This window comes from Teichococcus aestuarii (assembly GCF_003116135.1).
Classification (GTDB): Bacteria; Pseudomonadota; Alphaproteobacteria; order Acetobacterales; family Acetobacteraceae; genus Pseudoroseomonas; species Pseudoroseomonas aestuarii.
Genome location: NZ_PDOA01000024.1, coordinates 1 through 49,438 on the forward strand (window position 1 = coordinate 1; position 49,438 = coordinate 49,438).

52 protein-coding genes and 7 pseudogenes are annotated in these 49,438 nt (G+C 65.1%); 21 read left to right on the forward strand and 38 right to left on the reverse strand.

The features are described from left to right. Window positions 1-201 precede the first annotated feature (201 nt). The 8 genes from CR165_RS21185 to CR165_RS24640 all read right to left on the reverse strand — a co-directional run bounded on the left by CR165_RS21185 (window position 202) and on the right by CR165_RS24640 (window position 6,162). Window positions 202-531, reverse strand: coding sequence for an EexN family lipoprotein (locus CR165_RS21185; protein WP_109518927.1), 330 nt, complete (start codon window positions 529-531; stop codon window positions 202-204). Next, the gene (locus tag CR165_RS21190) at window positions 531-1,226 is read right to left on the reverse strand and encodes a type IV secretion system protein (protein WP_109518928.1); all 696 of its coding nucleotides are present in this window, start codon (window positions 1,224-1,226) and stop codon (window positions 531-533) included. The genes CR165_RS21185 and CR165_RS21190 overlap by 1 nt, the downstream gene beginning before the upstream one ends. A 111-nt stretch (window positions 1,227-1,337) precedes the next feature. Further along, window positions 1,338-3,746 (reverse strand): VirB4 family type IV secretion/conjugal transfer ATPase, encoded by a 2,409-nt coding sequence (locus CR165_RS21195; RefSeq protein ID WP_109518929.1) that lies wholly within the window; start codon window positions 3,744-3,746, stop codon window positions 1,338-1,340. After that, window positions 3,739-4,110, reverse strand: coding sequence for a VirB3 family type IV secretion system protein (locus tag CR165_RS21200; RefSeq protein WP_109518930.1), 372 nt, complete (start codon window positions 4,108-4,110; stop codon window positions 3,739-3,741). Before CR165_RS21200 ends, CR165_RS21195 begins: the two co-directional genes overlap by 8 nt. A 1-nt stretch (window position 4,111) precedes the next feature. Then, window positions 4,112-4,429: a hypothetical protein gene (locus CR165_RS21205; protein WP_146201974.1), complete on the reverse strand. Its 318-nt coding sequence runs from the start codon at window positions 4,427-4,429 to the stop codon at window positions 4,112-4,114. Next, the gene (locus CR165_RS21210) at window positions 4,407-5,129 is read right to left on the reverse strand and encodes a transglycosylase SLT domain-containing protein (RefSeq protein WP_146201975.1); all 723 of its coding nucleotides are present in this window, start codon (window positions 5,127-5,129) and stop codon (window positions 4,407-4,409) included. Before CR165_RS21210 ends, CR165_RS21205 begins: the two co-directional genes overlap by 23 nt. 30 nt (window positions 5,130-5,159) lie before the next feature. Next, window positions 5,160-5,504 carry a hypothetical protein gene (locus CR165_RS21215; RefSeq protein ID WP_109518933.1) on the reverse strand — a complete coding sequence of 115 codons (345 nt, stop codon included), beginning with the start codon at window positions 5,502-5,504 and terminating at the stop codon, window positions 5,160-5,162. A gap of 421 nt (window positions 5,505-5,925) precedes the next feature. Continuing rightward, window positions 5,926-6,162 (reverse strand): hypothetical protein, encoded by a 237-nt coding sequence (locus CR165_RS24640; RefSeq protein ID WP_146201976.1) that lies wholly within the window; start codon window positions 6,160-6,162, stop codon window positions 5,926-5,928. 323 nt (window positions 6,163-6,485) lie between these two features. Here CR165_RS24640 and CR165_RS21220 point away from each other — a divergent pair, with 323 nt between their 5' ends. The 7 genes and pseudogenes from CR165_RS21220 (at window position 6,486) to CR165_RS25775 (ending at window position 12,574) form a co-directional block, all read left to right on the forward strand. Continuing rightward, entirely contained in the window at window positions 6,486-6,857 is a 372-nt protein-coding gene (locus tag CR165_RS21220) for a hypothetical protein (RefSeq protein WP_109518934.1), read from the forward strand. 346 nt (window positions 6,858-7,203) lie between these two features. Further along, window positions 7,204-8,544, forward strand: a complete 1,341-nt coding sequence (gene repC, locus CR165_RS21225) for a plasmid replication protein RepC (RefSeq protein ID WP_181378277.1) — start codon at window positions 7,204-7,206, stop codon at window positions 8,542-8,544. A 121-nt stretch (window positions 8,545-8,665) separates the two neighbouring features. Further along, on the forward strand, window positions 8,666-8,908 hold the full coding sequence (locus CR165_RS21230; RefSeq protein WP_109518936.1) for a hypothetical protein: 243 nt from the start codon (window positions 8,666-8,668) through the stop codon (window positions 8,906-8,908). 9 nt (window positions 8,909-8,917) lie between these two features. Further along, a complete protein-coding gene (locus CR165_RS21235; protein ID WP_109518937.1) occupies window positions 8,918-10,219 on the forward strand; it encodes an ISL3 family transposase in 1,302 nt (433 codons plus the stop codon). 56 nt (window positions 10,220-10,275) lie between these two features. Further along, window positions 10,276-10,485 (forward strand): annotated as a pseudogene (locus tag CR165_RS21240) (transposase domain-containing protein); the annotation flags it as partial. Between the two features lie 657 nt (window positions 10,486-11,142). Next, window positions 11,143-11,763, forward strand: coding sequence for a hypothetical protein (locus CR165_RS24645; RefSeq protein ID WP_146201978.1), 621 nt, complete (start codon window positions 11,143-11,145; stop codon window positions 11,761-11,763). Window positions 11,764-11,890: 127 nt separating this feature from the next. After that, window positions 11,891-12,574, forward strand: coding sequence for a hypothetical protein (locus CR165_RS25775; protein ID WP_245906652.1), 684 nt, complete (start codon window positions 11,891-11,893; stop codon window positions 12,572-12,574). Between the two features lie 495 nt (window positions 12,575-13,069). Here CR165_RS25775 and CR165_RS21255 read toward each other — a convergent pair whose 3' ends face one another. Continuing rightward, entirely contained in the window at window positions 13,070-14,017 is a 948-nt protein-coding gene (locus tag CR165_RS21255; protein WP_109518938.1) for a replication protein RepA, read from the reverse strand. A 570-nt stretch (window positions 14,018-14,587) separates the two neighbouring features. On the opposite strand from CR165_RS21255, the gene CR165_RS21260 reads away from it, so the two are divergent. The 4 genes from CR165_RS21260 to CR165_RS21275 are packed head-to-tail and all read left to right on the forward strand — an operon-like array spanning window position 14,588 to window position 16,132. Further along, window positions 14,588-15,205, forward strand: coding sequence for a ParA family protein (locus CR165_RS21260; RefSeq protein ID WP_218014952.1), 618 nt, complete (start codon window positions 14,588-14,590; stop codon window positions 15,203-15,205). Then, the gene (locus CR165_RS21265) at window positions 15,202-15,477 is read left to right on the forward strand and encodes a hypothetical protein (RefSeq protein ID WP_099097443.1); all 276 of its coding nucleotides are present in this window, start codon (window positions 15,202-15,204) and stop codon (window positions 15,475-15,477) included. The genes CR165_RS21260 and CR165_RS21265 overlap by 4 nt, the downstream gene beginning before the upstream one ends. Before the next feature lie 36 nt (window positions 15,478-15,513). Continuing rightward, window positions 15,514-15,813 (forward strand): hypothetical protein, encoded by a 300-nt coding sequence (locus CR165_RS21270; RefSeq protein WP_146201979.1) that lies wholly within the window; start codon window positions 15,514-15,516, stop codon window positions 15,811-15,813. A 28-nt stretch (window positions 15,814-15,841) separates the two neighbouring features. After that, window positions 15,842-16,132 carry a hypothetical protein gene (locus tag CR165_RS21275; RefSeq protein ID WP_099097441.1) on the forward strand — a complete coding sequence of 97 codons (291 nt, stop codon included), beginning with the start codon at window positions 15,842-15,844 and terminating at the stop codon, window positions 16,130-16,132. 202 nt (window positions 16,133-16,334) lie between these two features. Here the strand turns inward: CR165_RS21275 and CR165_RS21280 are convergent, their stop codons facing one another. The 4 genes and pseudogenes from CR165_RS21280 to CR165_RS21295 all read right to left on the reverse strand — a co-directional run bounded on the left by CR165_RS21280 (window position 16,335) and on the right by CR165_RS21295 (window position 19,880). Further along, window positions 16,335-17,411: an IS5 family transposase gene (locus CR165_RS21280; protein ID WP_109518941.1), complete on the reverse strand. Its 1,077-nt coding sequence runs from the start codon at window positions 17,409-17,411 to the stop codon at window positions 16,335-16,337. 72 nt (window positions 17,412-17,483) lie between these two features. Next, window positions 17,484-17,765: pseudogene (locus tag CR165_RS21285) on the reverse strand (transposase); the annotation flags it as partial. Between the two features lie 188 nt (window positions 17,766-17,953). Next, window positions 17,954-19,450: a calcium-binding protein gene (locus CR165_RS21290; protein WP_245906654.1), complete on the reverse strand. Its 1,497-nt coding sequence runs from the start codon at window positions 19,448-19,450 to the stop codon at window positions 17,954-17,956. Window positions 19,451-19,547: 97 nt separating this feature from the next. Next, a complete protein-coding gene (locus CR165_RS21295) occupies window positions 19,548-19,880 on the reverse strand; it encodes a four-helix bundle copper-binding protein (protein WP_109518942.1) in 333 nt (110 codons plus the stop codon). 887 nt (window positions 19,881-20,767) lie between these two features. Between CR165_RS21295 and CR165_RS21300 the strand changes: the two genes are divergently transcribed. Continuing rightward, entirely contained in the window at window positions 20,768-22,042 is a 1,275-nt protein-coding gene (locus CR165_RS21300; RefSeq protein WP_109518967.1) for a type II restriction endonuclease, read from the forward strand. Between the two features lie 116 nt (window positions 22,043-22,158). On the opposite strand, the gene CR165_RS21305 is transcribed toward CR165_RS21300, so the two are convergent. Both CR165_RS21305 and CR165_RS21310 read right to left on the reverse strand, forming a co-directional pair. Beyond that, window positions 22,159-22,419, reverse strand: coding sequence for a DUF2933 domain-containing protein (locus tag CR165_RS21305; RefSeq protein WP_109518943.1), 261 nt, complete (start codon window positions 22,417-22,419; stop codon window positions 22,159-22,161). 137 nt (window positions 22,420-22,556) lie between these two features. Continuing rightward, the gene (locus tag CR165_RS21310; protein ID WP_109518944.1) at window positions 22,557-24,938 is read right to left on the reverse strand and encodes a heavy metal translocating P-type ATPase; all 2,382 of its coding nucleotides are present in this window, start codon (window positions 24,936-24,938) and stop codon (window positions 22,557-22,559) included. Window positions 24,939-25,106: 168 nt separating this feature from the next. Here CR165_RS21310 and CR165_RS21315 point away from each other — a divergent pair, with 168 nt between their 5' ends. Next, window positions 25,107-25,307 (forward strand): heavy-metal-associated domain-containing protein, encoded by a 201-nt coding sequence (locus tag CR165_RS21315; RefSeq protein WP_109518945.1) that lies wholly within the window; start codon window positions 25,107-25,109, stop codon window positions 25,305-25,307. A 98-nt stretch (window positions 25,308-25,405) separates the two neighbouring features. Here CR165_RS21315 and CR165_RS24650 read toward each other — a convergent pair whose 3' ends face one another. From CR165_RS24650 to CR165_RS21355, 9 genes are all read right to left on the reverse strand, one after another. Next, the gene (locus CR165_RS24650) at window positions 25,406-25,939 is read right to left on the reverse strand and encodes a hypothetical protein (protein WP_146201980.1); all 534 of its coding nucleotides are present in this window, start codon (window positions 25,937-25,939) and stop codon (window positions 25,406-25,408) included. Window positions 25,940-25,989: 50 nt separating this feature from the next. Continuing rightward, window positions 25,990-26,367, reverse strand: a complete 378-nt coding sequence (locus tag CR165_RS21320) for a hypothetical protein (protein WP_109518946.1) — start codon at window positions 26,365-26,367, stop codon at window positions 25,990-25,992. A gap of 179 nt (window positions 26,368-26,546) precedes the next feature. Then, a complete protein-coding gene (locus CR165_RS21325; RefSeq protein WP_245906659.1) occupies window positions 26,547-27,020 on the reverse strand; it encodes a DUF411 domain-containing protein in 474 nt (157 codons plus the stop codon). Window positions 27,021-27,030: 10 nt separating this feature from the next. After that, complete coding sequence (locus CR165_RS21330) at window positions 27,031-28,266, reverse strand: ATP-binding protein (protein WP_109518948.1); 1,236 nt, start codon at window positions 28,264-28,266, stop codon at window positions 27,031-27,033. After that, a complete protein-coding gene (locus tag CR165_RS21335) occupies window positions 28,263-29,030 on the reverse strand; it encodes a response regulator (RefSeq protein ID WP_109518949.1) in 768 nt (255 codons plus the stop codon). Before CR165_RS21335 ends, CR165_RS21330 begins: the two co-directional genes overlap by 4 nt. Further along, a complete protein-coding gene (locus tag CR165_RS21340; protein ID WP_146201981.1) occupies window positions 29,017-29,517 on the reverse strand; it encodes a plastocyanin/azurin family copper-binding protein in 501 nt (166 codons plus the stop codon). The genes CR165_RS21335 and CR165_RS21340 overlap by 14 nt, the downstream gene beginning before the upstream one ends. After that, window positions 29,481-30,239 carry a copper resistance protein B gene (locus tag CR165_RS21345; protein ID WP_245906661.1) on the reverse strand — a complete coding sequence of 253 codons (759 nt, stop codon included), beginning with the start codon at window positions 30,237-30,239 and terminating at the stop codon, window positions 29,481-29,483. Before CR165_RS21345 ends, CR165_RS21340 begins: the two co-directional genes overlap by 37 nt. 5 nt (window positions 30,240-30,244) lie before the next feature. Continuing rightward, window positions 30,245-32,185 carry a copper resistance system multicopper oxidase gene (locus CR165_RS21350; protein WP_109518951.1) on the reverse strand — a complete coding sequence of 647 codons (1,941 nt, stop codon included), beginning with the start codon at window positions 32,183-32,185 and terminating at the stop codon, window positions 30,245-30,247. A gap of 45 nt (window positions 32,186-32,230) precedes the next feature. Continuing rightward, on the reverse strand, window positions 32,231-32,791 hold the full coding sequence (locus CR165_RS21355; RefSeq protein ID WP_109518952.1) for a cupredoxin domain-containing protein: 561 nt from the start codon (window positions 32,789-32,791) through the stop codon (window positions 32,231-32,233). Between the two features lie 267 nt (window positions 32,792-33,058). On the opposite strand from CR165_RS21355, the pseudogene CR165_RS21360 reads away from it, so the two are divergent. Both CR165_RS21360 and CR165_RS21365 read left to right on the forward strand, forming a co-directional pair. Further along, a pseudogene (locus tag CR165_RS21360) lies at window positions 33,059-34,054 on the forward strand (DDE-type integrase/transposase/recombinase); the annotation flags it as partial. 118 nt (window positions 34,055-34,172) lie between these two features. Continuing rightward, window positions 34,173-34,922, forward strand: coding sequence for a replication protein RepA (locus CR165_RS21365; RefSeq protein ID WP_109518953.1), 750 nt, complete (start codon window positions 34,173-34,175; stop codon window positions 34,920-34,922). A 313-nt stretch (window positions 34,923-35,235) separates the two neighbouring features. On the opposite strand, the gene CR165_RS21370 is transcribed toward CR165_RS21365, so the two are convergent. The 4 genes and pseudogenes from CR165_RS21370 to CR165_RS21385 form a co-directional block, all read right to left on the reverse strand. Next, a complete protein-coding gene (locus tag CR165_RS21370; protein WP_219929817.1) occupies window positions 35,236-35,658 on the reverse strand; it encodes a DDE-type integrase/transposase/recombinase in 423 nt (140 codons plus the stop codon). Between the two features lie 3 nt (window positions 35,659-35,661). Continuing rightward, a protein-coding gene (locus tag CR165_RS21375) for an IS3 family transposase (protein WP_408887545.1) occupies window positions 35,662-36,854 on the reverse strand; the annotation gives its coding sequence in 2 pieces (ribosomal slippage) (window positions 35,662-36,560 and window positions 36,560-36,854; 1,194 coding nt in all). A gap of 65 nt (window positions 36,855-36,919) precedes the next feature. Continuing rightward, window positions 36,920-37,243 (reverse strand): annotated as a pseudogene (locus tag CR165_RS21380) (IS6 family transposase); the annotation flags it as partial. A gap of 64 nt (window positions 37,244-37,307) precedes the next feature. Next, window positions 37,308-38,523: pseudogene (locus tag CR165_RS21385) on the reverse strand (IS110 family RNA-guided transposase); the annotation flags it as partial. A gap of 118 nt (window positions 38,524-38,641) precedes the next feature. On the opposite strand from CR165_RS21385, the pseudogene CR165_RS21390 reads away from it, so the two are divergent. Together CR165_RS21390 and CR165_RS21395 are read left to right on the forward strand one after the other, a co-directional pair. Continuing rightward, a pseudogene (locus CR165_RS21390) lies at window positions 38,642-38,926 on the forward strand (integrase core domain-containing protein); the annotation flags it as partial. Between the two features lie 451 nt (window positions 38,927-39,377). Then, window positions 39,378-39,566, forward strand: a complete 189-nt coding sequence (locus CR165_RS21395) for a hypothetical protein (RefSeq protein WP_109518955.1) — start codon at window positions 39,378-39,380, stop codon at window positions 39,564-39,566. A gap of 56 nt (window positions 39,567-39,622) precedes the next feature. Here the strand turns inward: CR165_RS21395 and CR165_RS21400 are convergent, their stop codons facing one another. From CR165_RS21400 to CR165_RS25780, 5 genes and pseudogenes are all read right to left on the reverse strand, one after another. Next, a complete protein-coding gene (locus tag CR165_RS21400; protein ID WP_146201983.1) occupies window positions 39,623-39,877 on the reverse strand; it encodes a transposase in 255 nt (84 codons plus the stop codon). A gap of 102 nt (window positions 39,878-39,979) precedes the next feature. Beyond that, window positions 39,980-41,515 (reverse strand): integrase catalytic domain-containing protein, encoded by a 1,536-nt coding sequence (locus tag CR165_RS21405; protein ID WP_109518957.1) that lies wholly within the window; start codon window positions 41,513-41,515, stop codon window positions 39,980-39,982. Between the two features lie 99 nt (window positions 41,516-41,614). After that, window positions 41,615-42,403, reverse strand: coding sequence for an IS21-like element helper ATPase IstB (gene istB / locus CR165_RS21410; protein WP_281262120.1), 789 nt, complete (start codon window positions 42,401-42,403; stop codon window positions 41,615-41,617). Further along, complete coding sequence (locus CR165_RS21415; RefSeq protein WP_109518958.1) at window positions 42,400-42,756, reverse strand: Mu transposase domain-containing protein; 357 nt, start codon at window positions 42,754-42,756, stop codon at window positions 42,400-42,402. Before CR165_RS21415 ends, istB begins: the two co-directional genes overlap by 4 nt. Further along, window positions 42,753-43,010: pseudogene (locus tag CR165_RS25780) on the reverse strand (transposase); the annotation flags it as partial. The pseudogene CR165_RS25780 and the gene CR165_RS21415, both read right to left, overlap by 4 nt. 44 nt (window positions 43,011-43,054) lie before the next feature. On the opposite strand from CR165_RS25780, the gene CR165_RS21425 reads away from it, so the two are divergent. Then, a protein-coding gene (locus tag CR165_RS21425; protein WP_245906663.1) for an IS3 family transposase occupies window positions 43,055-44,202 on the forward strand; the annotation gives its coding sequence in 2 pieces (ribosomal slippage) (window positions 43,055-43,313 and window positions 43,313-44,202; 1,149 coding nt in all). A 90-nt stretch (window positions 44,203-44,292) separates the two neighbouring features. Here CR165_RS21425 and CR165_RS25450 read toward each other — a convergent pair. Beyond that, window positions 44,293-44,406, reverse strand: a complete 114-nt coding sequence (locus tag CR165_RS25450) for an excalibur calcium-binding domain-containing protein (protein ID WP_219929813.1) — start codon at window positions 44,404-44,406, stop codon at window positions 44,293-44,295. Window positions 44,407-44,513: 107 nt separating this feature from the next. Between CR165_RS25450 and CR165_RS21435 the strand changes: the two genes are divergently transcribed. Beyond that, window positions 44,514-44,897 carry a hypothetical protein gene (locus CR165_RS21435; RefSeq protein ID WP_146201984.1) on the forward strand — a complete coding sequence of 128 codons (384 nt, stop codon included), beginning with the start codon at window positions 44,514-44,516 and terminating at the stop codon, window positions 44,895-44,897. A gap of 216 nt (window positions 44,898-45,113) precedes the next feature. On the opposite strand, the gene CR165_RS21440 is transcribed toward CR165_RS21435, so the two are convergent. From CR165_RS21440 to CR165_RS21450, 3 genes are all read right to left on the reverse strand, one after another. After that, window positions 45,114-45,839 carry an HAD-IC family P-type ATPase gene (locus CR165_RS21440; protein WP_109518962.1) on the reverse strand — a complete coding sequence of 242 codons (726 nt, stop codon included), beginning with the start codon at window positions 45,837-45,839 and terminating at the stop codon, window positions 45,114-45,116. Between the two features lie 237 nt (window positions 45,840-46,076). Continuing rightward, window positions 46,077-46,274 (reverse strand): hypothetical protein, encoded by a 198-nt coding sequence (locus tag CR165_RS21445; protein WP_219929814.1) that lies wholly within the window; start codon window positions 46,272-46,274, stop codon window positions 46,077-46,079. A gap of 40 nt (window positions 46,275-46,314) precedes the next feature. Beyond that, window positions 46,315-47,127 carry a glutaredoxin family protein gene (locus CR165_RS21450; RefSeq protein WP_109518963.1) on the reverse strand — a complete coding sequence of 271 codons (813 nt, stop codon included), beginning with the start codon at window positions 47,125-47,127 and terminating at the stop codon, window positions 46,315-46,317. 71 nt (window positions 47,128-47,198) lie between these two features. Between CR165_RS21450 and CR165_RS21455 the strand changes: the two genes are divergently transcribed. Together CR165_RS21455 and CR165_RS21460 are read left to right on the forward strand one after the other, a co-directional pair. Continuing rightward, a complete protein-coding gene (locus tag CR165_RS21455; protein WP_245906664.1) occupies window positions 47,199-47,612 on the forward strand; it encodes a MerR family transcriptional regulator in 414 nt (137 codons plus the stop codon). Window positions 47,613-47,732: 120 nt separating this feature from the next. Then, window positions 47,733-48,535 (forward strand): IS5 family transposase gene (locus tag CR165_RS21460; RefSeq protein WP_379639959.1). Its coding sequence is split into 2 segments (ribosomal slippage): window positions 47,733-48,063 and window positions 48,063-48,535, totalling 804 coding nucleotides; the frame shifts between segments, so codons are not numbered across the junction. Window positions 48,536-48,562: 27 nt separating this feature from the next. Here the strand turns inward: CR165_RS21460 and CR165_RS25200 are convergent. Beyond that, window positions 48,563-49,438: IS701 family transposase (locus tag CR165_RS25200; protein WP_219929815.1), on the reverse strand; the 876-nt coding region annotated here is incomplete at its 5' end.

Consider the following 49,438-nt stretch of genomic DNA (forward strand, 5'->3'; position numbering starts at 1 on the left):
TCCGCCACGACGCCGCGGAAGGCCGCCCAAGCCAAGAGGTGCCGATCCCAGCAACGGCTGATCCCCAAAACCCAAACTGGGGAATTTTACCTCGGCACTTCTGAGGATGATTCAGGCGGCGTTGACACCAGCGATGACATTGTCCATCGCGCGGATGGTCAGGCCATCGAAGTATGTGACCCATTGCTCGTACATAGCCGCTCAGATCCTGCCGCAGTACTGACCGAACATCCCACGCTGGCTCTCTGGCTTCTTGCATGCGTCCTGGATGGCACCGCGCATCAGCGGGCTTTCCGTCGGATCGAAGCCGGGAATAGGCGAGGATGGCGCGATCTTCTTGGCGCGCTCGCGATCCTCGGCCTTTTGCGCGTTGCCGCAGACCGGATCCTGACCCAGCCGCATGTCGTCGCGACATTTCCGCAGCCAGGCGCCGCGCTCCGCCGGATGCGCCTGGAACCACGGGATGTCGTGCTCCGCCGCCATGGCGGCGGTCGCGGTGAGCAGGAGCATCGCCAGAGCGAAACGGCGCATCACCAGCCTCCCAGGGCGCCAGCGGTGGCCTCGGCATGGCGATCCACGTCCTGCCGCCATTGCTGCTCGTAGCGCTGCTGCGTCACCCTATTGTCCGCTTCCAGCAGCATCTGCGTCTGCTGCAGCTGCACCTGCTGCAGCGCCAGCTTCTGGCCCACCAGGGCGATCCCCGCCTGATGCGCGGCCACCGCGGTGCCGTCCGGCTGCGCCTCGATCTCGGCCTGCATACGGTCGAGTGAGGCCATTTGCGCCTGCGCATCCACCAGCGCCTGCTCGCTCATGGCCTTGGCATTGGCGGTGACGGTCTCACGGCGGGTCATCTCGCGGGTCCATTGATCCACCGTCGGCGGGATGTAGAGGCGATCGAGGTCGATCTGCCCGGCGGCCCTCCCCAGGGTGGAGGCGCCGCGCATGGCGCCCATCAGCTCGCCCGGCAGCGGCAGGTTGGAACTGGACAGGCCCCCCACAGCGCCGGTCAGCCCGCCGATGCTGGTGGCGTGGCTGATGGCGTTGTAGGTGGCGACCAGCTGGCGGTACTGCATCTGCATCTCGCGGATCTGCGTCAGCAGCCGCTCGGCCTGCAGGATGTTGTAGGTGGCGTTGCCGGGATCCCAGACCACCCATTGCGCCTTGGCGGACGGAGATCCGGCGCCGAGGAGGGCCGCGCCGACCGAGGCCAGCAGGAAGCGCTTCATGGGGTTCTCCCTCCGCTATCGTCCGGCGCCGTCAGGTCAGCACCTCGTGGTGGTCCACTTGCCGGGGCTCGTCTGGTCAGTGTCCGGCTCTCATGATGGTCCACTGCTCTCTCAGGGACCGGCCTGGGCGCCTTCCCGCAGCCGCCGCCAGAACACCGGCAGCCAGACCGACGGATCCTGGCCATGGTTGCCAATGGTGTCGGCCATCAGCCTGATCGTGCCGGCGCGGCTGGACAGCACCGCCAGGTGCTCGGGCAGCGCTCCAAGATCCATCAGGCAGCGCACAGCGTAGCTCTCCCGCATCAGGATCTTGGAGCGCGGGCCGACCAGCATGTCGCGGCTGACCGCCTGATAGATGCGCGGTGAGCAGCCCAGCCCCTCGACATAGCTGTCGCGGCGGGCATCCGGATTGGCGTAGAGCACCCTAGTCTTGGCCTGGGCGATCAGCGAGGCGCCCACCGGGTGCTCCAGGATGTGCTCGGGCTGCTGAATGGCGAGGTCGAGCGAAACCTCCTTCTTGCGCCCGGTGAGCACCAGATCCTCGAAGCCGCGCGCGAAGCGCATCTCCGGGGCGCCGTTCACCATGGCAATGGGCGGCATGTAGGCGCGCCCCTCATCGGCATGCACCACGACGCGGCGGCCATCGGCGACCAGCCCGGTGCGGTAGAGCAGGTAGGCCGCCAGCGGCGGCATCACCGCCGCGTCCTCCAGCACCTCGGTCGGATCGACGCTGGCGAAGGGCGAGTCGAAGTCCAGGCGATCCACCTCGCCATCGAAGGCCCAGCCGCGCGCGTTGCCGCGGCACCAGACCTCCAGCCGGGCGCCATCGCCCAGGGCATCCCCGTGGTCGAGGAACTGGCGCACCCCGGCCAGGCTGCGCAGGGCGGCGGGCATGCGCATCACCCAGGCGATGCCCTTGTCGAGGCGGCGGTTGCTGTCGGGCCGCAGCGCGCCACGCCCATCGGCCATGATCAGGCCGGAGATGAATTCGTGCAGCCAAGCGCGATTGGTCTCGGTGTTGTCGAGGCCGCGCAGCGGTGCCGCGCCACTGTCCTGGCCGCGGCGGATGCGGGCCACCGGCCCGCCCATGGCGCGCACCAGGATCTCGTTGGCGCCGTCCTTGTCAAAGAGGATCTGACTGCCGCCCTGGCCGCCGACCAGCGGGTCCAGCATCACCGCGTCGAAGGCCATGTCCAACGTCTTGCCGGAGCCGGTCGGCCCAAAGCGCAGCCGGTGGCCGACATCGCGCAGGTGCCACGGCACCTCGTAAGGCGTGTTGCCGACCGTGCGGACGCGGTAGAGCGGCCTGCCCCAATGGTGACTGGCATCGCCCCGGGGATGCGCGTGCATCGATGACATGGCGGCGAACGCGACGCTCGGCAGCCCGCCGGCCCGGCCGCGCAGATAATGCGGCGAGCCGGGCAGCTGCGCCCAGAAGGCGCCCTCGACCCCAGCATCCTCGGTGGCCACCACAGCGCCGGCATCGGTCACCGCATTGCGGGCCCGGGCGCCCCATTCCTCCAGATCCGCCAGCCGGTCGGCGTGCACGGCGAGCGACCAGAGATGCTCGCCCAGCACATGCTCACCCCGGTCCACCGCATCCATCGCCTCGTCCAGTTCCAGGCGGAGCGACACGGCGCGGTCGCCAGCATTGCTCATATGGCGCGCCCGCAGCGCCATCTTGTCGCTGGCGCTGGTGCGGCCGAAGAACCCGAAGGAATTGGTCAGCACAAAGCGGAAGGGCTGGCCGATCAGCTGGTCGAACATGCCGACCCGCCAGCGGGCCGGATAGATCCGGAAGCCCAGCATCAGCCCGTGCGGGCACTCGGCATAGTCCCGGGCCGGGACCTCGACGCGAAACGCCTTGTCGGCGAAGGTGATGCGGTCATTGTACAGCGCGGCGCCCATCTGCCCGCCCTCGACCAGCGGCATCGGCATCCAGCGGGCATAGAGCACCATCCGGTGCGCCTCGGCGATCTCGCTGAACAGCACGCCGCCCTCCTCCCGCACACCGAGCCGGCGCGGCTGGAAACCCGCCAGGGCACTCAGGGCGGCGCGGACCTTGTCCTGCAGCATGGACAGACGCCGATCGAGCCCGAGGTCGCGCCCAGGCTTGCGGCGGCGCAGCACCAGCGGTGCGCGCGGCCGGACGATCAGGGTCAGGAACCAGGTGGTGCCGCGCAGCCCAGCCAGGCAGGCCTGGTAGTCCCGCACCAGCGCGTCGCCGTAGAAGGTACGATGTTCCGCCGGCGGAAGAGGGCGCACGCTGTCGTGCTGAACCAGGTGTTCATAGATGGTGAGTTCCGGCTCCGCAATGTTGCGGAACAGCTCGGCCCGGACGGCATGGACGGTGTTGAGCGCCGCATTGCCGGCAAGCTCGAAGGGGTGGCCCTCCACCTCAATGACAGCGCAGAGCGAGCCGTCCCGCATCATCACCACGTCCGGTGCGACATGCCCGTGGTGGGTCGCATAGGTCGTCGCGGTCCGCTCGAACAGCGCGGAGGCCAGGCTGTCAAACATGCCAGAGCCCCCTCACCTCCTGCCGGCGATGCCGCGGGCTGAGCGGGAAATGGGTGATTGTCGCGCCGCCCCAGCGCGGCGCGTCAAAGGCGGCGCTGGAGGTGCGGAACCAGACCCCGATCACCGCCAGCGCGTACCAGTCGCGCTCCACCCACCAGCGCAGCGGCGCCCAGATGGCGACAAAGAGGCCGGCGGCGCTGATGGTGCCCGACAGCCCGCCCCAGAACATCGCCAACTCGACACAGACCAGCCCCAGCAGCAGGCAGGCCGAGAACGGCAGACCGATCCAGGGCACCAGCGGTGGCCGGGTGGCACCCAGCGGGATCATCCCCTCCCTGCGGTCGACCTCCTCGGCCCCGCTCATCTCAGATGCCCATCCAGCCGACGATGGTCTCGAGATTGGCCACCACCAGGCCACCACCGAGGACGCAAAGGATGGCGGCACCGCGGAACTGCCACAGGAACAGCATCACGCCGACCAGACCAACCGCCGCCATGGCCAGGCCGCGGATCCAGGTGCTGCGGGCCCATTCGACACCCAGGGTGAAGGGATCGCCGCCCTGGGCCAGGGCGACATCCGGCAGGAGAAGCCCGGCCAGCAGCGCGAGGGAAAGGGCGCCGAGGATGCGGTGTCGCGCGCCAGCCCGGCGGGCCAACGCTTTATGGGCGAAGAGGGACGTCATTCGGACCTTCCATGGTGATGCCGCGCAGCCTGGCCGGCGCCGCCGGTTCAGGATCGGACGGCGGGGATTCCGCAGCATCCGGCTGCGGGCAGCGCGCCCAGACATCCCACGCCGGCACATCACAGCGCAGGCGTGCGGAGATGGGAGCGTCAGGGCGAGGCGGCGGCACCGCGGTCGTGCCATCGGCATCGCGACGGCGGAGCGCGGGCACGATCTCGGTCTGGTAGGCGGTGTGAACCTTGCCAACATAGCCATTGCTCAGGCCGCGCGCCGGGGTGCCGGTGTTGTAGCAGGAGAGCATGGCGTCCAGGCGCTCGGGCTCGGGCCGGTCGCCGCCAAAGCGCGACCAGCAATCGACCAGGACGTCGGCGGCCACGGACAAGGCCGTGCAGGGGTCAAAGGCAGCGGTGACCGGCAAACTCAGACGCTGCAGATGACCGGCGCGGTAGTTGATCTGCGCCAAGCCCAGGTCGATGTTGTCGATGCCGCCCGACAGCAGATCCTCGACCGCGGCGGCTGCCTCGTCAGCCGAGCCAAAACGCCGCGAGGAGGTGGTGCGGCCTGCCGCGTTCGTCGCGACGGCGAAGGGATGAAAACCGCTTTCCGTGCTGATGACGGCCAGAAGCGTGCCACGATCCACGGTCGGCGCGCAGACAGGGGCCATGGCGAGCACGGCAGATAGGGTCAACGCAGCACTCACCGGGGGTTTCCGTCCGGCGGTGCATGGCGCTTAGCGGTCGGATGCCCCGTCGGGCCGATCCGAAGGCATTGGCTCGCCCGCTGCCGCGAACAGCGTGCGGTACTTGCGGAGCTTGGGATCGTCGGCCTCATGCAGGACCATTGGGCCCGGGTAACGCAGCTCCTCGCGGACAAAGCCGACCAGACGGGTAAGGTCGCGCCAGGAACGGGTGCCCTGGCCGCCCCACAGGCCAATGGCCACGTAGCCGCGGCGCCAGGAGGCGGCGAAGTAAGGCACAAATTCGGCCCGGCCGTCGGCCCCGCGCTTTGTGACGACAATGACGTTCTCGATGCGGCCACCCTCGGCAATCGCCGCGCGCGCGTCCCCCTCGGCCATGAACTGTGGCACCCGGCCTGCTCTCCCTTTTGGAGGAGAGGGGTATCGGATGATTCGGGGCCGCTGGGCAACTCACGGGCTGAAAGGGCAGCCGCCCTTGCCCAGGCCGGGCCTTGATCAAGGCTTCCGGAGCCGAGCGACAATGGGGCAAGGCGAATGGGCGCAGGAGCCTCCGCAGGGGCTGCAATAGAAGATGGCGTTCCAGCAGAGCAGGCACGAGGCCGTACCGACGGACGCAGGATGATCAGTGCCGTCGCGTGCCATTGGTTGCCCGCCCCGGGCTTGGTCTTCGAGATCACAGACCTGCCCTCATCACCATCCGAGCCGCTCATCGCTGCATCACCACTGTCGCCAAGCTCGAAAAGAGGATTTGCCAATTCTCTAATCCTCTCGGACCTCAGGAGTGGAGAGTAGGAGTGTGTTAATGCTTCAGCAACCCGGTTTTGGCGAGAAGGAAAAGAAAATGCAACCCAGGCGTGTCCGATCTTATTGATGATTCTGCACAGGCAATATTGCGCTCTCGCAAGATCGAGTTCGTCTTCTTCAAGGTGTGATCTACAGAGATGCGGGCTCTGCGCTTCATAGAAGCAGAATCGATCGCTGCATGTTGGCGCTGAGAAAGCGGTTGAGCGTTGTGGGGATCGGTGAGCAGATCCATGTCAGTCGATATCGGCCCTGCGGCTACACCCAACATCGTGCGGGTTGCTCCCCAAGGGATAAACGACGCGGTGCATTCGCGGCTCCGCCTCCGCAGATCTGCGACGGGAAGCCGTCAGCAAAGGCGCGGCGACCCCTCGGCGTTGAGGAGGTCGACGGCCTCCAAGGAACTCCTCAGAGGGCGATGATCTCGCCCCTGCCGGCGATAGCCCGGCTCAAAACCTGTCATTCTGGCTCATTCGGGGGTTTTCGGGCATCCTCCCTGCGGGAATCCACTCCGCGGTGGAGCCCGCCAAGGGAACTGGAGCCTGTTGGATACCGAGCATGGTGCGCCCGCTGACCGAGAGAACGGCCAACATGGCCAAGCTGGACGCCCCTCTGCCCGCAGGCTTTGTGGAAGCCATCCAGCAGCTCGTGGAGGAGCGCAACCGCCAGGGTGGCCCTGGCCACAAGCGGCTCTACGCTCGGGACCTGCACGAGGAAGCTCTTCGTGAACTGATAGGACGAGCTGAGGCCGGGGAGGCCATCCTGTTCCTGGCGCCGCCATCCGCGAAGGGCCGCAGATCGTTCTGGATCGACCAGGATCTCAAACAGGGCATTGATCGATTGGCGACTAAACATGGCGTCACAAGAACGGCCGTATTCTTGACGGCCTTGCACAGCTACCTGGAGCGGCAACACGCTCCTTCCAGCTGAGCCTCCAATTATAAAAATACGCGGTATGCGGATCTTTATGGCTGGACATCCGCTCCACCCTGGCGGCAAGCTGGTTCTGCTCGCTTCGGTTGAACCAAAGCGGGCATGATCTCAACCGCCTTACAAGAGCGATGATGGCGCGCTGATACAAGAAAACGGCCGGTGCCTGGCAGCACCGACCGTTCCTGAATTTGGAAACCCTAAACTGGGCCCCTCTTGCAGACCCAGGATAGGAATTGGCCTCCCTTCCCGTCAAGCAACGTCTTGCCTGACGAGAGGACAGCCATGCCTGCCGAGTTCAGGCGGCGCGCTCGCGAGGAGCGAGCCTGTGACAAGATACCAATTTGTGCCACGGAAGACCGGCCGGAGACGCACAACCGGCGCTCAGCTGCGAGCCACCGCGGATCTCTCCGGACGCCTCGAGGAACTCGAGCGTGGACGCGTGCTCGCGGCCTTCAAGGCGGCGGCTCCGGCCCTGGGCTATGCGCCTTGCGTGGTGCATATGCTGGACCTGCTGTTCCGCTACTCTCGAGACGAAGACTGGCAGGCCGGGCAACGCCGCTACGTCTGGCCCTCCAACGAAGTGCTGATGGAGAGCACGGGATTGACGCTCAGCGGCGTTCGTAAGCGGCTACGACGGCTCATCGATCTCGGCCTGATCCGCGCCCACGACATCGGCACAGGGCGGCGCTGGGGACAGCGAGACTCCCAGACCGGGTGCATCCTGCAGGCGTCGGGCTTCGATCTCAGCCCCGTGGGCGAGCGCATGGCCGAGTTCACCGCATTGGCTGACGCGGTGAAGGCGCGTCGTCGTGAGGTGAAGATCCGGCGCCGGGAGTGCAGCGCCTGGTCACGCAGAATACTCTCGCTCACCGACCATGGGATCGCGGTCGAACTGGTCGAGGTGGATTGGCCATCCCTGGCATCAGAGGCCGAGAGGCTCGCCGCCCTGGCCCGGACCGAGGACGATCCCCTGGAGCTTGCTTCGATTGAGGTCCGTCTCCGTCGCCTGCACGAGGAGGCCGAGCGGCGATTTCGGGTCGTCTCGTCGAGCGTGGAAGCGGTGGACAGTGCACCCCAGGATGCGCTGCAGGACACCCTTATTACACCTACAAACCAGCTTTCTATTGCTGAAGCAATTGCAGCAGGGGGCAGCAGTCCAGCGCGCGACGCTGGCGTTGGAACGACCAGCTCCGGCATGATCAAGCAGCCTGCGGCAGGGGAGCGATCTGGCCGAAGCAACGACGTACTCCATGGATTTCCCATGAGTCCGGCCCTATTGCTGCATCTCATCCCCGCCTACAGGGATTGGGTGCGTTCGGCCGCACCAGCCTGGGACGACATCCAGCAGGCTTGTGACGTGGTGCGCAGTCAGCTGGAGATCTCGCCACAGGTCTACGGTCATGCCAGGGTGGCGTTCGGGACGACCGGAGCACTGGTCGCGATCGGCACCATTGCCGTCAAGCACGCCGCGCAGCGCGTCCACAATCCTGCAGGCTACCTGCGGCGCATGATCGAGCGGCATCGGACCGGTGATCTGCATCTCGATCGAACATTGCACGGACTTGCCGCAGCCGCGGCCCAGGAAAGTCGAGGTCGCGGACTGTCGCGTGGCCCGGCGCATCGCCAGAAAGTTACAGAACCCTCGGCTCTTCCTCTATCCCAACGCGGAGCCTCAACACCTTGATCGGCCGAAGAGTGGCCTCGTTTGGGGGTGTTTTCTGCCGGTCCCCCCTCTCCTACGCCGCCTTTGTCAATCGCCTCTTTGTTCTTGATTCGTTCTCAGAGTCGCATTTAGCGTCACGCTCATGCCCGAGCACCCTGCCCTTCCCGCCCCCCTTCCCCTGCCGCCCGGCCACAGCGTCGCCGCCTCCGAGGAGGTCGCCGACGCCCTGGCCTGCGCGCTGCGCTATGACGAGCGCGGCAAGCCGCGCCCCTCCGGCGGCGAGCTGGTGGCCAGCCTCGCCGCCGAGCATCTGGTGAAGCATCTGGAGCGCGTGGGCTTCCTGGTGCTCAAGCGGCCGCCGGCCCCGCTGCACAGCGCCGGCTAGGAGCGTGCCATGCCGGCCCCGGACGCCACGCTGCGCGATCTCCGGGCCACGCTCGCCAGGATCGAGCGCGGCGGCCCGGGCGAGACGCAGCCCTCCCTTTCCCTCTCTCCTCCAATCGATGAGCACCTGCCCGGCGGCGGCCTGGCGCGCGGCGCGCTGCACGAGGTCCAGGCCACCGATGACTGGGCCCGGCGCCGCGGCCACCGCTACGGAACCATCCTCGTTGACCTGGAGCGCAATCGGGTGCTCGATCTTCTGCCCGACCGGCAGGCGGAGACCCTGAGTGGCTGGCTGCGCCGGCATCCTGGCATCGAGGTCATCGCCCGCGACCGGGCCTGCGCCTATGCCGATGGCGCTCGCCAGGGCGCGCCCAGCGCTGTGCAGGTTGCCGACCGCTGGCATCTGCTCCGCAACCTCGGCGATGCCGTCCAGGCGGTGGTGGAGCGCCACCATGCTGTCATTCGACGGGTCGGGAGGGACGTGGTGGCTGATGGCGCCATCAGAACGGCGGCAGCTGTTGCCACCCTGGCCATTCCCTCCGCGGCCCAGCCGCGCAAAGCGTCCGGACAGTCGTGGCGGCAGGCGCGCTACGAGGAAGCCGCCCGAATGCACGCCGCTGGCGCCTCTATCAGCCACGTGGCCCGCCAGCTTGGCGCCGATCGCAAGACGCTCCGTCGCTGGCTGCGGGCCGGAGTTGCCCCAAGCTGGCGCATGCCGCGGCGAGGCAGCATCCTTGATCGATACCACGCCACCCTTGAGCGGCGCTGGGCGGAGGGCTGCCGCAACGCGGCCCGGCTGTGGCGGGAACTGGTGCGCGCTGGCTTTGCAGGTCGTCCTTCCGTTGTCAGGGCCTGGGCTACCGAGCGGCGTCGGCACGAGCCTGCCGCATCGCCGGCCGGAGCAGCCGGAGGGCAGAGCTGGCAGCGACCGCCATTTCGATGCACGACGCGCCTGCTCATGGCAGGCAGCGAGTTGCTAGCCGACCCAGACCGTACATTCGTCACACGCCTGCTGGAGAAAGCACCGGCGCTGCAGGCAACGATAGGTGCCGCAAAGCGCATCATCCGCCTGCTGCGGCGGCAAAGTGACGACAGGCTCGATGAGCCGCTGGACGACGCTGCCGCCACCCCTCTCGCAAGCTTCGTCGCCGAGTTGCGCAAAGACATCGCGGCTGTGCAAGCCGCACTTGATCTGCCCTGGAGTACCAGCCCTGTCGAGGGGCAGATCAACCGGCTCAAGATGACCAAGCGCACCATGTACGGCCGCGCGAGCTTCGAGCTCCTCCGCGCCCGCGTCCTCCATGCCACATGACATCGAACAGCAGCACGGGAAATGCGGGAGAACCCGGTTCTCAGTGGCAATCAACAGCTTGGCTATTCGCAGGCAGTGGCCGTGGCGGCGAGCGGGCCGCGATGATCTACGCGCTCATCACCACCGCGAAGCTGAACGACGTCGACCCGCGCGCCTGGCTCGCCGATGTGCTCGCCCGCATCGCCGACCATCCTGCCTCCAGGCTCGATGAACTTCTGCCCTGGAACTGGCAGCGCTCCCGAATGCCTGCGACCGCCGCCGCCTAAACGTCAATCGCGGCAATCACCGGATGAGTACCTCCATCAGCGGCTGGAGCAGCTGCTTCGGGGCTTCAATGCCGCCTACAATGCCCGCCGTAGGCTCACTCGTGGCAAGCCTGAAGGGCAGGCTGGGCCAGAAGACATCGCCAGGGCCTGCCTCATCGTGGAAAGCGCCAAGGACGTCTCACAACCCGACACTCGCAGATCTCCGGCGAGATATGGGATGGAAGGGCTAGCTCTGCCTAGCGAGCAAGCGTGCTGTTGATGCGTCGGGTCGCCTCGTTCCAAAGCTGCCGCGGATCGAGCGCTTATTGCTGACAATTATGGGGCTGCAGGCCTGGCCTAATCAATCCGACCAGCAGGCAGAAATCTGCACCCGGACAGGGGAAGGGGAGCAGGGGTCTGTGCCCCTAGGAACCCCGGGAGCACCGGAGAACAGGGGAGCACACGGAGCACGCGAGCACATGGAGCACCCGAAAATCTATTCATCTGACTGATATTGCTTTCGAATATTAAAATAACCTGCGCCAAATCGCGCGTCCCATGAGAGCAAGGGCAGCAAATTCGCTATATCCAGTGCCCCCTACTGCCTCTTTAAGGCGATCCAATCCCGCGTTCTGCTGCGCCCAACCAATCATGTTCAGGACAGCGGCGCCATGGCATTTGGTCATCAGCAAGACTGTGCAGTGGATGAAGGTGATGGCTAACGGACGACAATCAAAGGCTAAACGGGCGAACATGGCTGAACGGGCTCAGCAGATGATGGAGGTGCACTTTCCGAATGTCTCGCCGGTCTTCCTGTGGCATCGCAAGAAGAACGACGGCTTCACCACCATCCTCCGCACCATGCCCATCATCATGCAGGCGATCGACGATAACTCGAAGGGCACGCCGGCCGGGCACACCTTACTTTCGCTGTGGGCACGATCACCCGATCACTCGGTTGTGGTGATCGAGAACCCGTCTACCTTTGCCGCCGAAGCAGGCTTCATTGGCGAGCGCGCCGTAGATACGTGGCGCAAGCGCATGAAGAAGCTGCGTGAGATGTGGATGATCACGACGAAAGAGGGGCCATCGGGTGAATTCCATTATGTGCTTCTATGGAATCCCAACGTCGGCCTCGAATACATGAGGATGGCGAAGAAAGTACAGGACGGAGTTTATGGTCGATTTATTGATCAACTTATGGAAATTGGCGCATATTCAGATCTAGAAGAATTTCGCGAGTTTCTAAAGGAACACCAAGAAGCGGAAGCGCAGAAAGCTGCAGCGACTACAGTATAAATGCAAGAATAGAACAGAATTCAAGCAAAGAAAAACCCCGCTTAGGGCGGGGTTTCTCAGGATCTTCTGCTGTCCTCGGGAGGAGGCTTACGCCAACAAGACCCAAGGCTAGTGGTATCTATATAGGATGGAATCAGTCGTGTTGTCAATGAAAGAGCAGATTGTCGCTGTGAAGGGAGCCCTCTCGCCTGCGAGGGTGGGCACCTACGAGACGGCAGCCGGCACGCAGGGCGACACCGACCCTTCCGCGCTGAACCTCTATATCTGGAACGCCCAGATCTCGGGAGCGTTCCTGACACCTCTGCATATCTGTGAGGTGGTGCTGCGCAACGCGGTCGCGGATGCGGTCGAACAGCTCTATGGCGCACGCTGGCCCTGGGCACCAGGTTTCGAGCAGAGCCTTCCAACACCGCGTGCCGGATATAATCCGCGCCAGGACCTGTTCAACGGCCGCCGAAATGCTCACTCGGTGGGCAAGGTCATCCCCGAGCTGAAGTTCATGTTCTGGCAGAGCATGTTCACCCGCAGGCATGACGTGCGGCTTTGGAAGCCCTACCTTCGCGGTGTGCTTCCCGGCCTCGATGCTACCAAGCCGATCGCGGATCTGCGAAAGGAGATCTATGACGATCTGGAGCATGTGCGGTTGCTTCGCAACCGGATCGCCCATCACGAGCCCATCTTCACCCGCAACCTACCGGATGATCTACAGCGCATTTACCGGCTGATTGGGCTGCGATCCCAGGAAGCTACCGCATGGGTGATGTTGCACCATGATGCCCAGCTTCAGGCGCTCCTGCAGGCCAAGCCATAGCATGGCCTGCAAACCCATTGCCCATTTGCCAGCAATTTACATTGTCAGCAATATAGCTTTCACCGTTCCCGCATACTATTGGCACCCGCCCGGGGTGCCAATGTTCAACCAATTCAGCTCGCGGGCGATCTTGCGCCGGCCTTTGCCCCTGCAGCCGCCAGCCATGAGGTCCAATGCCCGCGGCGCCGGCCGCTCCAAGAGCCCTTGCGGTATTGGCCAGCTTCAGCGCATCGAGCGGGCGTCCTGCGATGGACACCCTGAAGGGCAGCAAGCTCACGAACTGAAGGAGCTGCGTTTCACGGCCGACGATGGGGTATGGCGAATTGCCTTTGCCTTCGGCGGTCGTAGACATTGAAGAATCCAGGCTGGCTCCCGTTTACTGAAGCTAATGAATTAGGTCAGCATTGCCCGCTCGAGGTTTCCGAGACATTTGGCTGATCCACAACAGCGTACTGGACTTCGGTAGGAAAACGAGAGCTGGATTCTAGAAGGACTCTAGCATTTTGGCAGAGAGCGAGATGCCACCAGTGTGAGCCGTCCGTTTCGCCCGGCCACCGGGGGATGGCTGGGCTTTAGGAGTAGACCTCGCTCCTCCTCGTCGATTTGGGCATCAGGGTAGACAGCGAGAGCCAATGAGAGGGTCTCGCGAAATTTACGGCGGAAGTTGTCAATCCTACCATAGCCCTGCCCAAACTGTGCGTAGAGCGCCCGCCAAGATACTGGTGTTGGCCCGCTCAGGGCATGTAACCGGTAGGCTAGCCAGCAATACACATCTAGTGCCATTGAGTTATTAGCGAGCTGCCGTACCGCTGATTCTTCGATAGGTACGGGATGTTTTTTTAGCTGATCGTAGAAGGTCTGCGACAGCGTAGCGGTCTCGATAAACATCGAGCCCTTCTTATCGCCATCGTCTACGAACATCGCGGTATCTAGGATAAGCTGGTTGACCAGCCCTGCCCGCCCACCCTGCATGATCTGAAAGGACATACGGCAGCGGCTGATACGGTCAGCTTGGTCCCGTACGTCCCTCATGGATTTGCCGCCGATAGGAATAGATAGTCGCCGTAGCCAGGCGTGTAGTGAGCGTCCCAGTTCGATTTCGCGTGAGCTAGTGCGGAGCGCCTCTGATTGCAAATAGAGCAGAATCAGCCGGGCACGTGAGCCGTAGGGTACGCCGACATGCATAGGCGGACCGTCCTCGACTACCCGCACGCCGGGCTGCACTATCAGCGTAACTCGGTCATTCTTTACTTGCCAGAGCGCATCGTCCGCTAAACGCTTGTGCGGTAAGGCCGCTAGTGCCCAGCCAGAATAGAGATAGCCAGTATCAGCGTCCTCGCAGGCCAGATAGGCTGCAGCGGTATCGACCACTGTGCGGTCAATGTCGGCTTCAAGTGCCTTTTCTCTGCCGAACTCCAGCAGAAGCTGGTGGACGCTGCCCATTGGCCCCTATCCCTCTCCTGAGCCTATTGCTTTGTACCCGAACCAGCCGGCCTGCAAATGCTGGACTCTGGAAGGGATAGCTAGAGCTATTTGGTTATATTCTAGTATTGCCTTCCAGAGTCCAGTGGATAACAATTATAACGCACTGATTATGCTTGGCATCCCAAAGCTTTGCTCCTACCAAAGATCAGGTGAATCCTCCCAAAGTTCAGCCCAGGGGGGGATAACTGCGGGAACAGACTCGGCGAGCACGATCCCAGCACCCTCCCAGAGTCCAGTCTTGAGATGAGTATTGATCTGCGGCTTAGCAGTGGAGGTGCCTGCCCTCCAAGCCACTCGGCCTGCGGTGGTGGCTAGGGGTGTTGACGCGACGAAATGATGAGGCGGACCCGTTGGTATTTCAGCGAGGTAAAGCTGCTGGAGAAGAAGGAGCCCCTCCACTTGATATTCTTCAAGGAATGCCGCCTGAGCGGTAGATCAAGGAAAACATATTCAAAGGTATAGGTTCGAACGAATGATTGACTGATTGCAATCACTCATTCAATCATGAGTGTAAGAATAAGGGATTGAATGATGCACGTTCTAGTACTGGCGAGCCGCAAGGGCGGGGTGGGCAAGACCACCATCGCCTGCCATCTCGCCGTGGAGGCCGAGCGCAGCGGCGCCGGGCCGGTCGCGGTGATCGACACCGACCCGATGCAAGGTATGGCGCAGTGGTGGGACAGCCGCACCGAGGAGACCCCGGCGCTGATCAAGGGCACGGTGGCCGAGGCCATCCCGACGCTGAAGAAGCAGGGCTTCAAGCTGCTGGTGGTCGATACCCCGCCTTCCATCGGGCCGGAGGTGGCCGAGGCCATCAAGCACGCCTCGCTGGTGATGATCCCGGTGCAGGCCAGCCCCAACGACCTGCGCGCAGTCGGCTCCACCGTTGAGGTGGTGAACGCCGCGAAGAAACCGCTCTCCTTCATCATCAACCGGGTGAAGCCGCGCGTGCGGCTGACCACCCAGGCCTATGAGGCACTGAGTCCGCACGGCACCATCGCGCCGCTGCTGGCCGACCGCACCGACTACGCAGCCGCCATGGTCGATGGGCTGACCGCCCCCGAGCTGGGCGGCAAGGGGCCAGTGCCGGAGGAGATCGGTGCCCTATGGGAATACACCGCAAAACGCCTGGAGCTGACCCCATGAGCAAGCGTCCCCTGTCGCCCCTGTCCCTTGGATCTACCCTGGCCGCCAAGGGGGAAGGCACCACCCCGGAGAACCCGGTCCCTACGGTAGTGGCACCGCCCCCGCAGCCGGCACCACCTCCTGCCACCGAGCCCCGCATCCTGCTGTCCTACCGGCCGCGCGTGTCGGTCCACGACAAGCTGCGCCGGCTGAGCTTCGATACCCGCCGCTCCATGCAGGAGATGGTCGACGAAGCCGTCGAGACATGGCTGGCCGGGCAGGGGCGTGACTGATTGATTGATTGGATGACTGATTGAGGGAATGACATAATGGCGTCAGATATGGAAAGGTACCAGGAGTTCGTGGACTGGCTGAGAGAGGCCGGCGGGTACAAGACAGTGGAGGTGAGGCGCCTTGGACGCTGGAAGGGGCTGAAGCAGAGCCAAGCCGGTGTTCAGATCATCGAGGGCAAGATGTTTGACGAAGCTGCGGCTCAGGTGTGGGTCTATGACAACCTGGGCCCGGCCATCATGGCCTTCCACGGCTGGATCGATAAGGAACCCGAGCCTAGAGGGTGGATCAGCCATCAACCATCAGGGCGCCGGCAGGACAGGAAAGTTTTTGAGTGAATGGTTGATTGATTGAAGGAAAGACGTCGTGAAGTCGGCGCCCGTAACTTGTCGCTCCGCTGGTTGGTACTGCCTGCAGCTTGGCGTAGAGAAGGCTCGCAAGGACTTCCCTGGCCAGATCGGGGCGCCGGACCCGGCGAAGGTCGAGGCCGTTTGCCTAGATGAAGCGGCTGGCGAGGCCCGCACTCTGCATGACCTGGATATCGCCCTGGACGTGATCCACATAGCGCAGATGGGCACGCTGGGCATGGATCAAGCCCGCTTTCACATCAACGCCGTGGATATGGAAGATGCCATTACCGAAGCGATGAATAAGTGAATGAATGGATGAATGAACGATTGATTGAATGAGGTCATGAAAGCACCAGAAAAGCCGCCCTCCATCACCTGGACACTTCGAAGAACCCGCCGTTGGACCTGATCAAGGGAGCAATTCGGAGCGCAGTGGTGAATCGGCCGACTGATGGAGCAGGATGACCCGCTCTGTACGGCACGCGCCAGTCTCTGGAGGGGCTGCGGTGCTAGGCGGGCGCAACTCGGGTACTGAGCCAGGCTAGGCGGGTGAAGTTATAGGCCAGATTGGCCATGCCGATTTTCACCTGGGCACGTGCCAGACCGATGGTACGCACGAACAGTGCCATGCGGTGCTTTTGCGCGGCAAAAACATGCTCGATGCCGGAGCGGATCCGGGCGCGGGTAGCATTGGCCTTGGCCTGCAGTTCGGAGAGGGGACGCCGCGGTGGCCGGCGGAACTGGATCCTCTCAGACAAGCCGCGCCGCTCCAGCACCTCCAGATTGCGCTTGGTGCGGTAGGCGGTGTCGGCCCAGACGCGGCTGGCCGTGTTCTCGGGATCGAGCAGACCATCAAAGCTCCGGCTGTCGTGCTGGGCGGCGTCGGTGACCGCCCAACGGCGGATCAGCCCATGGCGCCGGTCGATGCCGATATGGCTCTTGTAGCCGAAGACCGGCACCGCGATCTGAATGGCCTGGCGCTGATGGCCTTCTGATTTGGGCTTGGTCCTGCCGCGCTTGAGCGTCCAGCGGGCATCCTGGTCCTTCTGCGCCCGCTTGGCACGGGACCAGCCCTCTGGCGTGCCGCCCTCCCGGATGGTGGCCTTCTCCTCCAGGGTGAGCTTCTGGCGCGGTGCGGCAATGATCGTCGCGTCGATGATCTGCCCACCCATGGCCAGATAACCCTTGGACACCAGGACCTCATCAAAGCGGCGGAACAGTGCCTCGATGGCACCGGCCTGCTTGAGCTGCTCGCGATAGAGCCAGATCGTCTTGGCATCCGGCACCGTCTGGTGCAGGCCGAGACCTGCGAAGCGCATGAAGGATAGACGGTCGCGGAGCTGGAATTCGGCTTGCTCATCGGAGAGGCTGTAGAGCGCCTGCAGTACCAACACGCGGAACATTAGCACTGCGTCATAGGGTGGGCGCCCACCACGGCTGCGGTCCGACCGCGCCAGCGCCGCATCCAGCACGGGCCGGAAGATCTCGAAGTCGACCACGGCCGCGAGCCGCTCCAGCGGATCACCGGCCGCCGACAAGGCCGCGTACCGCTCGTCGACATCGAAGAAGCCAGGCTGCCCCGCCATCGCCACTGCCCCCGCTGATCGACCTGAGTGAATCAGCTCAACCCGTCGGACGCGAGGTTTTTAGAGGCATCCAGTCGTCGCAGCGCGTGCCGTGTCGCCTGTCAGGCGCCGCTTGCCAGCTTCGAGGAACTCCTTGGACCAGGAGTAGTACAGGCTTTCGGCAATGCCTTCGCGGCGGCACAGGGCAGCGATGCTGTCCTCGCCGCGCAGGCCCTCCAGCACGATCCGGATCTTCTCCTCGGATGAATGCTGCTTGCGGGTCGCACGGCGGATGTCGCGGACCACCCGCTCGGCAGGCGGCTTGGCTCCAGCGGCATGGGTCCTGGTGATAGGGGCGGAGGATTTCTGGCTCATCTTCGTTCCTTGGCGGCTACGATGAGCCAGAAATCCTCCGTTCCTCAACCACCCAAACCTGTCCCATGGGCCCTGACGTCGGACAAGTGCTTCAGCCTCAACGATGAGCCTCGGGTTGGTGGCGGCCGACGCCTGAGAGCATCGGCCGCAGTGAGGGAGCCGCCCGGTCGGACGCTCCCTCCATTCGGTCAGGCGATCGCGCCGCTGCTCTCCGGGAAGATGTACCAGGAGCCGAAGTCGCCGATACCCTCTACGTACTGGGGCCGATCGCCGAACATGAAGTCGGTTTGCCGCAGGTCACCCTTGGCGACACCCTCGAGCAGGATGGATCCCTCGAAGCCACCATCCTCGCCCATACCCCAGCCGATCAGGGCACCTTCAGCGGTGTCCCGCACCTCGACATCCTCAGCCTGTATGTCCATGAAGGCGATGTGGTCGAAGGCGCCCTGGGCATCGCCTGTGGCTTCAAAGTCCTGGACAACGTCGTGACCGCTGTTCATTGACACCATAAAGGCGTCAGCACCAGTGCCGCCCACCAGGGTGTCATCGCCCATGCCACCGTTCAACATGCCATGTGCGGCGCCCTCATCGAGGTAGTCATCCCCGTCACCACCCATGAGCTCATCGGATTCTGCCCCGCCCGAGAGCCGGTCATCGCCAGCCTCGCCCATCAGGCGGTCCATACCGTCGCCGCCTGCCATGGTGTCGCGGCCGTCATCGCCCTGAAGATGGTCGTCCCCGGCCATGCCCGAGATGTTGTCATCTCCCGCCAGACCGAAGACGGTATCGTTCTTCTCCGACCCGCTCAGGGTATCCGCACCCGCAGTGCCGCGGACCACTGCATCTTCGTCGATGTCGAACCGCAGGGTACGGTCGTTGAAAACATGGTCTACGAGCTGGTCAAAGACCGTTCCGGCCTGCACTTCACCGGAGATCTCGGGGCCTGCCTCGCTGGCGGTGCGCGCCTCATCATTGGGGCCTGCTGGGTCCCTCAGACCGGGCGGCAGGTCGGGTGCGTCGGCGAACATAAAGTCGTCCTGCGCCAGATCCGACTTGGCCACGCCCTCCAGCAGGACGGAGCCGCGCTCCCAACTGACCTTAACCCCTTCAGCCGTATCCGCGACGCTGAGGTCCGTCCATTGAAGGCCATCCATGACCGCCAAGTGGTCGAACATGCCGGGACCGGCCGTGAAGTCCTTGATGACGTCATGGCCGCTCATCCGGCCAATCATGAAGGCATCTGGGCCGCCTCCGCCAACCAGGGTGTCGTCACCCATACCGCCGTCGACGGTGCTGTGCCCTTCACCCTCGTCGAGGTAGTCATCTCCGGCGCCCCCGCGCAGGGTGTCGGCGCCCGGTCCACCGTAGAGGGTATCGTTGCCATCGCCGCCCTCGACCTCATCATCGCCCATGTTGCCGGAGACGAGGTCGGCGCCAGGACCGCCGTGGAGGATGTCCTCCATGCCGCCTCCGCCGATCCGGTCGTCACCCTCAAGGCCCCAGGTGAACTCCGCGCCTTCGCTGCCGCCCAAGGTGTCCTTGTTCTCACCGCCGAAGGTGATGTTGTGGACGTGACCACTGGCCTCGAAGTCGAAATGCAGGCCTCCCAGGGCGCCGTGGAGGGTATCAGCTACCCGATCCGTAAGGTTCGTTAGGAAGCAGCTGAGATGCTGGTTTTGGCTCATGCCGAAGCTCCGTCAGGTTGTCACAGTTTGCTCAGGAAGCATCCGCTTCCGGTGGATGGGGTTGGCAGGCTGGACCATGGGTTCGGCCTTCGCGGCTTCAAGCGCTCATCTCGCGGCAGGACGCGGCGCACTTGCGGCACTGTGCGACGCAATCCTCCATGCCGCCGACGGCCTCGCAGCTTGCGGCGCACTCTTCGCAGATTGCGGCGCACTCGGCACAGGTGTGCTTATGGTGGTGCGTGCCGATCAGCATCATGTCAGCGGCCGTCTGGCAGATGGTGGCGCAAGCCATCATCAGCCTGAAGTGTTGCGGCTCCACGTGCTTGCCGCCTGCTTCGATGCAGTGGTTCATGGCCATGCCCAGGCAGGTGGAGTGACAGCGCAGGCATTCCTCAATGCAAGCCTGCATGGCGGAGGTCATCTGGTGCATCGTTTTTTCCTCTGAAAGATCGTCGTGATGGGGCACACCGGATGGCATGGCCGTTCCGATGGCGCTCAAAGGCCGAGGCAACGTCCTGCATGACCTTAACGGGCAAGGCGGGCGATCCTGGCTTTCTGTCCTGAAGCTGAGAGCGGATCAGGACTGCTCGGACGTCTTATCGAGGTGGTGGAGAAGGAAGATCTAGCGTTACGCCATTGGCCTCACGCTGCGGGGCGGCGTCGTAGCCATTCTCGCTTGCCAGCAACACATGCGGAACCTGCGGAAGGGAAAACAAGGCAGTTCCGCCGCAATGTCCGATTGCGCAACATCCTGGTCGGAGGCCAGGGCTGTCGCAACCTGGGCAACACTTCTGCCCTACCATCCGGGATGCAGTGATCCTGTTGTGCACCAGGAATGGAACGGATGGAGAGGGTAGGTTTCCCGTGTGTATGGACACCGCGCCGATATCAGTTTGCGAGGCTGCGCCCACACCGTGCGCGGCAAGCGGCGCCGTGGCTGTGGCGAGGTAAAGCGTCAGCACTACTATCAGCAAAGTCCGGATTGTCCTCACCATAAGGCGCATCAACGGTGTGTCCCAGCGTCCTACAGACCTCACTGTAAGGAATAATCGGCCTGCTGGTTTCGATGCGGGGGACACAATTCACGGTGTGCATGCGAATGCACAGCATCTATGCCGCTCACAAACAAGCACGGTGCCCACGAGTCACTTCGATCGACATATCAGGACTCAGTCGGGCAGTGCCGGTGCTGAGTTCGTACAGTTCCCGCTTGTGGTTGAATAGCTCCGTCTCGTATTGTTACTCACAAGCACCACCCATCCCAGGGCACTTCAAAACATGGACTTCGCAACAGACTTCCCGGCCTTCTCGGGAAGGATGGACCTGGCTGACCCACTGGCTGTTCTGCTGCGGCGTTGGCGCGATGATTCAGGGGCTACATACCGAACATGGTTCCTGTGGGAAGAGCGGGTTAAGAACTTCCGTTCCATCCGCCGCGGCATTCAGCAGGTTGTCGCAGAAATCAAAGCAGGCACCTTCGGCGTTGCCTACCGCGGATCTTCCCTGGAGACGATAGTTCACTCCATCGCGGAGCAACGGCAGATCTTCAGGGGCGCAGATCATGCTTTCTTGTGGAAGCCCAAGCTGCGTATCCCAGACATCTACGAAAATCCGGAGAACCAGCGCGCCTTCGGGCGCCTGCTCGACACCTGCGTCTGCTGCACCACCGAACAGCAAGTCATCGCGGCAATCGCCGAGATCGACGCGAAGCATATCAAGGGGCTCGGCCCGGCTGTAGCAAACCTCCTTTACTTTCTGCACCCGACCATTGTGCCGCCCTTCAATACGGCGATCGTAAATGGCTACAACACACTGACTGCTGCGAAGGTAAAGCTAGGTCGCTGGGACGAGTATCTAACCATGCGGCGAGGCATTCTTGCCTTGAATGCTGCCCACCGCGGCCTACTCTCGAATGACCTTGGTGCGATCGGAGGCTTGCTCTTCGACGTCGGCAGCGGCCGGTATCCGGCGCCTCCGCGGGAGGATGATGTGGCGGCGCGCGCCGCCTGGGAGGCAGACCTCGCTCGGGTACGCGAAGAGGGCGCTAAGGCGGCCAAGGCACTGGCTGAGGCGCGCCAGGAGGATGAGACTCACACCCAGATCCAAGGCTGGCTCCGCGACCTTGGCCTGTCGCTCGGCTTCGACGTCTGGATTGCGGCAAACGACCGCAACCGCTCGCTCAATGGTGGCAAGCTGGGCGATGGCTGCTTGGTTTCGCTTCCGGGATTCGACACCGGCTCCGGTCCTGACGCTGTCCGGCTCATCGACGTGCTGTGGTTGGATAAGCCGACGAAGCACATCGTGGCGGCTTACGAGGTCGAGCATTCGACCTCGATCTACTCCGGAATCGTGCGGATGCTCGACCTCGCGCTCGGGCCGGAGGCGCATGCGCTCGAGGGCATGTTCCTAGTGGCACCAGATGGCCGGGAGGGTGAGGTCCGGGATCAGCTATCCCGCCCCGCCTTCTCCCGCGTTGCCGACCTCAAAGTGCGGTATCTGCCTTACGGTGAACTCAAAGCGAACAGGGAAAGCATTGCCAAGTTCGGCCATGGAATGAAGCCGATCCAGGCCATTGCGCGCGAGCTCGTCTGAGAACTCACGGGTCTACCCTGGGCAGAAACGCCGCTGGCTTAACTCCAGCCCACTCCCGGATACTTGGCTTGCTGGGCGGCTAGGCCGACGGCAAGCCAGTACCCGGTGCGCGGTCATCAGACGTTTTTCTGAGGCTTATCGTGCCCCATTCTGGGCTCAGCCTGCCAACCCCGCGCGCTATGCCCCTCATGCCCATCGTGGCCATGGTGCATGAACAGGTGCATCAGCGGGCAGGCCAGGAGGAGCAGATATGGCAGCGCTCCGAAGGCGTGCGCGTAATGTTCCCGCAGGACATAGAACGCTGCGACCAAGCAGAAGCCGATCACGGCGACGCCGACCTTGGTGCGCCACCATGGCGTTGTTGTATGGTCATGCATCTTGGATTCCCTTTCCGGATCCGGATTATGTCCGCTGCTCTGGCTACCTAGCATTGATTTGGCTCAAGGTACCTGAATTCGAGTGGCAGATTCCTTCCAGAACTGCGGCTGCGGCCCTTCGCCAAGTAGGGCCGGTGCTACAAACGGACTGCTCGCAAACGCAGCGAGTTCCCGATCACCGAGACCGAGCTCAGCGCCATGGCCAGGGCCGCGACGATGGGGCTGAGCAGGAGGCCTAGCAGCGGGTAGAGCACGCCCGCCGCCAGCGGCACCCCGGCCGCGTTGTAGACGAAGGCAAAGAACAGGTTCTGCCGGATGTTGCGCATCACCGCGCGCGACAGGTGCCGCGCCCGCGCGATGCCGGCGAGGTCGCCTTTGACCAGCGTCACACCCGCGCTCTGCATGGCGACGTCCGTACCAGTACCCATCGCGATGCCGACGTCAGCCTCCGCCAGCGCCGGGGCATCGTTGACGCCGTCACCCGCCATGGCAACGACCTTTCCCTGGGCGCGGAGCTCCCGAACGATGCGGTGCTTGTCCTCGGGCAGCACGTCGCCCTGGAACTCATCGATGCCGAGCCTGCGGGCCACTGCCTCCGCCGTTGTGCGGTTGTCGCCCGTCAGCATGACGATGTGAATGCCCTCGGCGCGCAGGCTCTCGAGCGCGGCGGGCGTCGTCTGCTTCACGGGGTCAGCGACCGCGATGACGCCGCCCGGCTTGCCGTCCACCGCCAGGAACAGCGCCGTGCCGCCCTCATGCCGGAGATCCTCGGCCTTGGCGGCGAGCTCGCCCAGTTCCACGCCAAGCTCCCGCATCAGCCGCGCATTGCCCAGCGCGACCCGGCGCCCACCGACGGTACCGGTCACGCCCTTTCCGGTGACGGAGGCGAAGTCGGCGGGCTCGCCGAAGGCCACGCCGCGCTCCTTGGCGGCCGCCACCACGGCCGCCGCCAGCGGATGCTCGCTGGACCGCTCCAGGCTGGCGGCCAGCGGCAGCACCTCGGCTTCGGTCAGACCGGGCGCCGGGACCACGGCCACCACCTTGGGCTTGCCCTCGGTCAGGGTGCCTGTCTTGTCGACGACCAGCGTGTCCACCTTCTCCATGTGCTCGAGCGCCTCGGCGCTCTTGATGAGCACACCCGCCGTCGCGCCCTTGCCGACGCCGACCATGATGCTCATCGGCGTGGCTAGGCCGAGCGCGCAGGGGCAGGCGATGATGAGCACCGAAACGGCGGCGATCAGGCCATAGGAGAGCGCCGGGGACGGGCCCCAGGTCGCCCAGGCCACGAAGGCCAGCACCGCGACGACGATGACGGCCGGAACGAAGTAGCCGGACACGGTGTCGGCCATGCGCTGGATGGGTGCCCGGCTGCGCTGCGCCTCGGCGACCATGGCGACAATGCGCGAGAGCATGGTGTCGGAGCCGACCTTATCGGCCCGCATCACCAGCGCGCCGGTGCCGTTCACGGTGCCGCCGATGACGTTGGACCCCGGCGCCTTCTCCACGGGCAGGGATTCCCCGGTGACCATCGACTCATCGACGGCGCCGCTCCCCTCCAGCACCTCGCCATCCACCGGCAGGCTGTCGCCCGGCCGCACGCGCAGCCGGTCACCGAGCTGCACCTCGGCCAGCGCGATTTCCTCGTCCGAGCCGTCCGCACGGATGCGCCGCGCCGTCTTGGGGGCCATGTTCAGCAGGGCGCGGATAGCGCCGCCCGTCTGCTCGCGGGCGCGCAGTTCCAGCACCTGGCCAAGCAGGACGAGCACCGTGATGACAGCGGCCGCCTCAAAGTAGACGGCCACGGTGCCCTCGGGGCCACGGAAACCCTCGGGGAAGACCTCGGGCGCGAAGGTGGCAACCAAGCTGTAGAGGTACGCGGCGCCGGTGCCGAGCGCGATCAGGCTGAACATGTTCAGGCTGCGGTTCACCACCGATTGCCAGCCGCGCAGGAAGAACGGCCAGCCCGCCCAGAGCACGACCGGCGTGCCGAGGAGGAACTGGAGCCACACGGAGATCCTGGGTGACACCAAGTGATGGAGGTCGAGGCCGGGGATGTGCGCGCCCATCTCGAGGACGAGGATGGGGAGGGTCAGCAGGAGGCCGACCCAGAACCGCCGGCGCATGTCGGCAAGTTCCTCGCTCGGCGCGGCTTCGGCGGTGACCTCCAGCGGCTCCAGGGCCATGCCGCAGATCGGGCAGTTGCCCGGCCCTTGCTGGCGGATCTCCGGGTGCATCGGGCAGGTGTAGATGGCCGCCTTCTGCGCCGTCGTCGGCGCGGCCGCCGTCTCCGGCTTCAGGTACTTGTCCGGCGCCGCCTCGAACTTCGACTTGCACCCTGCCGAGCAGAAGTGGAACGCGGTGCCGTGATGCTGGAGGTGGTGTGGCGTCTTAGCCGGGTCGACCGTCATGCCGCAGACAGGGTCATGGACGGCAGCCTGATCGCCATGGGCTGGCGCATGCCCCCCCCGGTGTGCGCCGTGTCCATTATGATGGTCGTGATGGTGGTGGTGCTCGTCCATCGGCCATTCCTCCGCGACTGCTGTGCTCGTCGTGCTTGGCTGCTCCCAGAGGATGGAGTTTCCCATTGTGGGAAGGTCAAGACATGCAACAGAGATATCTCCGCCACCTTGACCTTCCCATGGGGGCAAGCCCCACCTTCGAGGTGATCGACCGCAACGGAGATTACGATGTACCGCTTCGAAGTTCCCGGCATGAAATGCGGTGGCTGCGCCAAGAAAGTGGAGCGCGCTGTCAAGGCGAAGGACGGTTCAGCCGCGTTCAGCGCCGACCTCGAGAACAGGCGCGTGAGCGTCACTTCATTCGTGTCTCAGGCTGACGTCGCGGCAGCCATCCAAGACGCCGGTTACCCCAACCATGTGGCAGCCTGAACCTCAAGGGCGACATCCCGCCCACTGCGGCATAGCGTGGCCGGAGCTGGGTGCTCCGACCGCGCTCATGCCGCCCAGGACACAACATGGCCTCGAGGTTACATGTGATGCCGCACGTGCGGGTCACTCATCACAGCAGCCGTCTGCTGGCCATAGTGGTGGTCAGGTGCGATATAGGCGACACCGCCCGCCTCGCCGCCTGTGGGAACTGGCACGCCAGGGACCGGATGTGCGGTCTCGGGATCCAGGTAGCGGATCCGCACGTTCTCGCCACGGCCAGCAACGTCGACACGTCCCCCACCAGCGACGTTCTCGTCATGACCAGGTGGATACTTCACGGCGAAGTTCTCACCTTGTGCAATGACTTCGATGGGGCCATTGGCGTAAGCCGCTGCCGCGGAACCGCCAACTGCAGCAATGAGAGAAAGCGCAAAGATTGCGGACTTACTGCGCGGCGTCATAGCGAACTCCTCAATCAGGCTTGCTGTTCTTTCCGGCACCTGAAGAGAATAAGGGGCGTTTATGTCTGCGATCTTGCGCCATTCTTTCATTTGATGACAGCGCGCTCTTGTGCCCACTCCTAGTTCTTGCATGACGCGCCAGAGATCACGATTGAGGCTTCCAACCGCCATCTGCGCGCTGCAGGTTGGCGGAGCACGCTTAAGTGCTCCGCCGTGTCCAGTCAGTGGTTCATCATCTGGCAGTGCTGCATCATCTGTTGCATCTGCGGCGACAGCGTGCCCTGCCGGGCCTGCGCCCGCATCTGCTGGCAGTGCGCCATCATCTGCTGCATGTTCATGCCGCCCATGTTGTGACCCTGCATGCCGCCCGCGCTTTGGCCCTGCATGCCTGACATGTTGTGGCCTGGCATGGAGCCCATACTGCCTTGGGCAGCGGAGGTTCCGGGTGGCGTTGTGGATGTTGGCGGCAAGGACATCTGCGACGAGGTTGGGGTCGCCGCCGGGGGCCCTCCGGGCTGCGACGCGCAGGCAGCGACGCCGAGCAGCAATGTTGCAGCCAGCGTGGCCTTGCCAATCGCTTTCTTGGCGGTGTGGACCATGTGCCCTCCTTGAGGTGATAGGGGTTCGGCAGGCACCCCGACCTGCCGCGGCAGGTCGGAGTGACGACATTGCACGACGAGGTTGCGGTCACAGGCCGTAACCGGCGCGCCCTGCAAGGCGTGGAGTGGCAACACGCCTTGAGGCGGCATGTTGCAGGCGGGGACGGTGGAGGGCGCGTTCACACGACTTCCAAGCCGCGGAAGCGCATCCATGGCCGCCAGGCGCCGTTCCGACCAAAGGCGACGACGTCATAGGTCGAGGGCGGAGATCCCGGCATCTCCATGCCTGGCACGCCAATAGGCATCTCGGGCACGGCGAGCCCGGCGACCCCCTCGGGCTTTTCCCTGAGCAACCGCCGGATGGCGGCCACGGGAACATGGCCCTCCAGGGCGTAGCGGCCGACCTTTCCGGCGTGGCAGGAGATCAGGTCGGAAGGCGTCCCGAGTGCCTGCCGGTGCGGGCCGACGGCATCCACCACCTTGTCGTCCACCTCGAAACCCTCGTCCCGCAGGTGCGCGACCCAGCCGCCGCAGCAGCCGCAGTTGCGGTCCCGCCAGGCTTCCACCTTGGGCGGGCCGCCACAGGCGGCGGGGAGCACGGCCAGACCGAGCAAGCCAATCGTGAGGTTCCGGCGCGTGCTCCAGGGGTGCATCGTCATTCTCCTAGGCGGATCGGGGCAAGCGGATGCTGGCGCGAAGGCCGCCGCCCGTGAGGTTCTGAAGCGTCACCGATCCGCCATGGCGGCCGACCGCTTGGCGGGCGATGGCCAAGCCGAGGCCAGAGCCGCCGGTCCGGCGATTGCGCGAGTGCTCCAGACGGTAGAAAGGCTGGAAGACCCGCTCCAGCTGCTCCTCCGGCACCCCTGGCCCGGCGTCGTCGACATGGACGACGAGCTCCCGCCCCAGATCAGACAGCGTGACCCGGGCCGAGGTGCCGTACTTCACCGCGTTGTCGATGATGTTGGCGAAGGCGCGCTTCAGGGCGATGGCCCGGCAGGGCAGCCGTGCCTGCGGTGGTCCCTCATAGATCACCGACTTGCCCATGTCCTCAGCGTTGCCGCAGAGGGTCTGGAGCATCGCCGCGATGTCGGCGGACCGCACCTCCTCCTGCTCCTCGTCGCCCCGTAGGTAGGCCAGCGTGGAGCCGATCATGGCGTCCATCTCGTCGAGGTCGGCGTCGATCTGCCTTTGCGTTTCGGCGTCATCCAGGAAGCCCGCGCGCAGCCGCAGCCGCGCCAGAGGGGTCCGGAGATCGTGGCTGACGGCCGCCAGCGCCTGGGTCCGGTCGGCGATGAGGCGGTCGATGCGCGCTTGCATGCGGTTGAAGGCCTGCGCCGCCTGCCGGACCTCCCGGGGCCCCTCCTCGGGCACGGTGACCGTCTGCCCCGGCCTGCCGATGCGATCGGCCGCGTTAGAGAGCTCCCGCAGCGGCCGCGCGATGAGGCGCACCACCAGCAGGCCCAGCACCAGGATGCCGAAGGCCATCGCGGTGGTGGAGAGCAGCGTCGCATGCTCCGGCTGCGCTTGCAGAGGGTCGGCGTGGTACCAGAGGTGGCTGCCATCCGGCAGATCGACCGTGCCTTCAGCCTCCAGGTGGCCCGAATGGGCAAGATCTTGCGCTGCAACGGCGCCCGCCGCGCCACCGGGTTGCCAGCGCACCTGGAAGCCCGGCGACGACAAGGCCTGCGCCACGGCCTCGCGGGCGTCTTGCGGCACCATGCCGATGGCGCGGGCAGCGGCGGCAACCCGCTCAGCAGTGACGTTCTGCTGCGTGCTGCCCAGCAGGATGTCGCTGCCCGTCTGATGCAGCCACAGGCTGCCGACGTGGAAGGCCATCAGGCCGACCAGTAGCACCAGGATGATACGTCCGGCCAGGGTGCTGGGCAGCAGCCGCCTCATCCGCGCGTAACGGTCGGAACGAACATGTAACCAGCGCTACGGATCGTCTTGATAATGGAAGGGCTATCGGCGAGCGGTTCCAGCTTGCGCCGGAGGCGGCTGACCATGACGTCCACCGAGCGGTCGACGCTGTCCGAGATCCGGTTGCGGGCGAGGTCTAACACTTGGTCGCGCGACAGTACGCGCTGCGGGTGCTCGCAAAAGGCCAGCAGCAGGTCGTACTCGCCGCTGGACAGGTCGACGGCCGAGCCGTCGGGAGCTGTGAGTTCCCGCCTTCGGGTGTCGAGCACCCAGTTGGCGAAGGTCATCCGGTCTCCCATCGTCACGCCGGTACGCCCTGTTCCGGCCTGGGCGCGCCGCAACACAGCCCGGATGCGAGCCAGCAGTTCTGGCCGACTGAAGGGCTTGGGGATGTAGTCATCGGCACCCAGCTCGAGTCCCGCGACCCGGTCCGCCTCCTCTCCCCGAGCGGTCACCATGATGATGGGAACCTCTGTCTTCGCGCGTAGTGCCCGGCAGAGGTCGAGCCCGGACTGCCCCGGCAGCATCACGTCGAGCAGCACGAGATCCACGGAGGATAGCGCCAGAGTGTCCCACATCTCGGCGCCATTGCGGGCGCCGGTGACCCGGTAGCCGTTCTGTCGGAGGAACTTGGCGATAAGGATGCGCATTTCGCCATCGTCTTCGACAACGAGGATGTGCGCATCGGGAAGCAGCGGGCTGCCCCGCCCCTCCCGCTCGCTTGCAGGGCTAACCGGCTGCACCTGCCAAAGCACTCAATTTGGCCTTGGCCTTAGGCGCGAGGCCGGAAGCCGATGACACGCGCGGCACAAATGCAGCTAGGTCGGCATCTCCCACCACGATCAGCGCCACCATTCCCAATCCCGCGTGAGGAGTGCACTGCACGGGGTAAACGCCGGGCCGTTCAAAGGTCACCGTTCCTTCGGCGTTGAAGGGCACCGTGACCGGCGGGGCCCCCGCAGGCCACAGCGATTGGATCGGGGTGACGTTGTGGCCCTTGTCGGTGGGCTCAAAGCGGACGGAGCCGCCGACAGGAATTCTGATAATGGCGGGGTCATAGGCGAAGGTCTCGTCCTGCCCAGGGCCACGGTTCAACTCTCGCACGGTCGCAGCGGGTTCCGCCGCAACAGCGGAAAGGCTGGTAGTAGCGAGCATCGCAGTCAAGAGGAAGCGGATCATCCCAAACGCCTTTGTCAGAAGAACAACCGGACGCCAGTTACGAAGTTCCACGCTCCCACCTGCTCACCTTCTTCGCGAGCATAGCGGGCAGTATCTCCAATCTTGCGTTCGTAGTTGATCCCAATATAGGGCGCCACTTCGCGAGTGACCTCGTAGCGGAGGCGGAAACCGGCTTCCACGTCATTTATGCCGCTACCGACACCCAGTTCCGGAACCTTTTGAAGTGCGAAATTGGCCTCCACGTTCGGCTGGAGCACAAGCCGCTGCGTGATGTAGACATCATAGGAAACTTCGGCCCGTGCGGACAGATCCCCCTCCTGGCTGACGAAGCCCTGAAGGCCGACCTCAAACAGCCCGGGCGCTAACCCTTGCAGCCCGATGACGCCATAGGCGCGGTTCGGAAGCGGCCGAATATCATAGCGGACACCAGCTTGGATGTCCCAGTAGTAGCCGAGCAGACGCGAGTAGAGCAGCTGAATCTCCGCCTGCTCGACGCGCCCGCTGCGGGTGGTCTCGCCTTCCGTCCTCAACCACACGCGATCCGTGTCGCCGCCGTACCAGGCTTGGCCATCCCAGCGGCCGACATTGGGCCCGTCGAGCCCAAAACCGTACTCTAAGGTCTCGAACAGCACCGCGCCGGTGTAGACCTCATGGCTAAAGGGCGGCTCGGTGCTGTGCTGCATCGCCTGCGCGCGGGCGGTGCTAGCCCCGAAAGACAGCATGATGGCCGTTCCTGCAGCCAATCCCATCCGCTGGAAGTTCATCCCTGGCATGCGCTTCATCCTGCGGAGGCGGTTCGAGGGGAGTTGACGACGGAGATCTTGCGCATCATGCCGGTTTCCATGTGGTAGAGCATGTGGCAATGGAAGGCCCAGCCGCCCGGTGCATCGACCTCCATGTCGATATCCAGGGTTGACCCCGGCTTGATATTCACCGTGTGTAGCAGCGGGTTCTCGGCTCCGTTGCCCACCTGCGGGATCATCCACATGCCGTGAATGTGCATAGGATGGGCCATCATCGTCTCATTGACGAAGCGGAAACGAACCCGCTCACCGAGGTGCAGTTGGATGGGCTGCGCCTGGCTGAAGCTGTTGCCGTTGATGGACCAGAAGTACCGCTCCATGTTGCCGGTCAGCCGGATCTCGATGACGCGGGTTGGCTCGCGCACCGGGTAAAGCGGCTTGGCGGCGCGCAGGTCGCGGTAGGACAGCACGCGGGCACCCGGCGGCGCGCCGACGTCGTTCACCAGCGGGTCCGGCATTGCCATGCCGCCATGGCCCATGGCGCCGTGGTCCATTCCGGCCATGGCACCGGCGCCCGCCGCGCCATTGTTCATGCCGGGCATGTTGCCGTGGTCCATGCCCGCCATGCCGCCCATGGCACCGTGGTTCATCCCGGGCATGGAGGAGTGGTCCATGCCAGCCATGCCTCCATGATTCATGTCGCCCATGGAGCCGCCCTGCATGCCCTGGGAGCCTCCGGCGGGCATCTGCATGGAGGAGTGGTCCATCCCCCCCATGCCGCCCATGTCCATAGGTGCGACGTGGCCCGGGGCGTCCACCTCCGGCATCGGGGTGCCGCGATCCAGGCCGCTGGGCCCGTAGTTCATGCCCATGTCGGCCATGGTCAGCACGGGACGCGGACGGTGTGGTGGCAGCGGCAGGGCAGGCAGGCCTTCCTGCGTCGCCAGGCTGAACTGCGCGAAGCCCTGGCGGCCCATGGACTCTGCCAGCATCTGGTACTGGCGCCCGTCGCGGGGGCGCACCAGGACGTCGAAGGTCTCGGCCGGGGCAATGCGGAACTCGTCCACGGTTACGGGGCGCACGTTGTTGCCGTGCGCCTGAACCACCGTCATCTGCAGCCCGGGGATCCGGACGTCAAAGTGCGTCATGGCGCCGCTGTTGATGAACCGCAGGCGCACCGTCTCGCCCGGCCGGAACACGCCGGTGAAGTTCTGGGCCGGGGTATAGCCGTTGACCAGATAGGTGTAGCCGCCGACGTCCTCGATGTCGGTGGGGTCCATCCGCATGTCGCCCCACATGATGCGGTCGGAGACGATGGCAGAGCGCGCGGCGGCGTCCGGCGCCCGGCGGAGCTCGCCGACCAGGCTGGCCAGGGTGCGCTTGTTGTAGTTGTAGTAGCCGGGGTCGCGCTTGAGGTTGGCGATGACATGGCTCGGCGTCTCGTCCGTCCAGTCAGACAACTGGACGATGTAGTCGCGGTCATAGCCGAAAGGCTCCGGCGTCGCGGGGTCGATGACGATGGAGCCGTAGATGCCGGACTGCTCCTGCACGCCCGAGTGGCTGTGGTACCAGTAGGTGCCGGCCTGGACGAGCGGGAAGCGGTACTGGTGCGTGCCGCCCGCGTCGATACCCTGGAATCCGTCGCTGATGCCGGGCACGCCGTCCTGGCTGCTCGGCAGAATCAGGCCATGCCAGTGGATCGAGGTGTGCTCGCGCAGCCGGTTGGTGACGTTGATCACCACCTCTTCGCCCTCGCGGAAGCGCAGGACGGGTCCCGGGATCTGCCCGTTGATGGCCATGGCCGGGCGGCGGCGCCCGGTGATGTTGGCCGTCACGTGGGACAGGGTCAGGTTGAACTCGCGCGGCATCGCCCGCCCGACGGCGGGCTGCGCCAGGGCGCCGGACGCGGCCGGGAACGCCAGGGCAGCCACGCCAAGGCCCAGTGCCTGCCGCCTGCTCAAGGTTCTGTCGTGCATCACTCTCTTCTCACTCCAGGCGGCCAACCGAGGCCTTGTCCAGGATCAGCGTGCGAAATCCACCTTGCCCACCATGCCGGACTCGTAGTGACCCGGGATGTTGCAGGCGAACTCCAGGGTGGCGGCCTTGGTGAACTTGAAGATCATCTCCTCGGTCTTGCCGGGATCAACCAGCACCGCATTCGGGTCGTCGTGGCGCATCGCGCCATGGTTCATGGCGCCATGGTTCATCCCAGGCATCTTGGAGTGGTCCATGCCAGCCATGGCGTCCTTGCTGGTCGCCGACATCATGCCGCTGTCGAACATGGCCTGCATCTCGCGCTGGTGCTGCTGGTGCATGGCCGCGGTGCCGATGTTGAACTCGTGCAGGAGCTCGCCCGCGTTGCGCACCCGGAAGCGGACAGTCTCGCCAGCCCGAACCTGAATCCGCTGCGGCTGGTATGAGTTGTCCCGCATGACGACATCAATGGTGCGCTTGACATCTTGGGCGCGGCCGCGAGTGCCGAAAGCTTGGTAGGCGGAGTCCGCCACGGCGGGGGACACGTTGATTGCGGCGACGCCCAGAGCCATCAGTGCTGCAGTCGCTAGGCTGGTGCGGAAACCCATTCATCTCACCCCATGTGATACCTGACGGGCCAGCGGACCAAATCCGCCCCCGCGCAGGCCATGAGGATGAGCTAGCGCTCAATTAAGAACGCTAGATTGCTCAAGTATGACAAAATATTTCAGGATGGTGTGCCTTCCTACCACGCCACAATTGTCTCTAGCTGTCTGGTCGCGGAACATTGTTGGGACCCGGTGGGGCTGGCGATCGTAGACCACGCCTATCGTTTCGAGCGCCTGAAGGGCGCCGTGCCGGGAGGTAGGTGAGCCATGCACCAGATCCACCCCAATGCCCGTACCACCCCCGCCGTCCGGGCTGAGATCGCCCGCTCTTCCGAGCCCTCGGGTGTCCTGGCTCGCCGCTTTGGGGTGAGCAGCGAGACCATCCGCAAGTGGCGCCAGCGCGGACCGCAAGACTGCCTCGACCACTCGGCCCGGCCCCATAAGCTGCCCTGGAAGGCCACCGAGGAGGAGCGCGCCATCGTCTGCGGCCTGCGCCGGGCCACCAACTTCGCCCTCGATGACCTCACCTTCGTGGTGACCCACTTCTTGCCGCATCTGAACCGCGACAGCATCTGGCGCATCCTCAAAGCTGAGGGGCTGAGCCGCAGGCGCCCTTCCACTTCCGAGCGGCCTATCCGGGGCAAGGGCACCTTCCGGGATTATGATCTCGGCTTCGTCCACATCGACATCAAGCATCTGCCCAAGCTGCAGACCGCCAATGGTGAGCGCCGCAAGCGCTACCTCTATGTCGCCATTGATCGCCGGTCCCGCTCCGTCCACCTGGCTGTCAAGGATGACGAGACGGAGCGCAGCGCCATCGCTTTCTTGCGCGAGGCAGCCAAGGCCTTTCCGTTCCGCCTCACCCACGTGCTGACAGACAACGGCAGTTGCTTCACACCCGCTTTTGCCAAGGTGTGCGCCGAGCTCGGCGCGGAGTATCGCCACACCCGGCCCTACTCGCCGCAGACAAATGGCATGGTAGAGAGGTTCAACGGGCGGGTCGGCAGCGAGGTGCTCGGCATCACCATCTGGTCCCATGCCCAACTGGAGCAGCTGCTGCGAGGCTTCAACGCCGCCTACAATGCCCGCCGTCAGCGCGTCCTCGGCGGAAAGACACCCGACCAAGTCGTCAAGGAACGCCTCCGAACGCGACGAAAGCTCGCCCGACCCAAACCCGAGACACCTGAAGGTCGAGCCGGCCCAGAGGACATCGCCCGCGCACGCCTCATTGCTGAAGCTGCCAAGGAGGTTTCACAACCGGACACTGGCCGACGACGAGCTGGCCTTTACCCATTCGGGCCTCTGCCAGACCTGCCTGCCTCATGCCCGCCCCGACAGCAACGATGCGATCTGGGAGCGCAGTTCCGGGCGCTTTCACTTGATGGTCAGCCCCGGCGTGGTGCGCGGCGCTGACGGGCGCGCCGCGCGTGTTGGCGTGCCCTACGGCACCCGGGCGCGGCTGATCATGATCTTTCTCCAGACCGAGGGCGTGCGCGGGCGCACGGTCAATCTCGGTCCCAGCATGTCGGCCTGGATCCGCTCGCTCGGCCTGCCCGTGACCGGCGGGCCGCGGGGCACCATCCAGGCCATCCGCGAGCAGTCGCTGCGCATCGCTCGCTGCGAGTTCACTCTTCAGTGGAGCGCGCCCGCCTCCTCGCTCGGCGGCGGAGAGCAGATGATCATCCGCGACCAGCGCCTCGTATCGGGCCTGTCGCTATGGCAGGGCCAGGAGGACGGCGATGGGCCGGGATGGTCGGCCACGGTGGAACTGACCAGCGAGTTCCACGAGCACCTGCGCCAACACGCCGTGCCGCTCGCGCGCGACGCCATCGCCCACCTCAAGGACAACTCGCTCGGCCTGGACCTCTACACGCTGCTGGCCTATCGGCTGCAGCGCCTGGAAAGGCCGCTCTTGCTGCGCTGGCAGGCGCTCGCGGCGCAGGTCGGCTCCGACACGACGCGGGTCTCGCACCTAGCGCAGCGTGTGAAAGCCGTGCTGCCCGACGTGCTTGCCGTGTACCCGGACGCCGAGGTGGAGGTGGTCCACCACGGCCTCAAGCTCATGCCCTCGCGTCCCCCCGTGCCCAAGACCCTGGTGCGCGGCCTCAGGCTGATCCCGTCGGCCGGGTAGGCCTACCTCCGGGGTTCCTGCGCGGCTTCCTCCTCAGGCGCCATGCGAATCGCAGGCGAGGTCGATCAACCCGCCGGGCACGTAGAATCCGCGGCCTTTTTGGGCCTTCAAAGCTCTCACGACCTCGACCACCAGTTGGGTCAGAGCGGCCATTAGCGGCGCAGATATTCTAGCAGCCTGTCGGGTTTGGGTTGGCTGCCAGCGGGATAGTTGGGTGGTGGATCAGTTGGTCAGCCTCAGGCGGTGCAGCCTGCGGCAGTGGTTGTGTTGCAAATTTTGTGGCACGTCGCAGATGGCTTGGAGAGCAGGTAGATCAGGCAGCACCCTGGAACAGCTCGGCGATGAAGGTGGCCTGAGCCCGCATGTCCTGTCCGCCGATATCCCGAAGTTGCCCCTTCCTGATCATCGCCATCGCCTCGTAACCCGCCAGTGTTCGTCGTGCGGTTTGGAAACTGCCGAAGCCGAGCCCAGGCCTGATCAGACGCTTCACGCGTCGATGGTCTTGTTCGACGATGTTGTTGAGGTACTTGCGCTGCCGTAGCCGCGAAAAGCGCCAGAGCTCGCCGGCTCGCTTCATGTCTGCCACGGCACGCGGATAGGCCGGGTTCTTGTCCACTGTGATCGTACGCGGGTTCACGGTATGCGGCTGGGCCAGCGCCCTGCGGAAGAAACGCTTCGCGGCCTCCGCGTGCCGCCTGGCCGAGAGCAGGTGATCTTCCCCTGATTTGATGGACAGGGATCAGGCGGCGGCGCGTTCCATCTGCTCGGGGGTCCTGTAGCCCAAGGCGGAGTGGATACGCTGCCGGTTGTAGTAGCTTTCGATGTAGGCGAACACGTCGCGCCGGGCCTCGTCCCGTGTGGCCCATCGACGCTGCTGGGCGAGTTCGACCTTGAGGGTGTGGAAGAAGCTTTCCATCGGCGCATTGTCGAGGCAATTGCCGCGGCGGCTCATGGACTGCCGCATCCCAGCTGCCTTCAGGAGCTGGCGATAATCTTCGGCAGCATACTGCGAGCCGCGATCCGAGTGCTGCAGCAGGCCAGGTGGCGGCCGCTGCCGCTGGATGGCCATGATAAGCGCGGCGCAGGCGAGTTCCGCACGCATGTGGTCGCGCATCGACCAGCCGACCACCTTGCGCGTCGCCAGGTCGAGAACGGCGGCGAGATAGAGCCAGCCCTCACCGGTGGGAAGATAGGTGATGTCGGCCAGCCAGACCCTGTTGGGACGGGTGACCGAGAACTGTCGGTTCAGCAGGTTCGGAGCGACCGGAAGGGCATGGCGGCTGTTGGTGGTCGTCGGCCGGCAGCGGCGGCCCGCGATCGCCCGGATCCCGGCCCCTCGCATCAGCCGCTCGACCCGGCCGCGGCTGACCAGGCGCCCCTCGGCGCGCAAGGCAGCCTGCAGGCGCGGGCTGCCGTAGCGGCCGTGATGGCTGGCGTGCAGGCGCCGGATGTCGGCCAGGATCTGCCGATTGGCCACGGTTCTGGCGCTCTCGGGGCGCGCCCGCCAGGCGTAGTAACCTGAGACGGACACGCCGAGCACACGACAGGCGGTCCTGATTGGCCAGGTATCGGCATGGGCGGCGATGAAGCGGAACCTCATCTCGGGGTTTCCGAGAAGATGCCGATGGCTTTTTTTAAAATGTCACGCTCAAGGCGTGCGCGTTCCAGCTCGCGCCGCAGGCGCGCGATCTCGGCAGCCTGATCCGCTGGCGAAGATGCTGGGGCAGATGGCGAAGCAACAGAGCCGCTGCCTGCCGTGACGGGCTGCGGCCGCGGCGCCTCACCATTCTGCCGTCGCCGCCAGCTGCGCAGCATGGAGGGCTGGATGCCCAACTCGCCGGCCACCTGCGTCAGCGGGCGGCCGCTGGAGCGCAACAGCGCGACCGCCTCCCGCTTGAACTCCGGCGTGAACTCGCGCCGTGTCTTGTTCATCGGACACCTTCCTCGCTCCGTAGAGCTTACTCAGGGGTGTCCATCAATTCGAAGGAAGATCACAGGAAATCGATAGTCTGGCCGAGGCTGTCGACAGCCCGGTACAGGTACATCCAGCGGCCTTTCACCTTCACATACGTCTCATCCACCCGCCAAGACCCATTGCTCGGCCGCAGGTTCGGCCGGATCCGCTTCTCGATCTCCGGTGCGTAGGTCTGGGTCCAGCGGAAGAGGGTGGTGTGCGCGACATCCACACCACGGTCAGCCAGCATCAGCTCGAGATCGCGATAGCTCACCGGGAACATCAGGTACCAGCGAACCGCCCAGAGGATCACCTCGGCGGTGAACTGCCGCCCCTTGAAGGACTGGTCCGGCCTCACCGAGGCCATTCGCCGCCGTCTCGCCATGCCAAGGTTTGTACCTGCTCGGGGAGGCTCGGCAAACTTGCAACGGAACCATCGCGTGAACCACGCGGGCCATCTTGGCGGTGATGGCAGTGAACGCCTTGCGCCGGAGGTCCGGATCCTCCCGGTCCTTGGCGACGTAGCGCTCGAACTTGGCGCGGAAGCTGTTCTCCCGCTGACGGATGGCCACCTGGGCGGCCATCCAGAGCGTCCGGCGCAGGCGGGCATTGCCGCGCTTGGACAGCCTGGTCTTGCCGCGGAACTGGCCAGACTGGTGGGTGGCGAGGTCGAGGCCGCAGAACTTCAGGAACTGGCGGTGATGACCAAAGCGGCGCAGGTCACCTGCCTCGGCCAGGATGGCAAGCGCGTTGATTGGCCCGATGCCCGGGACCTGCTGCAGGCGGCGGAAGTCGGCGTGCTCGCCCAGCAGCTCGCCCGCGAGCCGCTCAATGATGTCGCGCTGCGCGATCAGGTGCCGTGCCTCGGCGATGACGAGCCGGAACATGGTGACCGCAGGCGCCTCGGGCGGGATCGGCAAGGCGATGGAAGGCCGGGCGGTGTCGTAGATGTCGCCGAGCAGGCGCGCTTGGCGACCTTGCGGCCGGCGAGATCCCAGGCCGCCGCGACGAAGGCTTCCTTGCTGAGGGCGGTGATGCTGCTTGGCTGAGGGCGGTGATGCTGCTTGGCACGGGGAAGCGCTCGAGGAGGGCGAAGAACCAGTCGCTGCGGGTGTTGTTCCGGAAGCGGTCAACCTCGGGGAAGTACAAAGGCAGGTAGTGGGTTTGGATGCGGTGCAGCGTCTCGGTCTTGGCCTTGGACACCACCTCATGGGTCAGGGACAGCTCCTGGATGTCGTTGATCCCGTGCTCCAGCGGGTCATGGTAGGGCTTGGCCGCGCCGATCCGCAGCATGTGCAGGATGACCCGGGCGTCCTTGGGATCGTTCTTGTCCCAGCCGTTGTGCAGGGCCTCCCTCGTGCGGGCCAGGGCCACGGAGGAGATCAGCCGGACGTCGAAGCCGGCCTGCACCAGCCGCCAGGCGAGCGGGCGGTGGTAGTGGCCGGTTGGCTCCAGCCCCACCATGATCGGACGCTCCAGCGCATGGAGCTCGGCCACCAGCCGGTCGTGCTCGGCACGGGTGTTGGTCACCGTCATCCTCCGGCGCCGCCGGGCCTCAGGCACCTCGATCAGCACCTCGTTCCTGAGCTTGGCGATATCGATGGCGACAAGGACAGCGGCAGGGGGTGTAGGCTGGAACGTGGTCATGGCCGGTCGGCTCCTTTCCGTGTGGCTGGACACCATCACTGTGGAGGCTTGCTGACCGGCCGTGGCCGTCTTTGAACCGGATCATGCCCAATCCGGTTCAACCTTCCCGATGTGCTACGGCCCGGAGTTCGTGTCGAAGGCGCTGGACCGCTGGGCCTATAAGCGCGGCGTGATGCTGGACTTCTCCCGACTGGGCAAGCCAATCGACAACGGCTTTGTGGAAAGCTTCAACGGCCGCCTCCGCGACGAATGCCTGGACACGCATTGGTTCTTGTCGCTGGAGGATGCCAGGAGCAAGATCGAGGCCTGGAGACGGGACTACAATGCGTGCCATCCTCACAGTGCCCTGGGGCACCTGACGCCCCAGGAATTTGCTGCCAAAGCAGCCCGTAAGGGCTGCTGATGAAGCCGGAAAGCTCTCCCTGCCGACGGATCAGTTTCAAGGCTACGGTCAAACTGCGGCATTTGGCACGGATTACGGTCCGTGCACCGGCGCTTTCGTCCGCTCCGCATGGATCGAGCACCTTTCGCATCTTCCGCCAAACGGCTTACGACATAATTTGTCGCAAGCCAGCGAAAGAGCCGTAATGTTCGTTGTCTAAATCTGAAAACGCAGGAGCACGAGGTTAGTTAGGCCGACCGTGCATCATCCATCAGATTTGGGAGTTCCCATGCCGTTTTCTAAGATTTTTTCTCTTGGTCTGGGTGTTCTTCTCCTGGCGGGTCCCGCGTTCGCGCACGAAGGTGCGGGGACGTCGGAGAACCCTACTCGCTTTAGCATTGCGGCGAGCCGGGGAGAGGTTGGAGCTGGTGCTCCGGGAAACAGCCGCTCCGCCGAGGGCAATCCTCTGAACGTGCCCATCGAGATCAGCAAGCGAACCTTGCCGCCGCTCGAGGAGAGCATCGCGCTCATGAACAACGCGCCGAGCAGCGACGCCAATCAGCTGAGCTACGACGGTCATCCTTGGAGCCATCACTTGTCCCAGCTGCAGATCCGCCCCGACGGCGGCTCTCAGGTTCCAGCTGGCGCGCTCGGCGGCTGAGCAACTCCCCCGTTAGCACAGTTGCGTTCTATAATGATCTTGCTTTGTTGAAAGGCTCATGCGGTTGCGGCGAGGAGCATGAGGTTGTGGGTAAGGACACGCAGGATGAGTTCACGCCGCTGAGCCTGATGTCCTCGCGCGGTCAGCGCTGAGCCGAGGCAACGCTTGTGCTGGCTAAAGCCACTCTCGATGTGCCCGCGCTGATGATAAAGCACCCGAGGAAAGCGTTGCCGGAGCGCTCGCCTATAGGGCGTCTTCGGCCAGCGCCGTCCGGTGTTGCGGTGGTTCAGGGCAATGATATCAAGCGACATCTGAAACCCATCCATCGTGTTGCCTCACGACGGGATGTTACCGGAGCTTTTTGTGTCGCCGCCAGCCCACGCAGCAGCATCAGCCGCCATGATGCCGGGCACCTAGGTTGTCCCATGTGGCAGCAGACCCAATAGGATCTCCCGTGCCATCGTCAGGCGCTGCACTTTCATGAACCGCTGCACCGTGCGCAGGTGATCCGCCGTGAACCGGTCTGGATACAATGCTCGCAGCTGGTCCAGCGCAGCCACAGCCGTCAACGCAGGCTTCGCTTCCAGCCATATCAGCAGGTGGTCGCGCACCGCATCCAGCATCGATGGCCGCACGATCGGCTTGATCCGCACGTAGCGGCGCCGATGCGTAGGCCGTTGTTCCCCGGCTTCCCACGCCACCTTCAGGCTTGCCGTGAACAGTGCCAAATCCAGTGGCGCCGGTGTCTCCGCCCGGCCAGCCTTTATGCCGCGCGCGTCCACACGTTTGCCCAACTCCACCTGTGCGGCACGGATCCCAGCTAGCAGCAGCACCGGGTCAGCGTCAGCCAGCATACCACGCAGCTGCACCTTGTCGGCCTCCGACACTGAGGCATGTGCCAGCGTCCGCATCACCGGCGGCTCCGGGGCGTGGTAGTGCTTGATCACCCGGGCGCCTTCCCGGCGCTTTTCCCTTAGCTTGAACGAGGGCTGGAACAGGTTGCCGTGTAAACGCGCCGACGCGTACAGTCGCCCCAGGCTTTCTCCAGCCAGCACGCCCTCGAACCGGCCATACCCGACTAGGCGACGGACGATCGCACCGTTCTTCTGCTCCACCCATGCCTGATCATTTTTGCGATACGCGCGTGAGCGCGTCACTTCCAGCCCCTCCGCCCGGCACCAGCCTACGACCAGGTCGTTCATGAACAGGCTGTCGTTGTCGAAATCCACCCCCCGCAGCGGAAATGGAAACAGCTCCCGCGCCCGGCCAAGTGCATGCACCACCATCTCGGCCTCGCGTATCACGATCGGGATGCACTCCGTCCACCCGGTCGCCACGTCCGTCAGCACCATCGTCTGCACGAACCCCCCAGAGACCGTTGTGCCGCCGTGCGCCACGAAATCCACTTCGACCCAGCCCGGGATGGGGTTGCTCCAGTCATTGAACGTCCGGATCGGCACGCTGCGTCGCACTGCTGAGCCGAACCCTGCCGGCCGACGACGCCCACTGCCCGCCACCAGGCGCACCCCGGCAAGCAGTCGGTCGATCGTTGCGGCACTCACCTCCAGCAGTTTTGCCCGGCTGGTCTCGTCCAGCATCACCTGGCCATGCCGTTCCAGCGCTGGCAGCAGCACAGCGATCATCGGCTGCAGACGCTTCGAACAAACCCGGTCAGCGACTTCGCAGAGTTGGATCAGCGCATCGCGGATTTCGGGACCATAGCGGCAGCGTTGGGATCGCGCCTGATCTCGGTTATCGCCATGCAACGCGTCCATTTCCCGGGTGCCCCAACCCGATAGCAACCGGATCGCATGCTTGCGATGGTAGCCTGTCACCGCCGCAAACTCGTCCAGGATGCGCGAACGCTCCAACCGCGTCGCACCTCCGTACCGCGTGCTCACCGCCGCCAGAAGCTCAGTCCGTCCTGCCATGCTGATCCGCCGTGCCATCCCGTTGCTTCCCGAGCCTCGTCCGCCGGTAGCAAACCACCTGAGGCAACGACGTGAGCCGGTAACAATCAACGTGCGGCAATGCGGCCACCTCGGTTTCTATGACGCCCCGACGGATGCCGGGGCGGGTGTTGCCTTGAACAGCCCCAAGCGTCGCTTCTCGCGCAGCCGGTAGCTGTCGCCGCGGATGGTCAGCACGTGGCTGTGGTGCATCAGGCGGTCCAGGATGGCGGTGGCCACGACCTCGTCGCCCAGCACCGTGCCCCAGTCACCGACCGCGCGGTTGGCGGTGATCAGGATGCTGCCCCGCTCGTAGCGGCGGCTGACGAGCTGGAACAGCAGGTGCGCCGCCGCGGGCTCGAACGGCAGGTAGCCAAACTCGTCCACGATCAACAGCTTAGGCTTGGCCAGCTGCGCCAGGCGTTGCTCCAGCTTTCCCTCCGCGTGCCCGCCCACCAGTGTCGTCACCAGCGCCGTCGCCGGGGCGAACAGCACCGAGTGGCCGTGCCGGATCGCCTCACGCCCCAGCGCGATCGCCAGATGCGTCTTGCCCACGCCGGGCGGCCCCTGGATCAGCAGCGCATCGCCGTTGGCCACCCAGCGGCAGGCCGCCAGGTCGCGCACCTGCCGGGCGTCCAGCGAGGGCTGCGCGGCAAAGTCGAACCCCTCCAGCGTGCACTGATGCGGGAACTTCGCGAGGCTGGTGCCCATCTGGATACGCCGCTCCTCGCGGTGCGACACCTCCGCCCGGCACAGCAGCGCCAGCGTCTCGCGCAGCGACAGCTCGCCCTGCGCGGCCTCGTCCAGCAACCCGTCGAGCCGGTCGCGCAGCGCTGTCAGTTTCAGCCGCGCCAGCATCTCCGGCAGCGCATCCCCGTCGGCGCTCACCAGCCGCCTCCCGCAACCTGCTCATACTCGGCAAGCGGCCGCAGCAGATCGGCAGCAGGCTGTGTCCCGGCTGGCGCGGCCTCGGGGAGGCTGCCCTGCTCCGGGCCTCGCTGGTCGGGCACGATGCCCAGGAGGTGAGCCCGCTCGACAGCACGCTCGCGGCGGCCCAGCCGCTGGTCATGGCAGGCCACCTCGCCCCCGGCATGGTGGATGCGCACCAAGCCATCGCCAACCCGGATCGTGACCGTGGCCCCGATCAGCCGCCACGGCACGCTGTAGTGGTTGGTGTCGACTGTCAACGCTGCTCGAATTGTGGTTCTCCCGCACTTCCCGTGCTGCTGGATGAGGGTCATGCCGCCTGCAGAACACGGGCGCGGAGCAGCTCAAAGCCCGCACGGCCGTACATGGTGCGCTTGATCATCTTGAGCCGGTTGATCTGCCCCTCGACGGGGCTGGTGGACCAAGGCAGCTCCAGTGCCGCCCGTACCGCAGCGATGTCCTTGCGCAGATCGGCGACAAACCTCGCGAGGGGACTGGTGGCAGCCTCGTCCAGTGCTTCCTCGAGCCTGGCATCCTCTTTCCGCCGCAGCAGGCGGGCAATGGACTTGCTTCGGGGAAGTGGAGAGGTTCCGATGATGCAAGAGGAGCTCCATGAAGCAGCGCCGGTTTACGAAGGAATTTGAGGACGAGGCGGTACGCCTGGTTTGGACAAGCGGTCGTGCCCAGCGGGAGATCGCGGAGGATCTTGGGGTTGGTCTTTCGACGCTGGTCCGCTGGATCGGCAGGAGCCGGGACCGGCAGATCGATGAGCCGGACCGCTCTGGGCAGGAAGACGTCGTGGCCGAGCTGAAGCGGCTGCGTCGGGAGAATGAAATCCTTCGCCAGGAAAGAGAGATCCTCAAGCGTGCTACAGCTTTTTTCGCTCGGGAGGGAAGTCGGTGAGGTTTGCGCTCATCGATAAAGCGAAAGAAGAGTTCCCCGTGCACCGTCTCTGCCACGTTCTTGGCGTCAGCCAGAGCGGCTACTTTGCCTGGAGGGGCCGCCCGGCCTGTCGCCGCCAGCACGATGACATGGTCCTCCTGGCCCATGTTCGATCGGCGTTCGCGCTATCGAACAGCACCTACGGCAGCCCGCGGATGACGCGGGAGCTGCAGGACCACGGCTTGGCTGTCGGACGCCGCAGGACGAGCCGCCTGATGCGGAAGAAGGGCCTCCGTGCCCGGCAAAAGCGGCAGTTCAAGCGGACTACCGACAGCCATCATGCCTGGCCGATCGCGCCCAACCTGCTGGATCAGGACTTCTCGGCGGAGGGTCCCAACCAGAAGTGGGGCAGCGACATTTCCTATATCTGGACCCGCGAAGGCTGGCTGTATCTGGCCGTGGTCATCGACCTGTTCGCCCGCCGTGTGGTCGGCTGGGCCGTGGCGGACCGGCTGCATCGGGAGCTGGCGATGGCTGCCCTGCGCAGGGCCCTCATCATGCGCCGTCCGACCCCAGGGCTGATCCATCATGCGGACCGTGGAAGCCAATATTGCTCCGCCGACTACCAGGCGGAACTCCGAAAGCACGGCATCCTGATCTCGATGTCGGGCAAGGGGAATTGCTACGATAACGCCATGGTCGAGACGTTTTTCAAAACGCTGAAGTCGGAACTCATCTGGCGCACCATGTTCGAAACCCGCCAGGAGGCCGGGCAGGCCATCGGCCGCTACATCGACGGCTTCTATAACCCCATCCGGCGCCACTCCGCGCTCGACTTCACAAGCCCAGCCCAATTCGAAAAAATGGCTGGTAGCTAACCCAATGCCTCTCCACTAAAGCGGGACAAGTCCAGCCTGCATGGCACTCCACCAGACGCCCCGCCAGAGGAGCGGGCGACGCCGGCAGGCTCAGCGGCAGAGCCGCTCGCATGGCACGCCGTCCCGGTCGCCATCCAGCCGGGTCATCCCGCACTGGCGGACGTGGAACTGCGCCTCGGCGCAGCTCAGCAGCTTCAGTGCCACCAGCTTCCTGACCCTCGCGCATCGGCCCCGAGGCTGGACAGTGCAGCGCTGGTCCGGGCAGCCTGACGCGATCCGGCCCGCCATTCCGGCGCCCCCGCGCGGAGGACATGATGCGCCCATCCCCACTCTTGCCGCCCTGCCCCCTCTCGGCCGCGGAACGCGCCCTCATCCGCGGCGAGTTCGGCCCCCGCTTCGGGCAGAACCCTCTGCTGGCCGCGGGTATCTTCCTGCGCCGCTGGCGTAGTGGACCGCAGGCCGGGCAGCCTAAGATCCCGGCGGCGATGCAGAGCCTGCTCGACCGCGGGATGGTGGAGATCCGCACCACCGAGGTGCACCCCCGCGCCGTCTTCACCGCCGCCGGGCTGGAGGTACTGCGGCGGCTCGCCCATCAGCCGAGGCTGCTCGATCCGGTGCGCTTCCGCCATCTCCGGGTTGAACTCGGGCTGGAGGCGGCGGAGCCGTGCGGCCCAACCCCGCTTGTCCCAGCCTGAACGTGGCCGGGTGTGTGCAGGAAGCCCAGCCTGGATTACGGCCAGACGGTATTATCCACAGCCTTGTCCGCAGCCCTGTCCCCGCGATCTGGGGATAAGTGGTCCCCCCCAGGAGCCGGCCTGGGGGGGAGCAATGGCGGCGGCGCCGAGCACGCAAGTGACGGCGCGGCGTGTGACCGTGAGCAAGGGCATGGGCGTCTCCTTCGGTTGGCGCGTTCAGTTGGCGCGTTGGGGCGACGCGAGGGCCGGTCGCGTGGCGGGCGCTGTCCCGGCGCCGTGTCGCGTATCGCTGCCGCTGTCTACCGATGGCCGCCAGGCGAGCAGCCGCAGCGCGTTTAGCGTCACCAATACCGTTGCTCCGGTGTCGGCAAGGATGGCGAGCCAGAGCCCCGTGGTGCCGGTGATCGTGGTCACCAGGAAGACGAGCTTCAGCCCGACCGCGACCGCCATGTTCTGCTTCACGTTGGTCAGGGTGGCGCGAGAGAGCTCGACGAGGTCGGCCACGCCCGAGACCCGCTCCCGCAGGAGCGCGGCATCTGCCGCCTCGAGCGCCACCTCCGTCCCGCTGCCCATCGCGACGCCGGCTGTCGCGGCGGCCAGCGCCGGGGCGTCGTTGATGCCGTCGCCGACCATAACCACCGGACCGCGTTCCTTCAGCGCCGCGATCTCGCGCAGCTTGTCGGCGGGCAGCAAGCTGGCCTTCACCTCCACCCCCAGCGCGCCCCCGATTGCGGCGCCGGTGCGCGGGTTGTCGCCGGTGAGCATCACCGCCTCGACGCCGAGGCGCCGCAGCCGGGCCACCCCCTCCGCCGCATCCGGGCGAGGCTCGTCGCGCAGGGCGAGCAGGCCGAGCGCGGCCCGGCTGACGGTGACCACCGCGACAGTCTTGCCCGCCTCCTCAAGCCGAACCCGCGCTGCCTCCAGAGCGGGCGGCAGCGTCACGCCGCCGCGGCGGCTTCAACAGAAGCGCGGTTTTGCAAGGTTTTGGTCCGATCCTGATCGGGGCTTTGCAATCGCGGATACTTCCCCAGATCGGAAAACTAAGGAAAACCGCGGGCTTCAGCGTTGTTCACGGCTGACTGCGTAACCCGTCTTTTCGGTGAGCGAAGACGAAACAATTAGCCGCTCGTCCGGCAGGTCGGCATCACAGGGCAAGCCATAAGGGGATGCGTTCTCGACCTAGACCAGACCATTGCCATGCAGGACCAGCGTCGCCGCTGAGACGCCTAGCTCGCGCTGGATGCTCGGCAGGGCGATGTTCGCGATGGTGTCGTCCAGGACGAGCATGAGCTGCGCCGTGGCGATGACGAGGAGGGACAGGCCGAGCCCGCGGCCGCCCGGGGAGGTCCCGGGCTGGCCCATCTGCACGGAAGACATGATAAATCCTTGAAGGCTAGGTGGGGTGCGGAGCGCCGGGTTACATCGCGTGTCCGGCGCCGACCGGCAGGCCCAACGCGGCGAGCGCCATCCACACCGCCATGGCGACCATCATCAGGTTCTCGGTCAGCGAGACGAACCCGAGGGGGACGTTGCTCGACCCGCCGACGCAGGCGCACTTGAGCTCGCGCCGGTCGATGTAGACGGCCTTGAACACCGAGGCCGCGCCGACAGTGCCGATGAAGAGGGCGATCGGTACCGACAACCAGGTGAGCGCACCCGCGACCATCAGCACGCCCGCCAGCCCTTCAGCGAAGGGATAGATGTAGCTGTAGGGCACCCACCGCTTGGCCAGCAGGTCGTAGTTCAGGAACATGGTGGCGAAGCCCTCGACGTTCTGGAGCTTCAGCAGCGCCAGCACGACCATCGAGAAGCCGATGAACCACTCCGCCGCGCGGACGGTGAACACATTCCCTGTCACGGCGTAGCTCGCCGCCATCGCCGTCAGGGCGGTCATGGCGAACAGCGCGACCACCGGGCGGTAGCTCGTCGCCTTTGGATCCACGACGGGCTTGCCGAGGAAGCGGCGCAGGTCATCGTAGCCGCCGACGCGCTCGCCGCCGATGAAGACCTGGGGCGTCGTTGCGACCCCATGTTCCGCCTTGAAGGCGTCGGTCTGCTCGCGCGTGGTGAGGTGGTGGTCCTCGACCTCGTAGCCGGAGCGTTCCAGCAGGTCCTTGGCCTTGAGGCCGTAGGGGCAGGTGTGGTGCGGCATCACCATGCGGTGGATGACCACCTTCTTCGCCGTCGCAGGGCGGCTCGACGCAGGGGAAAGGACGGTTATGGCCGACATGTTCGGTTTCCTTGAAATCCGGTCGGCGCGAATATAGGTTCCGTACCATGGTACGGAGTCAAGGGACTTGGTTGCCGCCCGTCAGCGAGCCCCAAGGGGCCAAGTCGCTGACCATCGGCGAGCTTGCCGCCGCCGGAGGCGTAGGCGTCGAAACGATCCGCTTCTACCAGCGCAGAGACCTGCTCAGGACACCTGCGCGAGGGGGCGGGATCCGGCACTACGACCGGGCGGACGTGCGCCGCCTGCGGTTCATCAGGCAGGCACAGGCGGCGGGGTTCACGCTGGAGGAGATCAGGGAGCTGCTGGAGCTGGACGCCGGCGAGGACCGCAGCCGTGCCCGCGAGCTTGCGAAGGCCCGCATCGAGGCGCTGGACGCCAAGATCGCTGATCTCCAGCGTGCCCAAGACGCCCTCCGACGACTAGCGCGAGAGTGCGCTGAGGGAAGCGCCGGGCCCTGCCCCATCCTAAGTTCCTTCGATGTCTGACGCGGGCAGAGCGTCCATGTGGGTCCTGCTGGCTGTTCCAGTATCAAGCCCACAGCTTCTCAAACTAACAGCGCCTTTCAAAACCAGGAAAAGCTGTAGGGCTGCGCCGATCTGAAGGGCATGGCGAAGCCCCTGATCCCGGACGAACTCTGGTTGGTCATTGAGCCGCTGTTGCCGCCCGAGCGGCCCAAACCGAAGGGCGGACGGCCGGTTGTACCGCCCCGTGCCGCCTTGAGCGGCATCCTCTTCGTGCTGCGCTCCAGCATTCCGTGGGAGATGCTGCCGCGGGAGATGGACTGCGGATCCGGCGTCACCTGCTGGCGGCGACTGCGGGACTGGCAGGAAGCCGGCGTGTGGGACCGGCTGCACCGGGAGTTGCTGCGGCGCCTGCGCCAAGCCGACCGCATCGACTGGACTCGTGCCTGCGTGGACAGCGCGTCCATCGCGGCGAAAAGGGGGGTGCCGGAACCGGGCCGAACCCGACGGACCGCGGCAAGGCGGGCATCAAGCGGCACCTCGTCACCGACCGACGCGGCACCCCGCTCGCCTTCCTGCTGAGCGGCGCCAACACCCACGACAGCAAGCCCTTCGAGGACCTGCTCGACGCCGTGCAACCTGTTGCAGGAAAACCCGGGCGACCCCGCCGCAGGCCGGACAAGTTGCACGCCGACAAGGCCTATGATCATCGCCGCTGCCGCCGCGCTTGCCTCCGGCGCGGGATCAAACATCGGATCGCACGCCGTGGCATTGAAAGCAGCCAGAGGCTGGGCAAGCATAGGTGGGTCATCGAGCGCACATTCGCATGGATCAACCGCTTCCGCCGCCTCGCCATGCGCTACGAGCGCAGGCTCGATATACACCATGCCCTCACCGCGCTCGCCTGTTCCCTCATCTGCCTCAACGCGCTTCAGGGGCGGTTTTGAAAGGCGCTGTAAGCTCGACTTTGGCCATCAAGCGGCATGGCAGATGGCGTAAGCCAGGGCGCGTTGAAGTGCTGGGCGGGGTTTCGTGACATGGCGGTTTCGTTGCGACGTGAGCAAACCCTGCTCTCGCCAGATATGATGTCGCACGGCGGCGAGGGTGTCGCTGAAGGTTGGACGTGGTTTGCGGTACGAGGCACTGCTGGCCGCGGCTTCTCGCTCCGCAGGCTTGAGCCGGGCGGCCAAAAGGGTAACGAGGGAGAACAGCGCGAGCAGGCATGGGGTGGTGCGGGCGATGGCGAGGTCCGACCACTGGCGCTGGGTTTCGACGCCGAGGTGGGCGCGGGTCTCCTGGAACGTGACTTCCAGCTGCCAGCGCTGGACGAACCAGCCCAGGATCTGTTCCGGCGCGCGGTGGAGGTCGGTGCACAGCAAGGCCTGCGGGGTGAACCGCTGCCGGGGATCGCGGATCAGCACCCAGCGGATCGGCACGACGGGCATGCCGCCACGACGCCAGACGGCAGTCGCGGTGCAGATTTCGACCTCGCGCTCGCCCTCGCCGTACCAGCCCGGAACCGTTACCAGTTGCCAGCGCGTGTGGGTGCTCCTCAGCACCTCGGACAAGTCCGGGAGCCGGGCGCCTTTGGTTCGCGGGCGACCGTTGGTCCCGGGCAGCCGGGGCGGTGCCGGGTCGTATAGCGCCGCGTCGAGGCGCAAGCGCGTGATGCTGGTGACCTTGTGGCGGTTCAGGGCGGCCAGCAGCTCCAGGGCGGCAAAGCTGTCAACGCCGCCTGAATCATCCTCAGAAGTGCCGAGGTAAAATTCCCCAGTTTGGGTTTTGGGGATCAGCCGTTGCTGGGATCGGCACCTCTTGGCTTGGGCGGCCTTCCGCGGCGTCGTGGCGGA

Excerpts from the sequence above, each read along its gene's own strand:
- CR165_RS21185 (WP_109518927.1), bottom strand. The coding sequence starts at position 531 with ATGCGCCGTTTCGCTCTGGCGATGCTCCTGCTCACCGCGACCGCCGCC.
- CR165_RS21190 (WP_109518928.1), bottom strand. The coding sequence starts at position 1,226 with ATGAAGCGCTTCCTGCTGGCCTCGGTCGGCGCGGCCCTCCTCGGCGCC.
- CR165_RS21195 (WP_109518929.1), bottom strand. The coding sequence starts at position 3,746 with ATGTTTGACAGCCTGGCCTCCGCGCTGTTCGAGCGGACCGCGACGACC.
- CR165_RS21200 (WP_109518930.1), bottom strand. The coding sequence starts at position 4,110 with ATGAGCGGGGCCGAGGAGGTCGACCGCAGGGAGGGGATGATCCCGCTG.
- CR165_RS21205 (WP_146201974.1), bottom strand. The coding sequence starts at position 4,429 with ATGACGTCCCTCTTCGCCCATAAAGCGTTGGCCCGCCGGGCTGGCGCG.
- CR165_RS21215 (WP_109518933.1), bottom strand. The coding sequence starts at position 5,504 with ATGGCCGAGGGGGACGCGCGCGCGGCGATTGCCGAGGGTGGCCGCATC.
- CR165_RS24640 (WP_146201976.1), bottom strand. The coding sequence starts at position 6,162 with ATGGATCTGCTCACCGATCCCCACAACGCTCAACCGCTTTCTCAGCGC.
- CR165_RS21220 (WP_109518934.1), top strand. The coding sequence starts at position 6,486 with ATGGTGCGCCCGCTGACCGAGAGAACGGCCAACATGGCCAAGCTGGAC.
- CR165_RS21230 (WP_109518936.1), top strand. The coding sequence starts at position 8,666 with ATGCCCGAGCACCCTGCCCTTCCCGCCCCCCTTCCCCTGCCGCCCGGC.
- CR165_RS21235 (WP_109518937.1), top strand. The coding sequence starts at position 8,918 with ATGCCGGCCCCGGACGCCACGCTGCGCGATCTCCGGGCCACGCTCGCC.
- CR165_RS25775 (WP_245906652.1), top strand. The coding sequence starts at position 11,891 with ATGGAATCAGTCGTGTTGTCAATGAAAGAGCAGATTGTCGCTGTGAAG.
- CR165_RS21255 (WP_109518938.1), bottom strand. The coding sequence starts at position 14,017 with ATGGGCAGCGTCCACCAGCTTCTGCTGGAGTTCGGCAGAGAAAAGGCA.
- CR165_RS21260 (WP_218014952.1), top strand. The coding sequence starts at position 14,588 with ATGATGCACGTTCTAGTACTGGCGAGCCGCAAGGGCGGGGTGGGCAAG.
- CR165_RS21265 (WP_099097443.1), top strand. The coding sequence starts at position 15,202 with ATGAGCAAGCGTCCCCTGTCGCCCCTGTCCCTTGGATCTACCCTGGCC.
- CR165_RS21270 (WP_146201979.1), top strand. The coding sequence starts at position 15,514 with ATGGCGTCAGATATGGAAAGGTACCAGGAGTTCGTGGACTGGCTGAGA.
- CR165_RS21280 (WP_109518941.1), bottom strand. The coding sequence starts at position 17,411 with ATGGCGGGGCAGCCTGGCTTCTTCGATGTCGACGAGCGGTACGCGGCC.
- CR165_RS21290 (WP_245906654.1), bottom strand. The coding sequence starts at position 19,450 with ATGAGCCAAAACCAGCATCTCAGCTGCTTCCTAACGAACCTTACGGAT.
- CR165_RS21295 (WP_109518942.1), bottom strand. The coding sequence starts at position 19,880 with ATGCACCAGATGACCTCCGCCATGCAGGCTTGCATTGAGGAATGCCTG.
- CR165_RS21300 (WP_109518967.1), top strand. The coding sequence starts at position 20,768 with ATGGACCTGGCTGACCCACTGGCTGTTCTGCTGCGGCGTTGGCGCGAT.
- CR165_RS21305 (WP_109518943.1), bottom strand. The coding sequence starts at position 22,419 with ATGCATGACCATACAACAACGCCATGGTGGCGCACCAAGGTCGGCGTC.
- CR165_RS21310 (WP_109518944.1), bottom strand. The coding sequence starts at position 24,938 with ATGGACGAGCACCACCACCATCACGACCATCATAATGGACACGGCGCA.
- CR165_RS21315 (WP_109518945.1), top strand. The coding sequence starts at position 25,107 with ATGTACCGCTTCGAAGTTCCCGGCATGAAATGCGGTGGCTGCGCCAAG.
- CR165_RS24650 (WP_146201980.1), bottom strand. The coding sequence starts at position 25,939 with ATGGCGGTTGGAAGCCTCAATCGTGATCTCTGGCGCGTCATGCAAGAA.
- CR165_RS21320 (WP_109518946.1), bottom strand. The coding sequence starts at position 26,367 with ATGGTCCACACCGCCAAGAAAGCGATTGGCAAGGCCACGCTGGCTGCA.
- CR165_RS21325 (WP_245906659.1), bottom strand. The coding sequence starts at position 27,020 with ATGCACCCCTGGAGCACGCGCCGGAACCTCACGATTGGCTTGCTCGGT.
- CR165_RS21330 (WP_109518948.1), bottom strand. The coding sequence starts at position 28,266 with ATGAGGCGGCTGCTGCCCAGCACCCTGGCCGGACGTATCATCCTGGTG.
- CR165_RS21345 (WP_245906661.1), bottom strand. The coding sequence starts at position 30,239 with ATGCCAGGGATGAACTTCCAGCGGATGGGATTGGCTGCAGGAACGGCC.
- CR165_RS21350 (WP_109518951.1), bottom strand. The coding sequence starts at position 32,185 with ATGCACGACAGAACCTTGAGCAGGCGGCAGGCACTGGGCCTTGGCGTG.
- CR165_RS21355 (WP_109518952.1), bottom strand. The coding sequence starts at position 32,791 with ATGGGTTTCCGCACCAGCCTAGCGACTGCAGCACTGATGGCTCTGGGC.
- CR165_RS21365 (WP_109518953.1), top strand. The coding sequence starts at position 34,173 with ATGGTCAGCCCCGGCGTGGTGCGCGGCGCTGACGGGCGCGCCGCGCGT.
- CR165_RS21400 (WP_146201983.1), bottom strand. The coding sequence starts at position 39,877 with ATGTCGCTTGATATCATTGCCCTGAACCACCGCAACACCGGACGGCGC.
- CR165_RS21405 (WP_109518957.1), bottom strand. The coding sequence starts at position 41,515 with ATGGCACGGCGGATCAGCATGGCAGGACGGACTGAGCTTCTGGCGGCG.
- CR165_RS21415 (WP_109518958.1), bottom strand. The coding sequence starts at position 42,756 with ATGACCCTCATCCAGCAGCACGGGAAGTGCGGGAGAACCACAATTCGA.
- CR165_RS21435 (WP_146201984.1), top strand. The coding sequence starts at position 44,514 with ATGATGCGCCCATCCCCACTCTTGCCGCCCTGCCCCCTCTCGGCCGCG.
- CR165_RS21445 (WP_219929814.1), bottom strand. The coding sequence starts at position 46,274 with ATGTCTTCCGTGCAGATGGGCCAGCCCGGGACCTCCCCGGGCGGCCGC.
- CR165_RS21450 (WP_109518963.1), bottom strand. The coding sequence starts at position 47,127 with ATGTCGGCCATAACCGTCCTTTCCCCTGCGTCGAGCCGCCCTGCGACG.